The following is a 57,671-nucleotide window of genomic DNA, read 5'->3' on the forward strand; positions in this document are numbered from 1 at the left end:
GCGCTTCATTCAAATATGTCTGATTTAAGGTCTTGACATCGTACCGCTGCTCTCTTGTTCGCTCACATTGCGAAGTACGGTTTTCAACAGGCCCAACAGCACGTCATACTCTTCGTCGGCCATGCCCCTGCGAATTTTGTTTTTGATGCGCCCCAGCGCTTCCTGCACCTTCGGTACCACCTCGCGTCCCTCTTCCGTCAAATACAGCAGGTGATAGCGGTTGTCGGCCGGATCGGCTTCTCTTCGCACGTATCCCTCGGATTCGAGCTTGGCGATCGCCTTGGCCGTCGTGGTCTTGTCGATGAGCAGCTTCTCGTTCAGCGCCTTCTGCGTCATGGGTTCTCCGAACGCGATCGCCATCAGATACATGTACTGGCCGCTTCCGATGCGATAGGGCGCCAGTTCACCTGAGATCAAGACCTGCATATGGCGGTAGATCGCCGAAACGTATTGGCCCAGCGATTCCGTAGCGCTCTTGCCGCTGGGTCTCCAATGCTGACTCAGATCAACCCCTCCTTAAATAGGATGCTATTGCAACTAATTGGAGTGTAAATCGAATAGGATGGTATTGCAACTATTATTTTTCAAAAACTTGTGCCTAACAAAAACACCGCCGCAGCTCGGGGCTACTGTGGCGGTGTTTCTCTTCTTGTATTCTAAGTTTTAAAACCATTCGGCGATGGTGATGGTATTGCCGTCCGGATCCACCACGTCGAAATATTTGGAGCAGGGGGCATTATCGTATCGCTCGCCTACTTGCACGCCTTCCGCTTTTAACTGGGCATAGAAGGATTCGATATCGTCCGTCTTCAATTCGAAGAGCGAGGCAGGCGCTCCGTTGCGGGTAAAATGCAGCGGCGTTCTTTCCGCTTCCTCATGCAAGAAAACATTCGGGCCGTTTTCCCCCAATTGGATGATGGCATTGGCGCCGTCCGCCGTACGGATTGGCTCGCGAACCAATCGGCAGCCCAGATGTTCCGCATACCATTGCGCCGAAATATCCACGTTCTTTACGGGGAAGTTGATGCAGGAAATACCGACGACCCTCTTTACGACCTTCTGCTCGAACGCCTCGCCCAATTTGTTCTTGCCCATGGTCTTCGCCGCCAATTCGAACAACTCCTTCTGCAATTTGTCTTTGGCCCTTCTGAGCCGGCCGACAGCTGCCCGAAAGAGCGGGCCTGCCGGCCTTCCACGCGTCGCATAAGCGGGAGAACAACGCCTAATCTTCGACCGGCGGCAACCGGATCGACAGGAACGTTCCTTCGTTCGGCTTGCTGATCACGCTCAAGTCTCCGCCATGCGCTTCGATAAGCTGCCGGGCAATGGACATGCCCAAGCCCAAGCGTCCGGAAGATGCCGCAGCGCCGCTCGGAACGGGCTTCGCGCTGAACCCCACGCCGTTATCTTCGATTCGAATCTCCGCCGACCGGTCGTGGAGACGGGAAATGCGAACCGAAATTTCGGTCCCTTCCGGATTATGGACGACCGCGTTCACGAGCAAATTGCGAACGGCCCTCGTCAGCAGCTTCGGATCGCAGCAGACGATCAGAGAATCCGGCTCCGCGTCCATCCCGAACGGGTAACCGGCCGCCCAAGGCGCGCTGCCGACATCCGCCACCGTCCGGCGCACCAGTTCGACGAGATCCGTTTCCTCCTTCTTGAGCGGGACCTGCCCTTGCAGCGATTCATTGAGATCGAGGACAAGCTCCTGCAGATGAGCCGCCTTCTGCTGGATGACGGACAGAAACTCCCTCCGCTCCGCATCGCTCCAGCGATACTCCGGGTTCAGCAGCATGGTCGAGTAGCCGGAGATGTAGGTTAACGGCGTCTTCAAATCGTGCGAGATCCCGCGAATCCATTCTTGCTTCGCCCGTTCCGACTGCTGCAGCTCCTTCTTGTTGTTTTCCAGCGTAGCCGCAAGCTTCCCGACGTGCTCGAGCAGCTCCCGGTACACCGCGTACTGAATCTTTAACGTTCCGCCTTTGCGGGAGCGGATCTGATCCCAGCGCTCGGGAAGCTCATATTGGCCGCTTGTCAAACGCCTGATCCAAACCATAATGAAATACACCGGCTTCCCCAAGTACCAGCCGATCAAGAGCAAAGTCAGCAAAAAAAGGACGCCGCACAAAGCCAGCACAAAAATCTCGAAGTGCGCCAGACTGATCTCGTTCGTGGTGGCCTGCGGCCAAAAAAAACGGACCGTTACGATCGCGATCGCTTGAATGATCGCGAACAGGAGCAAAAAAGCCGCCAGCAGCCGCAGCGCTACGCGAAGGATAAAGTTCATGGCCTTATCCTCCCGCAGGCGGCACGAACTTGTACCCGATTCCTCTTAGGGTCACGATCAGCTTCGGGTCGGACGGATCGGCCTCCAGCTTTTTCCGAAGTCTGGAAATATGGATGACGACCGTTTTCTCGTCTCCCTCCACCATCGCGCCCCACACTTGCTCGTATAATTGCTGGGCGGTGAACACCCGGTTCGGATGCCTGCAAAAATAGAGCAGCAGCTCCAGTTCTTTCGCCGGACACGGCATCTCCGTCTCGTTGACGATCAGCTGCCCGGTCGTCCGATTGACCGTAAACGTCCCATAACGGTACAGCTCCTCCGCACCCAAAGCATCCGACGCATACAGAGCGCTCCGCCTCAAATGAGCCTGTATCCGCGCGACGACCTCCATCGGATTGAAAGGCTTGGTAACATAGTCGTCCCCGCCCAAGTACAAGCCCTGCAATTTATCCAAATCGCTGGAACGGGCGGTAAGGAACAATACGGGCGTGTTGACGGTTTTGCGCAATTCCGTGCATAGGGTGAAGCCGTCCATATCCGGCAGCATCACATCCAGCACGATCATGTCGAAGCGCGTCGTTCGCACGGCCATAAGCGCTTCCGCGGCGGTTCCGGCTTTTACGATGCGGGAATAGCCTTCTTTTCGAAGAAGGTTGTCCAGCATGTTCAGAATGCCCGCCTCGTCGTCCACCAGCAAAATCGCTTCATTCCGCACGATGTCGATCCTCCCGTCGAACCATAAACATATCGCTTTCTTAAAACAATACTATAATAGCCCCTACAAACAAAGGCGCCAAGATCGCGACGAAACCGAGGAACAGAACGGCGCTTCGTTTGATAACGGAGGGTGGAATATCGGAGGCTTGCGCATAATGCAAGGCCGTAAGGCCAGCGAGTGCGCCCATGACGATAAACCACGGCTCGTAAAACAGCATATCCCAGAGGAAGAGACGTTGGACATCGACAACCTTCCATCCCTGCAGATGAATCGTCATGAACCCGGACAGACTAAGCGCTTTGGTGATCACTCCGCTGATTCCGTGCGCCATGGCGAAAGCACTGCAGAGAAGGGTAGGGACCAACAGAATGCCGGGCCGGATTTTTCTCCCGCCGATCCGCGGCACCCGCGAAGGAACGACCCTGCTCCAAGGCTTGACGAGCGCGATCAGGACAAAGCCGGCCAACAGGATCAATACGCCGGCGACGTAGCTGGCCATGGAAAATCCTGCGGGGTGTTCGGGCTGGGCCGGCAATCCGATCTTCCCTCCCGCCGCTTGGTAAAATCGAACGAAAACTGCGTATACCATCGCCCAGAGAAACCCGACATAACCCGTCCAAGCGGGTATCGTTCTTAGGGTTGGGGCCTGCTGTCGGCTCGCTGCCGTATTCATGGTTTTCATACTCTCTTCGACCTCCTTTAGTATGATTGCTTCGTCGGCGCCGCGACGGATGCGGAACGCCGCGTTCGAATGGCGTAAGACACGGAAGCCAAGGTGATCACGATCGCCACCCCGAACTCATCCTGATCATAAAAAGCTCCCCTTCCTCATCCGTCATTACCCTAATTGTAGGGCACGAAGGTAAACGGAAGGTTGCCGGCAGGCGAAGTTCATCCTAACTTTCGCGCGCGGGCTGATATCTCCCGCTTCAGATGTCCTGTTGAACGAGAACGTAAAAGAGGACTGTAACGGCCCGCCTCCCGGCAACCTGTTACAGTCCTCAAACCCGCATTCTACGCGGTCTTTCGATGTTTACGCTTCACTGAATCTCGGCCGCCCGCATCTCCCAGATGTCCAGGCTGGCGATCCGAGCCTCGCCGCCGGCCTGCAGCCGGATCCCGAGACTGTCGTCCAAGGATGGATACACCCTTGCCGTCAAGATGGCCGCGTCGTCGGCGAAGCATTCGATGACCGATTGGTCCACGAATACGCGCAGCTTTAGCACTGCCCCCGCCTCTCCCTCCGGCAGCTTGCCGATCACGGACGTTTTGTGAACGCCCGGGAACAAACTCGAATGCGACCGATCGATGGCTATGGTACCCGCCGTGAAATCGAGCCGCACCTCCGTCCGTTCTCGGCCGCATGGCGAGGCCAGCACGGAAACGGCCAATTCGCCGCCGACAGCCGGCCTCTCGATCTCGAGCGCGCACTCGAAGGAGGACGACCGCACGCCCGCATCGAACGGGGCCGATCCGACGCGGACGTTCGCAAAGCTCGCGCGCTCGCCTCGCAACGTCTCGATCTCGGGGATCGGCACGACGGACAGCGTACCGTCCGCCTTCAGATCCACGAGGCGCGGCAGCGCCAGCGCTCCCGTCCACTCCAGCGGCACCGGGAAGCCGTCCCCTCGCCCTTCCGGCATCCAGCCGAGCAGAATGCGGCGGCCGCCTTCGTCCACGAACCCGGTCGACGCATAGAAGCCTTCCCAGCCTCCGTAATCGACCGTTCCCCGGGCGAGCTCTTCCGTCAATCCGCCGGCGTCCCACAAGCCGGATACATATTGAACCGGCCCGTTCGGCGAATACAGCAGCAGGGCCCTGTCACCGAACCGGAACAGGTGGGGGCACTCGCAGAGCGCCGCTTCGCTCCGATGGTAAATCCCGCCGAAGCGCCAATGACCGAGATCCGCGGAATGGTAGATCAGCGCGCAGCCCCGGCCTTCGAGCGTGCCTCCGAGCAGCATGTGCCACTCGTTGCCGCCTGGCTCTTTCCAGACGTAGGGGTCCCTCCATTCCGTGATGCGGAGCTCCCCGTGAATCTCCTCCGTCAGCAGCGGATTGGCGGACGGCTTGCGCCACACCGTGCCGTCGCGGGACGAGGCGATCCACTGCTGCGCGCCGGTCGACGCGTTGCGCTCGCCTTCGCCGACGCTCGTATAGAACAGCGTGATCTCGCCGTCGCTCGGGACCGCGCAGCCCGAATAGCAATGGAGCTCTCCCAGCTCGCGCGAAGGAGCCAGCGCGACGGGCAGTCGGCTCCAGTTGACCAAGTCCCCGCTTTTCGCATGACCCCAATGGATGTCGCCCCATTCCTTGCCGGAAGGGTTGTGCTGGTAGAACAGGTGATACTCGCCGTTCCATACGAAGGGGCCGTTCGGGTCGTTTATCCAGTTGCGATAGGACGTGAAGTGATACCTCGGTCTATACCGATCCATGGCAATCGCTCCTCGGCAGCGTGTTTCCCGTGCTGCCGAAAAAGCGAGTCCGGCTAGCCCAGGTTGATCTCGCGAATTCGCTCGAGCGGAATTTTGGGCACTCGGTCCGCGGTGAGCAGGCCGTTCATCTCCTGCTGAACGTCCGTAATCTGAGTATAGCAGTATCCGCAGATGTACGGCGTTCTTTTAATCGCCTGCGTGATGCGATCGAACCGCTCGATAAACGCTTCCTCCCCCGCGACCTGCTTGCCGTAGCCCCAGCCCAGCTCGGTCTGGAACGCGATGCCGCCGAATTCGCTGACGATGATCGGCTGCCCGCGATAGGCGTACCCTTGCGCCATCGCGAATTTGGCCCGGTTGAAGGCGATCTTGTTGTCCGTAATCGCCTGCTCGTCCGCGTACCGCTCCAGCAAGGCCGCCCCGTCCTCCTCGTAGTCGTGCAGGGTCAGGATGTCGGACACCGTATGCTCCCAGCCGTCGTTGACGATCACGGGCCGATTCGGGTCGATCGTTTTGGTCAAATGGTAGATGCTCTCCGTGAACTGCTGCTGCCGCCGGTTCGTCCGGATGTGCATGAGGCCCCACGATTCGTTGAAGGGCACCCAGGCGACGATGCTCGGATGGTTGTACTGCTGCCGCACGACCGCCAGCCACTCCCGGCTGAAGGCCTCCACGGAGTCGTCGTTGAACTCGAAGACGGCCGGCATTTCCGACCAGACCAGCAGCCCTTTCACGTCGCACCAATAAAGGAACCGGGCGTCCTCGATTTTCATATGCTTGCGGACCCCGTTATAGCCCATGTCGAGAACCAAATCGATATCCTTCAACATCGCCTCCTCCGACGGAGGAGTCAGGTGGCTGTCCAGCCAGTATCCCTGATCCAGGATGAACCGCTGATACAACGGGGCGTTGTTGAGCAGCACCTGCCCGTTCTCGATCGAGATTTTCCGCATGCCGAAATAAGAGAAGACGCGATCGATCTCTTGGCCGTCCCGGCGTAGCACGAATTCGACGTCGTAAAGGTTCGGATGCCGCGGCGACCAGGCCTTCACTTTCCAGGGACCGTTCGCTTCGTGCAGCAGATCCGTATCGAACCTCAGCCAGGCGCGGTCAACGTTGACCCGGAATTGCTTGACCGTCCGGCCCTGGAAGCTGACGCGGGCTTCCAGCTCCAAGCCGGAGCTCGGCAATTCCCCTTCCGTCCGGAACTCGAAGCGCACGGCGTAGTTGTCGAGATCGGGCGTGATTTTCACCGATTGCAGATGAACGTCCGAGACGAATTCCATCCACACGCTTTGCCAGATGCCCGTCGTCTGCACGTAAAAGCATTCGAAGCTGTCGTTTGTCCAGCGCTGCTTGCCCCGAGGCTGCGTGCAGCTCTGGCTGTCTTCCGCCTTCAGGACGATCGCGTTCTCTTCGCCGAATCGCACGTACGGCGTTATATCGAAGGAGAATGCGGCATAGCCGCCTTGATGCTGACCGACGAATCGCCCGTTCACCCACAGCTTGGCCGTATAGTCGACCGCCTGGAAGTGAAGGATGGCTCTGTTGCCCGATGGATGGGCCGGAATGGCCACGGTTCGGCTGTACCACACGTTCGGGTGAAACGCTTCTTCGCCAATGCCGCTGGCTTTGGTCTCGTAAGTAAAAGGCACGACGATCTTCCGATCGCCTTCGAACGTTTCGTACCAACGTTCCGACTCTCCCGCATTGGCGTCGTCGAAGCGGAAATCCCATTCTCCGTTTAATCCGATCCAGGTCTCGCGCACGAATTGCGGTCTCGGATAATCTTTCCTGTACATCTTGGTTGCCATAAGCTGAAAATCACTCCCGTTGTTCTCTGTAAGCAAGGGCCTCCGGCTGGAGGCCCTTGCGACGTCTAGCCTAGCTCGTGCGAATCCATTCGACGTTGTCGATATCCGCCCATTGGCTGGAGCTGTTCATGGAGGCGTAAAACCCGATCGTCGCCCGGCCGCCCGTCACACCGACGCCCGGGATCGTCACCTGCGTCCAAGTCGTCGTCGCCGGAAAGTTCGCGGTAAGCGCGCCGCCTCCGTAATCCTTGACCTCCATGTACGCGGCGTTCTGCCCGCCGCTGCTCCGCAAATAGGCTCTCATTGTATACGTGCCGTTCTGAAGTCCCGTGATCGTCTGGCCGACATAGGCGGTGCCGGGACCGCTCGTGCCCGCGAGACCGACGAAATAATTGCCGCCTCCCGGCGCCCGCGCGATGCCGTCGTTGATGCCGTGGATGAGGATGCGGTTCGGATAATCGTCGCCGTACGTCGTCCAGCCGTTGACGTTCGCGGTCTCGAAGCCCCCATTGTTCGTCAGGTTCGTGTTCAGCGGCGTGCTGGAGGACGTCTTGATCCATTCGACGTTATCGAGGTCAGCCCACTGGCTCGAACCGCTCATGGAAGCGTAAAACCCGATCGTCGCCTGTCCGTTCGTCACCGCCACGCCCGGAATCGTCACCTGCGTCCAGGTCGTCGTGACCGGGAAATTCGCGGTTTGCGCGACGCCCCCGTAATCCTTGACCTCCATATAGGCGGCGTTCTGTCCGCCGCTGCTGCGCATATACGCTCTGAGGGTATAGGTGCCGCTGTCCAATCCGGTGATCGTCTGGCCGACGTAGGCGGTGCCGGGGCCGCTCGTGCCCGCGAGACCGACGAAATAATTGCCGCCTCCCGGCGCCCGCGCGATGCCGTCGTTCGCGCCGTGGATGAGGATGCGGTTCGGATAATCGTCGCCGTACGTCGTCCAGCCGTTGACGTTCGCGGTCTCGAAGCCCCAGTTGTTCGACAGGTTGACGTTAGACGGCGTGCCGGCGTTGCCGAAACGAAGGACGATGCGCGCGGACGGGAAATTCGTGCTCGTCGCGGCGACCGCCTGCGTCGCGTCGCTCGCCAGCAGGGCGTTCCAGTTGGCGTAGGTCGTATCGGATACCGGATAGGGGTTGAACTTGCTGCCCCAGGACGCGCCGTTGTCCGCGCTGATCATCGTGCGCATCGAGGAGTACGCGTCCCCCGTATTGGGGCTGTCCTCGTCCGTCTGGAAGGAGGCCATCAGCCTGCCGTCCCCGAGCTTGACCACGAAGGGAGCGCCGGCTTTCTTGCCCGTCTTCGCCGGCATATAGAGCGTCTGCCGAGCACCCGACCAGTTGTAGCCGTCCGAAGAAATTTTGTAGCGAATGACGAACGGGTACCCGTTTTGGTCGGACGCCTCGAAGACGAGAATGTATCTCCCGTCGCCCATCCGGGTCCATACCGGCATGCCGTCCCGCGAACCCGCGGCCACGCCGTCGCTCACCAGGGTGGCGGAGCCCCATCCGGAGCCGGTCCACGTTTTCATGTACAGATTTTGCTTGCCGGACGCGCCGGTCACGCTGGGGCTGTCATTGGCGTACATGACGGCGATCGTGCTGCCGATCAGGCCGAGATGGGGCTCCCAGACGCCCTTGAATGAATTCGCGGTTTCCGCGGCGATCTGACCGCCCGGCAGATCGCTCCATGCGCTTCCGCCGTTCGTGCTGACGCGCACCTTCAGGTAGGTCGAATACGTGCTGCCGGATTGAACGACGACGCGGTAAGCCAGCCAGATGCTGCCGTCGGCCAACTGGAGCATCTGCCCGTTGGCGCAGTCGCCCGAGGCATCCGCAGCCGCGTCGACCGGCGAGCTCCAGGTCGCGCCGCCGTCGGTGCTGCGAACGACCTTGACCTTGACGCGTCCGCCGTCCGCGTTCGAGTCGAAGGACAGGAGCCAATCGCCGTTGCTCAGCTTGAGCAGCCGCGGATACCAGACGCCTCCGGACGGCGCCGCATAGGCCGTCACGCTGCCGGAGGACCAGGCCATCCCCGTCGTCGCGGCCGAAGCGCGCCCCGCCGGCAGCCATCCCGCGACCACCGTCGCCACAATCGCCGCAAGCGCGACAAAGCGCATCAGGGAAAGTAACGAATTCCTTCTCATCTCGCCATACCCTCTTCCTTCGTCAAGTTTAAGGGAATGCCACCGATACATGAGCGAATGTCCAGGCGGGATCGGACGAGCGGATGCCCACCCTGCCGTGCAAATAAGCGTCGGAATCTTCCGTGGCCATCAGCGGCTCCTTCGCGTCGTTCGCGTAAACCTCGATGCGGCCGCCCTTCACCGCGACGCGCACCTTCGTCGTTTGGCCTGTCGGCGTCTCCAGGTTTGCGGATTCGAGTTCGTCCACCCGTTCGTAATTCACCTTTCGCAAGACCGCCCTGCCGTTGCGGAACGCCAGCTCGTAGCCCTGGAACGCATCCTTGACCTGGTCGGGGAAGTACGATTCGTTCGTGACCCGGAACATCAGCGCTCCCTCGTACAGCGGCTCGTCTTGAGAGCTCGTCAGATCGAGACTGACTTCGTAGTCGGTCCAGCCGTCGCTCCCGACGAACATGCGGGCGTCGTTCCCCTCCATCGGCGTGAAGTATCCGTCCGCTACCGAAGACCAATCCCCGTGCAGGTCGTCCACAACGGAAACCTCTTTCAGCGCATCCGGCACGTTCGCCGGCGACTCCAGGGTCCGGTACAGATCGAAGTAGCGGAGGTCGACCTTCCCCTTTAGCAGCTTGATCTGCATCGTCTGGATTCCCGGCTGGAGAGTCAAAGTCGCAAGCGTGCGCTTGCGCCAACCCGGTTCGTCATCGCTGCGCAGCACGATGCGGCTGCTTTCCTTGCCGATCCGGATTTCCAGCTCCGCATCGCCGTCCGCGGCTTTCAGCACGGCATCCACGTTGTAGGTGCCCGCTTCCCCCACATTCAGCCGATAGATCAGCCAGTCTTTGCGGTTCGCCAGCTGGGCCGAGTAGCTTCCGTCTTCCTCCCGGACGATCGGCACGCCGTCCTGCGGACGGAAGGCCGCTTTCCCGTCCGGGTGCGCGACCTGGTACCCGCGCCCTTTGCCTTCCATGTAGTGGACCGCTTCGACGGTACCCGGCACCGACTTGGCCGCGTCGAAGTCGCCGCTCCCCCCGGCTTCGCCGGAGAAGAAGGTTGCTTCGATGCCCGGCTGCCCGCCGGCGAACGCATACCCGATTTTCCCGCCGAAGGTCGGCGTTTCCGGCAGCCTGATCTTCGTCATGCCGTCGAAGACGACGGAGATGCCGGGATTCGCGGCAGCCACGCGAATCGTATGCAGCTTGCCGAAGTCGAATGACGACGGCAGCTCGGCCGCAGCCAGCGCGCGATCCTGACCGTCTTCGATTCGATGGAGCGAGAGGGCTTTGCTCTTCGTGTCGAGCCTCACATAGTCGTAATTGCGATCGTCCCGATAGGCGAACAGCACCTCGAAGTCCGTGCCGCCCCCTCCGGGAGGCGTGGCGACGAAGTTGTACTCGGCCGTGAATCGGGGCTGCGGGGTCGCCGGTACGCTCAGCCACCGCGTCGCGTCCCCGCTTTTCCCGATCTCCCATTTGGCGCCTTCGTCGCCCGCGCCCGGCCGGTAGGCGAATGCCGGCGGATTCGGAACCGGCTGCTCCTGCAGCGTCGGCCCCGACACCGCCATTTTGCTGCCATTGAACACGAGCCGGTCGATGTTCATCTGCCGCACGGGCGGACCTTCCGCGGATCTGCCGACCAGGTTGTGATAGACGAGGTAGTAGGAATCCAGGTCCGGTCCGAGAACCGTCGAACTGTGGCCGAGTCCGTTGAAGTCCGGCGCGGTCCTTATCAGCATCGGGTTGTTGTCGGGGACGCGATATTCGCCGAGCGGGGAGTCCTCGGCTACGGCGTAGTTGATTCGATAGCCCTTGCTGAACACGTGGTTCCCCGTATAGGTCAAATAATAGAGGCCGTCCCGTTCGATGATCATGGAGCCTTCCGTCCAATGCCCCATAAAGGCGTTCAGCGTCTTGCCGACCGGATCGATCTCCGTCGGGCTCGTCATCCGGTGGCCGACGATTCCCCCGCCGCCGGCATGCGTAAACGTCCATTGTCCGTCATCGTCGATAAAGACGCTTCCGTCGATCGACAGCCCCAGATTGTCGGTCTGCACGGTGAACGGTCCCGTAGGCCGCTCGGCGCGCAGCACGTAATGGCCGTTGCCCGCGGGAGAAGTGTTCATATAGAAATAGCCGTTCCAGTAGACGACCTCCGGCGCGTACGCGCCGGTCGTCAGGGGATCGTCCGCGACGAGCCCCTCGTACTTCCAATGCGCCAGGTCCGTCGAGCTCCAGCTTTTGATGCCGGCCCGGCCGTCCTTCGTGCTGCAGTACAAATAATAGACGCCGTTGTACCGCATGACGAACGGGTCGCCGATGCCGTAGTCCGGCCATTCCTCGTCCAGCGTCATCGGGTTGCGGTACTTTTCCTGCACAGCCGTCTCGGTCACAGGCGCCCCTCCTTCCTTCCCGTTCGCACCGCCCCAAATCCCGAGTCCAAGCCCGACCAGCAGTAAGGCGCACGCGCCTCCGGCGGCGGCTATCCATGCGAATCGTTGGTTCGTCTTCATGTTGCGCCTCCTACCCCTTGATTCCCGTGATGGCCATCGATTCGATGAAATAGCGCTGCGCGAAGAAGAACACGAGGATAACCGGCACGAGCGCGACGATCGACGCCGCCATCATGGACGGGTAGTTGGACGTCGAGATGTAGTTGGACTGCATGCTGGCGATCAGCACCTGGATCGTCTGCCTCTCCGGCGTATGCAGGTAGATAAGCGGACCCAGGAAGTCGTTCCAGATGCCCATGAACCCGAGCGCAGCCTGGGCGGCGATCGCCGGCTTCGCGATGGGAAGGCCGACGGTGACGAACGTGCGGAAATATCCGCAGCCGTCGATCTTGGCGGCGTCGATGAGATCGCTCGGAATCGCGCCTTGCATGAACTGACGAAAGAAAAACACGGTCACGATGTGGCCGAACAGCCCCGGCACGATCAACGGCAGCAGCGTATCGACCCAGCCGATCTCGGAAAAGCCGATGTACTGCGGGATCATGACGACGGAATAAGGAATCATCATCGTCCCGAGCAGCGCCATGAAGATCGATTCCTTGAACCGGAATTCGTACTTGGCGAAGGTGTACGCGGCCATCGCCGCCGTGAAAAGGCCGATGCCCAGCACGAACACCACGATGGTCGCGCTATTGAGAAATCCGTACGCCAGCGGCGCCTTCGACCAGACGTCCACGTAATTGTCCAGCGTCGCCGGCTTCGGAATCCATTGGGGCGGCACGTCGAACACGTGCTGCTGCGTCTTCAACGACGTTGACACGGTCCAGACGAACGGCGCCAGCATCAGGAAGGAACCTGCCGTCAGCAGCGCATAGACGATCCCCCTGACGATTCGATCTTGCTTGGTCATCATGGCGAAGACACTTCCTTAGTCTTGATAAACCCAGCGCTTGGAAAAGCGGAATTGAATGAGCGTCACGATGAAGATCAGAACGCCGAGCGCCCACGCTACGGCGCTTGCGTAGCCCATCCGGAAATACTTGAAGGCTTCTTGGAAAATGTAGTACACGATGGTCGCCCCGCTGTACTCCGGCCCGCCGTCGGTAGCCATGATGTACATTTGGCTGAAAGACTGGAACGTGCCGATCACGCCCATCACGATGACGAAGAAATGGATCGGCGACAGCAGCGGCAGCGTAATGCTGCGGAACTTCGCCCAACGGCCGGCTCCATCCACCTCGGCCGCTTCGTAATACGTGGTGGAGATGCCCTGCAAGCCCGCCAAATAGAGTACCATCGTGCCGCCGACGCCCCCCCACAGCCCCATCAGAATGAAGGAGGGCTTCACCCAATTCGGATCTCCGAGCCAATTGGGGCCCTGCACGCCGAACAACTGCCAGATCCACTCGTTGATGATCCCGTAATCATAGTTCAGCATCCACTGCCACAGGAGGGATACCGCGATGATCGGGGAAATGACGGGAATGTAATACGCCGTGCGGAACAGTGAAATCCCTTTGAGCGGACGGTTCATCATGACGGCCAGCAGCAGCGAGACGATCATCCCGAGCGGGATGCCGATCATGAGATAAGCCGTGTTGAACAAAGCTTTGTAAAACTTTTCGTCCGCGAACATTTCGCGGAAATTGGCGAGCCCGACGCCGGTCGGCGACGTCAGAATGTCCCACTCCATCGTGCTGAGCCTGAGCGAGTAGAGGAGCGGCGCCAATCCGAAGATCAAGAACCCGATGACGGGCGGCGCGATGAAGAGGTAGCACCACATTGCTTCTTTCCGTTTAAAGCCGGTCACCGGTTTGGCTGTCGAAGCCCCATTGTTTGCCATAGGATCACCTTGGTGATTTATTTGTTGCCGTCGTCGTACAGCTTCTGAAGCTTCGGCTGCATCTCCTTGGCCCAGTCGGCCGCCGTCATCTTGCCGGTCCAGACGCGACTGGCTTCCTGCCACATCGTGTCGATCCACTTCGTGTTCTTGGAGCCGTATTCGATCGTCGGACGGCCGTAATCTTCGATGATGTCGAGGAACACCTGACGGTTCTTCGGCGCTTTATCCATCTGCAGGAATTCGCCTTTGGCCATGTCGATCAGATTCGGCACCGCCTGGCCGAGCGTATAATTTTCCTTTTGCGAATCGCGGTCGACGCTGAGGAACGCGGCGAGATTGTACGCGTCTTCCGGGTGCTTCGTATCCTTGGAGACGACGAACCCGAGCGAGCCGAGCCAGGTTGCCGTCTTGCCCGTTTTCGGACTGGCCGGCCACGCGGCGATGTCCCAGTTGAACGGCAGCTTCCAGAAAGCCGGCTGATCCCACGGCCCCATCGGGAACATAGCGACCTTGCCTGCGATGAACCGCGAGTAGCCGTTCTGCGCCTTCTCGTCGTCCGCCGACGGGCTTACGTGGTACTTCAATTTCAGATCCGCCACGAACTGCATCGCTTCTGCGAATTCTGGCGTATCGATCGTCACCTTGCCCGTGCTGTAGTCGATGAAGTCCGCGCCGTTCGCCCATACAGCCGATTCCAGCGTATAGGCGCCCACGCCGAATTGATCGATCTTGCCCCTGGCGTTTTTGACGGTCAGCTTCTGGGCGTCGGCGATCATATTGTCCCAGGTGTATTCGCCGGCCTTGGCGCTCGGGTAAGCGAGACCGGCTTTGTCGAACAGATCCTTGTTGTAGACGAACGCCCACGGCCCTACGTCTTTGGGCAGTCCGTACAGATCGCCGGAGCCGACCTGCTTGCCGTCGAAGCGGTAGCGGTCGAGCGCCTGCTTCCACACGTTGTTCGCATCCAGCGCATTGCTCGATTCGAGCATCGGCTGCAGGTTCAGCAGAATGCCGCTGCTGACGAATTTGTTGAATTGGGCGCCGCCGGCGTAGAACACGTCGGGCGCCTTCTTCGCCGCGATCAACGTATCGAGCTTCTGATAATACTCGCCGGGTGGAACGACCGTATATTTGACTTTTTTGTTCGGATATTTCTTCATGTAGGAATCGACCAGTTTCTGAAAGACGGCTTTCTCGGTGTCGCCGCCCCAGCCCATGAATTCGATTTGCGATTTCTCGTTGTCCGCGGAAGCTTGCGAGGTAGCCGATGGAGCAGCGGTGCCGGACGGGGACGCCGAGCCGCTCGGCGAGGATTCGGAATTGCTCTTGCCGCAGCCGGCCAGAACGACGAACGAGCTCAACAGGATCGCGGCCGACCCTTTCCACCATTTCTTTTTCCCCAAAGCCATGTTTACACCCCTCATGTAATGATGAAGATCAAGTGCCAATTGCCGGTCGATGCTGCCTTGCGAAGCGCAGCTCACCTCGCTTCCGGTAGTTAATTATTTCATTTTTGTTATTTACGTCCCGATTATATGAAACAAAATGAACAATTGTCAACGCTTTCTTCTACATTATTTGAATCATTCGAGAAAAAATGGGGTTCAATTCTTATTGTTTCAAAAAGAATGGAATGAACTCCGAAGAATTCATTCCACTAAATATTGAATGTTCATCGTAATCGATTGATCGTGATCGCCGAAGCCGCGGCCGAACAAGTTGACGCCGCCTTTGTGCGCGGCATCGGGCTTGATGCCTATACGGAGGGAAATGAACGGGGAGGACTCCAGCCCTAACTCGGCCAGCGTGATGCCGGATACGCGCTCATTATCCAGCGTGCTTCGCTGATCGTCGACACGGAACGACTTCAGGATGCCGTACTGCGTGCTGGTGTCGTTCCACCAGGGCGGATTGTACTTGCCGCGGTGGTCTCCGAAGTCGCCAGGCGACTTCCACGTCCCGACCTCGACACCGTTGACCCAGAAGGTGATGTCCGAAGGCCAATCATTGTTGTAGTTGGGTGCTTCCGAGCACAGCTCCATCTTGAACTCGATCGATTGAATGCGGGCGTTCACCGGCAGCACCTTCGGAAACCGGTACTGGATCCAGCCTTGGCGGAACCAGATGATTTCGGCGGTTTTGCATTCGGGGTGATAGAAACTGGACGGGTCATCCTCCGGGATGATCATCCGCTGCGGATTCGCCATCCCGCAGGTGGGGTAAACCTCGAAATCGCTAAAATGGCCGATCGGCATTTCAATAAAGTAGGTTTGGTTCGGATTGCGATAGCCGGCGATCGGATTCAGGATCATGTGCACGTCGTCGAAGTTGCGTCTGCACACCTTCATGGCGCCGCGGCTGGCCGGCTGAAGCTCCGTCAGGATAAGCGCCGTGTCCTCCAGCACCTTGATGTTGGTGGCCGCGGTCGACACCGGAATTTGGAGCAGGTCGGCGATCTCGATGACGTTTAATTTGTAATGTTTCAACAACAGCTTGATGATGCTCAGCCGCGTCGGAGAGGACAGCGCGTGCGCAACCTTCGCCAACTCCTCGGGCTCGTTAATTGATAGCTCCAGCAAGGATGAACCCTTCCTTTTGTACAGGAATCGTGCCTCATCTCATTGTACCTATCCGGCCCTTGGTTTGTCTAACCGAATCGAGAAATGCTTCGACATTCCTGCAATCGTTCTGCCACGCAACCGCCCGTAACAGCCCTCCGGCTTGCGTCGCACGGCCTACGACTGGTATTCAAGGTGAAGCAAAGGAAAAGGCTTGCCCGAGCCGTCCAATTCCGACCGCCCGATCTGCACGAAGCCAAACCTTTTGTAGAATGCGCATGCCCCGTCGTTTTGCTCGTTGACATCCACTTGAATCGTGCTGCCCTTTAATTGCTGGGCATGCTTGATCAAACGACTACCGATTCCCCTGCCGTGGGATTCCGGGTCTACGAATAGCATTTCGATCTTGGTGCCGACCAGCCCGATGAACCCCGTCGGCTCCTGCTTTTCATTCCTGGCCACCCAAATTTCCACTTCTCTCAAAGCCCCGTTCTGCACGATCTCCCGGTAAAATTGGATGTCCGCATCCGTCAAAAAGGTATGGGTAAGCCGAACGGCCCGGTACCAAATATCGACCAATCGATCGTGATCCCTTTCCTCATAGGGAGAAATTTCGTTCAACATGCTTGCTACCTCCATTCTCGTAACCTTGCAGCGCTACAAGCATTATACACAAACAGCCGCCTAGGACGCCCGCTCGCCCGTATTTTCGGGTTCCAGGAACGATGCTGCGAAAGCGGCAGACCGGCACCTCTTGCTGCGTGCGAATCGATCCCCCTCACAGTGTGCGAATCGATCCCCCTTGCCACGTGCGAATCACGTGCGATGTATATGAAAAATCATATAGATCTCGCCGAAAATAGCGGGAAATGAACGAATCTATTCGAAAAATCATATAGATTTGATAATTTCACGCGAATTTCGACGATTCTATTCGAAATATCGCATAGAATAGAGATGATCGAAACTGGTTCAGCTCCTCACAACTGGGACCAGGACTTCATAGGAAGAACGGTTCTGTCGGCGAGCATCGCCATCTGGATCTTCTACCGCCGGCACGAACAGCCCAACTGATGTTGGGCTGGCCGTTTCGATTCGTGTAGTTCTATATGAAAAATCAAATAGAACGGACCCAAAACGCACATATTCGCAGCTTTTTATATGAAAAATCATATAGAATCCGACCGATCGGCGGCGGACACGGCTATTTTATTCGAAAAATCATACAGAATGGCACAACAACGTGTCCATCTTCATTTTGACTCTAACGCAGCGTAATACATTATCTTGTTCTATATGGAGGTGGATCATTCCAATGGCGGATATGATCACGATAATGGAGTCCGGAAAATGCATGGAATGCGGAGCGAAGGAAATCGACGGGTTGTCCTGCTTCGAACTATTCGGCTACCCCCTTGTTTGGGAGCATCAGGCTCCTGAATTATATGCATTGCACTTTTGGCTTGTTTCTTGTTATATGATTCAGCACCCTTCCCATTATACGCAGGAAGGTTATCGTCTACTGGTTCAATTGTTTACGGAAGCTTACGATCATGGCTGGAACAATTCCGAAATCCAGAAGAGAAACAGAGAGGTGGTCGGCCAAATAGGTAAAATTGCAAATCCTCTCGCAAGTAAAGACAGAAACAGAAGCCTTAAATACTGGTCCATGACGATCGAGGATCTTTACCTGGGCGGCGAAGAACATGCCATCGCTAATCTATTGAAATGGAGAGATCGGATACGAAGCGAAATAAAATAGGCCCGCTCCTGCCGATAATGAAGTATAGTTACTTCATTTCTAATCAATGGGGAAATCAATATGCGATCAAATCGGCTAATAATAAATCTCTCCTATTTCTTCTTAGTTCTTTGGTGGTTTGTTTACTGGGCTTGCAAAAATTACTTCATCATTTTCTACCCTCCTATTTTCTTTTTCATCTTTGGCTCTTTCATCTTATTCTTTTGTTTCTCTTTTCTACTGTTTATGCGAAGTACCAAATGGTTCTCCGAAGCAAGAATCGTCGCCTGCCTGCTACTTATACCCATAATTTGGTTTTTTACGGGGGATCTGTTAGTTGAGCAAGCCAAACTTAGAATTATCCCTCCGAATCAGGCCGCTGTACAAGCCTTCATCCACAGGGGCGCTGGTACTGGAGTAGAAAAAGCAAACATCGATATGTCTAAACCATTCGTTTTCTATCACCGATCATCTCGTCATCTGGAAGTTCATATTCATTTTCAATCTGATCACTTTATTTATTGGTTTTTTCATAAGGATCCAGTTTATGAGAATCTGGCGCCCCCCGCTCCTGAATCATTAGTTAAGTATCTTCGAATGTACTTTGTATTTCCTGAACAAATGTCGTCTGTCACATTAATCCCTAAACAAATCACTTTATATGGGTACTGGAATGATACATTAGTCGTCAAAAATCAATTCACTCTGTCTGATGGTAATTATAAAATGGTACCGCCCGATCAACCGTTAAATGTAATTGTTCAAGACGGAAATTGGTACTTGGAATATACGATAAACAGCAGTAGCCATCGAATTTTCATCACCTACGAAAAGAGCAGCCCCAACTTTAAGCGAAATTCCTGGAAACCATTGGATTAATGACCGACTTCGCCTGTGCGAGTACAATTAAATCTGTCTCCGCCGCCCAAGTTAAACCGCTCCAATCGCCACCTACGCAAGAGAACAGACATTTCAGCCTTATTCGAATGCCAAAACCCAATACTTCTCCCCAGGGCTGCCTTCTTCCACAACCTTTTTCCACCCATGATTCAAATAGAATTGCAAGGCCCTCCGATTTTCCGATACACACTTGAGTCTAATCGGTTTGTTCATTTTTTCGATCGCACGGTTTAGTAACAAGGCCCCCACACCTTTGCCGGTGTCATTAGGATGTACGAACAAATGATGAATAAAAGACTCTGGCAAGTATAAAGAGGCATACCCAAGAATATGGAAGTTATCCTCTGCTAAGATGATGCTTTCTCCTATGGTCTCCCGATCGAAATCTTCTAACGTCATTTCTTCCGTATTCGCCCAATGAAAGTTTTGAGCCCGCGATTCGAGAAATATCTTTCTCAACTCCGGGTAGTCTTTTTCGCTTGCTTCCCTAATCATCATCGCTTTCCTCCATCTGAGGAATCGAGGGACGGATGCCCGTTGAAAAACCTTGCGTGTCCTTTTTCGAAGCTTGGTTTTCTCGGATTCCCCTGAATATTTTCAATCATATCGTACAAGCCATAGATCCTATCGTACATTCGGCTCCTCGTGATGACCAAAGGCAGCGTCCGGAGTCCGATTTTATTCAGATAGAAAAGCCTGGGTTCGAGATGGCTGACGATGGGGCCGGCGATATTGAACTCATGCGCGTCTACGGACTGCCGAAGGCTCTTGATAAAGGAGAACATTTCGTGTATCGGCAACTTGCCGGCCTCAGCCAGCGTATGGCCGGAAATGCGAATATTGGACACACCCCTACTCATCCTGGTTCCCAGGCACGCCGGGCAGCCCGAATATCTGGAAAAAAACGAGATCATCCTCAGATTGCCTTTGCTGGTCGTGCGCGCGTCGATCATCTGTTCCGGCCCATAAGAGGACTGCGCCGTTCTTGAGCGACAGTTCAGGTGCTATCATGCGCCCGGGGTCGATCTCGGCCGGCGCAACGGTGCCGCCGCACTCGGCACAAGAGCCATAGGAACCGGCGCTCCTCGTCTCTGCAATGCTACCGTAAAGCACGCCAGATACTCCGACACAGTCATCATGACGCCGACAAGGGCGCCTGGACGTTTGGGGTTGAACGGTTTTACCGGAATATTTGTGCGATACATGGGCTACCGCCCTCATTCGTATCGTTTCACGATGAAAACCCATTATCTCCATTGTTCATCTTTTCGACGGGCGACATAGAGAATAGCGCCCCAGTGGCGGCGAACCGACTTTTCAGGACGACGATTAAGGCGAGCTCGGATTTCGTTGAAAAGTTTATCACGCTTACGTTCGTCCATAAGGATGTGCCCGGAGAAGGTTTCTAGGAGTTGAATGTACTCGTCGACATGATAGATGCGCTCCCAATCGAAATGTCGTATGTGAACAACCTCAAACAGGCCGCTTTTCTCAATCTCATCTCTTTGCTCGTTAAGTTCCCCTGGTCGCGGCCAATCGTTGTTTTCTACCGATTTACCTTCACCGATCTCATGGTAAACGGTTTGAATTTCGCGGAAGAATGGATCTCCACCGTCTGGAAAAACGTGATCTGCGTTCCAAAATGCCAGGTGTCCGCCGGGACGAAGAACCCGCCAAGCTTTCATGTACCGAACTTCGGGGTCAACCCATTTCCAAGCGGTTGCAGCAAACACCAAAGAAAACCCATTCCCATCCTCACCTTGCCAGTCTTCGAAGCTCTCGTTGACGATGTCAACGTCCATTCCGACAAGGTTATGGCGGGCAGCTGCAGCGAGCTCAGCACCAAGTTCTACGCACGTAATGCTAAATCCGCGCTTGGCTAACGGGAGAGTAGCCTTTCCTGTAGCACACCCCACTTCCAACAAACGATCGCCTGGATTCAAATTTGTCGCGTGGATTAAATCATCGAACAATTCTTCCGGGTAATCCGGGCGCGCCTGCTGATAAATATTAGCGGCTTGTTCAAATGACGCGCGCAATTTATTATGATCATTCTTCGCGTTCATAGTAACCCCTTTCGCGGTCTGCAACTTATTGAATGATCGGTTACAACCAGTCACCATTGAACAATCGGCTCAAGAGCCCCGAATTTCCGAGAGGATGGAACTGAGAAACTTCTGCTGTTCCATACTCGCTTTGTCGCATAGGCCACTTAGCAATTGATCTTCATGCTCGGTCAGATCCCGTTTGAGTGTTGAACTCATTCTTTGTTTCAAGTCAAAGTACACGCCTCTTTCTTCGACCGCCCGAATATAGTGCCCGTCCGGATCATAAAAGGTGAAATAACCGAAATCATTCTTAAATACAGGTTCTTGGTCAATATGAGCTCCAGCTTGTTTGATCCGTTCATGCAGTGCAAGCAAATCATTCGTTAGCAGCTCGACCATCGTCACATGCCCCGTACTGTTTGTGATAAAGAATGATCGAGGAAATACAAACTTCAATGGCGTGACATCTTCCGGCTTGGTTTCCATCAAAAAAATACCCGGACCGTTTCCATTTTTCAATGCGACATGAGCTTCTCCAAACTGAAAATCTGCCGAAACCAAATCAAATCCTAACACATTGCAATAGAAATCTACCGACTTTTCCAAATTCGTTACCGGAAATCTCATGCAGCAATAACCGATCACGTCCGCATCATTCGTTTTTTTGCTCAACATATTTTACATCCTCCTTTTTAAATGTTGATAGCTTTTTAAAAGGTCTTCAACTGTTATCCCATTTATCTTCATCCCTATGAGTTCGCAATCCAGTATCTCCACATCTCTAAGGTCGCAGTTTGAAATCCGGCTCCCCCTAAGTTCACAATTCTCAAATCTTATCGGCTGACCTTCAGTTTCCAGATTGTAATGAAGGTCTCCTTTTTTAGGGATACTGACGTTATGTATGTAAGCTCCACCCATTTGAGCTCCGTCAATTTCAAGTCTACTTAAGTTTGCATTTGTTTCTTGCTTCACCTTGTTCTCCTCCTTGTATTCACCGCTCTATATTATTAGATGCCTGGAGAGGATCCCTCCTTTTATCAATGAGTCTCTAATACATGGATGCCGCTGAATACAAATATCTATCGAATTTGCATAATTACCTGGTGAATGAAACACCCCAGAGTGGCGCAAGTGGGCACCATGATATCATTATAGCCTCACTTGTACTTGTATTTTGCAAGTACGTGTTATATATTTACATTATGAAAAAGCGAGAATCTTCTGTTTGTCCATTGTATATTCGCTCGATATCTGGGGAGATTCATGGAGCCTTGATGGCTTTAAGCTTGTTTCCCGTGGTTTTGTTGATTATGAATTGGGGGCTGAAGTACAACCCCAACACGGACATGAGCATTCCCATTATGCAGGAATTGCGGACTGATGAAAGTAAATTACACGGACGTTTGCTGAAGCAGATTAACGATGTTACCCATTAAGCGAGTAAGAATATGATCCAAATTGGAGGAACGATGGAATGAATGGAACGAATTTTAGCGTTGTGGAAGCCGGTTCTTTTAGCAGTATTCTGAGCGTGACGGAGGGTCCTTCCGCAGGCAAGTACTTTTTGAAAGACAAGCTTGGATTAACTGGCATGGAAGTCTCTCTTAACCAGCTGCCACAAGGGGCGTCGGTTCCGTTCTACCACACCCATCGCGAGAATGAGGAGCTCTACCTTTTCATTGGCGGCCGAGGCCAGCTGCAGGTGGATGGACAGATTATAGAAGTCAAGGAAGGGACATCAGTCCGCGTAGGGCCTGAAGGAGAACGCACGATCCGAAATAACGGAACTGGGGATTTGTATTTTATCGTTATTCAAGTCCAGGCAGGCAGTCTCCGCCAATGGGTGATGACGGATGGTGTCATTCTGGACAAACCGGTGACCTGGCCAGAATCGTGAATGGGGAGCAACCTATTGAACGTGAACGTCCAAAAGGGCCTCAACAGCCCCCTTCCCGGCAACCCGTCGAAGCCAAAACCCGTGTCCGACACGGGCTCTCAGCTCTGGGTTGTAGGCGGGTGGGGGGCTATTTGCAAGTTGTTGAATGGTTGTTGGTAGGCAGTTTGTAAACCGGTTCACTCCCGTGTGTTCGATATCATGGAACCGGAATTTCTTTTTCCATCACAAAATCATCCATTACGAAATCATTTCCGATATCCGAAATTTGTTCCCGTATGGTCCGAAAGCCTTTTTTCTCATATACCGCTATACTGGATTCGTTGTGCCGATTGACCGTAAGCCAAATATGGCTTAAGTTTCGGTCTTTGCAAAGCTGCTCTAGGAATATCATTGCTTGGCTGGCATAACCGTGCCCCCGGTGCTCCTTGCCTATATAAAACTTGCTCAGGAAGAGCTTCTCCTCTTCTTGTCTGACCGACATATACCCTACAGTGGAGGAGTCATCGTGATGAATGAAGTAATATTCGTAGCCCTGATGATGAATCTGATCCGTAATCGCTGGAACTGATTGATATTTCCCTATCATATACTCAATCTGCTCGATTGTAATAATGGATACGTAATATTCTCGCCATATCTCAGCCGCTAATCGAGCAACCTCTGCGATTTCTTTCACTGTATTCACGTGCGCAAACTTGAGCTTCATGACATGTGCCAGCCTTTCTCAATCTCTTGGGTTACCTTGCAACTACAATATCATAAATTTCAGCAGCAAGTCAGAAAGTAATCGAACCATGACCAAAAACCGGACTAACGATTCAACTAGAGTTTGCTCCAGGACAGATAAACACATATAACTGCTAACGCGAAAAAGATGACAGATATTAGGGTATTTCTATGCTTTTCCCTCTTCCCTTGTCGCGACCGAATTCTCGCTATACGGAATCGTGCACACCCCCGAGTCATCCACCTTTGGCTGGGTCAAGCCGAACGGATCGCCAATAAAGGCCAAGTCAAGCAAGGCAGCACCCGGAAGGCTGGATGGGTCGAGTTAAGATCATCGAACTAGAAACGACCTCATTTCTTTCGAACGGGAAAACAAATATCCGTAACTGAGTCCTCAGACTCGGGACCATGGTTTCTTTCATCGTAGATCTCGATATTATATGACCCCGCAAGCTCATATCCGCTTTGTTTTAACCACGTGGAATATAAGTAAGCGTGCACAGCCCCCGCATTTTCAAACGACCCCTTGAATGTAAATAAAACATAGGTATGGGCTGGAATCTCTCTGACCACCATTCCTTTCGGAATATCCCCATTTGAAGAAACCTCTACCCCAATAAAGAATTCAAAAGGGTCTGTTTCAGGATCGTACTCCTCAGGGTCCGTACAAAGGCCAAAAACCTCCCTTTCGTTTATGCAATTTATTACTTCCGCTTTTCTTTCCATAAATTCCGCCGATAGCTTGAGGGTAGTCCGATTCTGCTGCACATCATAGAGTGTTACTTTAGTGGCTAGACCGACTAATCTCATTGCCGGTTTCTGAATAATCGTTGATTCCATATTCAACCTCCAAGCTGATGTGATATTCCTGGTAATATTCGGTATTGGGAACAAGAGTCCTTTTTGTTGAGTCTCCTTTTCAATAAACTTCCAAGTGTCTTGCCCGCTTGGGAAATTAAAGGGAGATCATAATTGACAGGACGGAAATCAAATGGTATTTTCCATTAACGTCCTGTTTAGTAAACCTGAAATAGAAAAGGGAGGGTGAATCAATGGACGCTCAAAATCATTATTTAGTCCACGTTATTCCTTACAGGTCCGATTGGTCTCTGGAATTTGAGAAAGAGAAAGAGCGATTGCTTGGAATTCTGGCTCCACACGTCGTTGCCATTGAACATACCGGCAGTACTTCAATACCTAACCAAGAAGCAAAACCGATCATCGATATCTTCGCTGCCGTTCATACCTTGCTTAATGAGCAGGTCTATGAGAACTTGCTTATTCATTCAGGCTATCGCTATATTGAAACTGGCATGACCGGGCGGCACTTTTTTGCAAAAGAATATGCAGGAGCGCGTACGCATCATTTGCATATCCTGCCGCTTGAAGGATTTTACGAAAGAAAAGAATTCCTATTTCGCGACTACCTTCGAGCTCACCCTGAGTTCGTAAAGGAATACGGTGAACTTAAACGTATGTTGGCTGAACAATATGATTCAGACCCTGACGGTTACACACGAGCAAAAACGGCCTTTATCCAACGTGTTGATGATTTAGCGCGAACAGAACGGGGACTCCCTCTTCAAAACGTATGGGAGTAGTATTTTGCAACCTGGAATTAAGTCCTTTCAATGCACGACGTCATACTTGTTTCCGTCAGGATCGTATAGCAGAAAGCCGCGAATGCCGCCGTCGAAAATGTCCTCATACCACTCGTGGGGCGCTCCAAGCCGCTTACCGGTACGAATATCCCAACGCCGTAAAAAGGCGATCCGCTTTGGATTTTGGCATTGCCTCCGTGTTCTCATCTACCTCAACCAGCAAGTGAAATTGTCTGTCCGACGCCTTCTTTAGCCGTTTCCGTGCACGGTGCAATGCAGCTTTAACCGCCGTTGCAGGCTGCCCCAACGCGCTCGCCGTTTCAGTCGGCGTGAATCCGAAGACGTCCGTCAGCACGATGAGCGCAACCTGCCTTGGCTCGAGCGCGTCCATAAGCAATTCCAGCGATTCACGGACGTCATACCGGCTCCAATCCGCATAGGACAGGTTACCATGGTCGGCCAGATTACTGTAATGTTTTCAGTGAATTCTTGTTTGCAGGCTGTTGAATGGAAACGCCGAAGAGAGCTGCAACAGCAAACTAATAAAGCCGCCATCGCTGCAAGCTTTTTGCCCTGTTATAGACAAGATTGCGAAGCCATGCGGGCGAAATGATTTCCATCCGGCAAGGGACAGGCAGCAGCTTGGCTATCAGCCTCTCCGTATCGTAATACCGGATGTGAAACACCGACGGTTCAACCTCCTTGACTTGAAGGCCGAGTAGTCTGCCGTAAGGCGTCACGTCGAAACGGATGACCGCTATATTCGCCTCGTTCAAGAGAAAAGGAACAACCTCAGCATGCCTGAGCAGCGGCGCCAAATCGAACAGGTCATCCGTGAGAGCAAGCCCACGTAGTTCGGTCAAATTGAACAGGCGGATTTCGCCTGCCGGCTCACAGTATCCGACAACATAATTTTGCGTTCGATGGACGTACATTTTGTAGGGTGAGACGAGAGCCCGCTCCTCCTCCTCTTGTTCATTCATGAATGTAATGTAGATCTTACGCCGCTCCTTAATAGCTGCATTTAGCAGATCGAAACGTCCAAGTACCGCCCGGTCAACCGGAAAAACCGGAAGCTCGAAAGGGCAGACCGGGTCCTTTCCAACTTCCGGCCCATCGCCAATCAACCGGCTGAATAGTCTGGCCAAGTGAGTCGCGTGCTCATTTTCTAACCGTTTGTATTGTTCCGCCAGAAAAGCGAGCGCACGCTTTTGACCTTCAGTCATGACGATACCCGCCACCGCAAATGACCTGTCCTCGTAATAATAGCCTTTCCGCTCCCGGCTGTACGCAAGAGGCGCGCACATCGAATCCCGCAAATATTCCAGATCGCGGGCCGCCTGGCGGGGCGATATCGAGAACTTTTCAGCTATCATTACCGCGTTCGGGTAACGATTTTCGCGGATTTGCGCATCGATCCATACGATCCTGTGATTGTTGCTCATATGGAGACCGTCACCTCTATTTTGCTTACAGATCACATACGATTTGCTCCAATTCATGCAATCCTTTGCGCTCTAGCTCCTTGGCCCGTTCCAGATGCGCAACTGCACGAGAAATCCGGTCTTTGTCTCGCATATCCTCCGGATTCCGACCGTAGAACGGAAAAAGGTCCCTTACGCCTCTCATTTGCTCGTGAATGGCGTCGTAAATGGCTGCCGCCTTAAGCAGACGTTCCGATACGCTTCCTCCGATCCGATCCCGAGCTTCCCTCAGAAAAGGTCCGGCCATTTCCCTGCATTCTGTCCACGCTTCCGCATTGATGGACAGGCCGAAGCCCTGATGCCGGTCCTGTGCGAAACCGCGAATAAAGTTGTCATAGGCATCAAGTCCGGCTTTATAGCCGTCGTACACCCATTTCTGTGGGCTCTGTGCGAACTCGAGCGCGAAGCTGAGTGCATCCTTTACGGTTTCACGGTCACTCGACGTGACGCCCGGCTCTATCCAAAACATTTCGAGCAGTCCGATGTGGACGGTTGCAAGCCGGTCCCACGGTAAGTAGGCCTCTCCCGCCACCGTTAGCGAATTGCCTCTATCGTCCAGGAGCTCGTACACGCCGCCGTTTGTATGGATGATGACGTTTTCCGAGAATTCAACTCCAAGGCTTCCGGCCAGCTGCCGCACCTCCGCGTTCACAATTCCGCTGCCGAGAAGTTTCGCGGAAGCCGGACTCACTTTCCACTGCCAATCATCGGTGCCGATGCCGACAAAATAGTACCCGCCTTCGTCGTACCCGTTGACTACGTAGTATTCCGGTATGCCAAGGTTGTAGCCGTAACAAGGGTATCTAGCATGAATCGCACGCTTCGTATTTTCCCAGGCCACGCGTTGTTTATCCGGGAAATCTTCATCGCTTCTAAAGCCGATCTTACGCCCTGCCATCTTCCCTCGTCGCGATCTGATTATCGCTATTTTCAACAGGCTGAGGCCATCCTTCAGGATGGCCTCTCTTGTTCCCTTATCCAGTTTTATGGGAGGTCTGATATGTTTCTAGCGCTTAGCTTTGTTCTCATAACGGCGTTTTTTATTTGTATGTTTTTTATTTTTACTTAAAATACCAACGCCTGGTGCACCAAAACCAGCGCCGCGGAAAAAACCTAAGCCTGAACCCGGGAAACCAAATCCAAGTCCTGGGGCGAAACCTACTCCCGAACCAGGAAGACCTACACCCAAACCAAAGCCTGGTGCTCCAAAACCGGCGCCGGGGAAAAAGCCAAGTCCTGAACCTGGGAAACCAAATCCAAGTCCTGGGGCGAAACCTACTCCCGAACCTGGGAATCCTATAGCCATATGTCACTTCCTCCTCAATGATTTAGTGAATTTATCATATGGGATATAAGTGCCGGTTGATTGGATATTTGTCCCCGACAGTAAGCTTCTATTCAACCGGACCAAATACGGTAATCGCAATTTTACCTTCCCGCCCATCGTTAGCAAACTTATACTTCTCCAAGATCATGGCGTCTTTGCTATGGTTGATCCCGTGCTTTTCACGATACTGCTTCAGAACCTCGTAAGGGTCGGATCCTATCGGATGCGGTCCGTCGTATTCCGTACGCAAATAGCGGCGGGCGGGAATCGAGAAACCCATCATCCCTTCCGGGATGCGCTCAAGGCTACTTACCTGCAAGCAATAAAAATAGGTAAACATAACCTCGCAATGAAACCAAGGAGCGTAATACTCTTCCCGGTTCACTGCGTTCGGAATTTCGACCAGCCTGCGATCGAACTCTTCTTTGTTACGCCCGATTTTGCCAAAATCCCCATGCTTGAACGCTACGTTGACAGGTAGACCGATCATCAGCATCTCCGGCAGATCCACGACATTTACCACATGTGCACTCGAAATCGTCATCCGAACCATCCTCGTCTTTTTCGTAGAATTTATCCTGCCATTCGTTTCATATGCAGCGCTACCGCCAAAACCGTATGATTCGCAACATGAGGGCCGAATGAATCGGGAAGTGCGATAGCGGGTTGCCGAACGATGATTTGCTTCACGGGGACCATAATCGTTGTTCCCGTGACCGGCTCGAGTACCTTTCGCAGCTTCTGCCTTGCCCTGCGAATCCGGCTATCGATGGTATTCGTGGACTCTCGCATCATTAAACCGATTTCCTTCGCTGTATATCCCCGAATATCATGAAGAATGACCGCCGCCCGATGCGAACGATCCAGTCGCAGCAACGCTTCTTTGACCGACAAAACGAGCTCTTTGCGCAAATATTCGTCTTCCGTCGAATAAGAATTGGAAAACTCCTCAAATCGATCATGCTGAATGAATGGTTGCCGGTGCTTGCACCGCAACCAATCGATCGACTTGCGCTTGGTCATCGTATAAAGCCACGACTCGATTTTTTCGCCGTTTATAAGGGAATCCAGTTTGTTAAACGCCGTAATAAATACTTCCTGCATCAGATCTTGGGCAATTTGTTCATCGCGCACGATCCGAAAGGCGACTGACTGCACCATTCTCGCAAACGACTTGAAAAGGAACGAAAAAGCCTCCTCATCGCCATTCCGGGCTTCATGCACAAGCTGTTGATCCAATGGCCTCATCCCCTCCCCTTCCAAAAATGCAGACGAAGAAAAATCGTTTTTCCGTGCAAGGATTTCTTAAATTTATTCGAGAATGTTCAAGATTTTCCTTTTTCTAAGACAAGCCTCACTTGTTAAGTTTAATGCAGAAAAACAATTCTCCCACTTTACAAGCTGACTTTTCGGCTTTCATTTTTTTGCTTCCGATGTCACAAATCAGAGTCCTGCATTGTTATATGTGCAAATCACAAAAGGAGGCTGTTTTCACATGGTAGGAACGGAGAGCAAAAAACAAGAAATTTTAAAAGCTTATCAGTTCAGGTTTGCTTGCAGGTCATTTGACCCGAACAAAAAGATCTCGGACGAAGATTTTCAATTTATTTTGGAGACAGGAAGACTGTCTCCAAGCTCGGCAGGCCTCGAGCCTTGGAAGTTTGTCGTGATCCAGGATGCAGCGCTTCGTGAAAAATTAAAACCTGTAACCGCCGGTGCCCAGGGTTCGCTGCCTACCGCCAGCCACTTTGTCGTGATCTTAGCCAGACAAGGCTTAAGGCACGATTCGGCCCATGTGACCAAAATGGTGAAAGACATTCATCATTTCCCTGAAGAGCTTATTCCGCATTTTTTGGTTTCCTATCAAACCTTCGTCGAAACGGATCTCGAAGATAACGATCGTCTCCTTTTCGAATGGGCCAGCAAGCAAACCTATATCACATTGGGCAACATGATGACCGCCGCGGCTCAAATTGGCATTGATTCCTGTCCGATCGAAGGCTTTGACAGAAAACAGGTGACCGCTATTCTGCAAAATGAAGGGATTATAAACGGCAACGATTTCGGCTTATCCTGTATGGTCGCTTTCGGATATCGTCAAGAGGATCCCAAACGTCCGAAAGCACGGCAAATTCTCGATGAGATTGTGGAGTGGCGGTAACCGATTCTAGCTTAAAGGGAGTGTTGGACCATGGCGATCAAACCGTTATTGGATCAAGCGAAGGAACGTTTTATCGCTACCGCGCCCGAAGAAGTGCAATCGCTGGTTTTTCGGCATATCAAGGAGCAACAGGAGTCCGGTATCGTTTTCGGTTTGCAGGAAGGGGACCAAGCTCCGAATTTTACGTTGGCCAACCCGCTCGGAGAGCATGTGAATCTATATGACGAGCTTGCGAAAGGACCGGTCGTTCTGACCTTCTACCGTGGCAGCTGGTGTCCGTTTTGCAATATCCAGCTTCGGGCTTACCAGCAATTGCTGCCGGAGATCGAGAAGCTTGGCGGCCAACTGATGGCCGTTTCGCTGCAAAACCCCGACAACTCGCTGTCCCATCAGGAGAAGGAGAATCTGACCTTCCAGGTGTTGAGCGATTCGAACGGCCATGTCGCGGATCGCTACCGGGTTCTGTACGAATTGCCCGATTACCTGCGGAACCTCTATGCGAAGTCCGGTATGGATCTCGCCGGGTTTCACCAAACCGATCGCTGGATTCTGCCGATTACGGCGACGTTTATTGTGGATAAGGAAGGAAGCATCCGCCGCGCGCACGCGAATCCGGACCTCATGAAACGGATGGAACCTCAGGATATCATGGATCAATTGAAGAAGCTCTAAGAGAGAAGCGGCTGTCCCAAGTCATCCTAAATGACAAGGGGCAGCCCTCCCTATTGACCGAACAAGTAAAAACGGCTTTGCCGTCTTCCAAGACGGCGACATGTTTTTATCGTCGGTCAGACAGAAATGGAAAGACGTGAAAACTTATACATTCTGTATGACTAAGAAAAACGAGAACACCCGCCTTTACCCTTGCGTAAATGCGGGCTTCTTTGGAAAATAAAGAAACAGGTATGGAATACGCCCCAGGAAAAGGTGAAACGGCACATGGAGGAACTGTACGATCAATATAAGGCGCTTCTGTTTACGCTGGCATATCAGTTGACGGGATCTGCGGCGGACGCGGAAGATGCGGTACAGGACGTGTTTATGAAGGCGGGCGACGTCCATCCCGAACGCTTGGAAGAGCCGAAGGCGTATTTGTGCAAGATGGTCACCAATCACTGCCTCAATCTGCAGAAGTCGGCGCGGAAGAAGAGGGAAACGTACGTCGGTCCTTGGCTCCCCGAGCCGATTCGGACGCAGGAGACGGATACGCTTGAGACGTCGGTCGTCCGCCGCGACCTGCTGTCGTACGGCATGCTCGTGCTGATGGAGCGGCTGACGCCGACGGAGCGGGCGGTGTTTGTCCTACGCGAGGCGCTGGATTTCGATTATCCCGAAATCGCCGAGCTGCTCGGCAAGCAAGAGGCGAATTGCCGCAAGCTGATGAGCCGGGCCAAAAGCAAGATGGGAATATCCGAGGAGGAGCAGGTCGCGGCCGAAGCGGTCGATAGGGAATGGGTGAACCGGTTCCTCGCCTCCCTCGAGCAAGGGAACGTCGATCATATGCTGTCCCTGCTGACCGAAGACGTCATGTTCGTCTCCGACGGAGGCGGCAAAGCGATTGCGGCCATTCGTCCGGTACAAATGCGCGTTCCCGTGGCTCACTTCCTGCTCGACGGGTTCAAAAACACCGTTCGGGAAAATCTTCGCTTCGAGGCTGCCCCACTGAACGGCGAGATGGGTTTGATTCTCCGTTCGGGGGACGAAGCCGTAGGGGCTCTCTTTGTACAACTCCAACGCGGAAAGTTTGCCAGGATCTTCGTCGTACGAAATCCGGATAAGCTTACCCGGGTATGAAGAAACAACGGGCCGCCGATTCCTTCGACGGCCTTCCGCGTACTGCGCATGCCAATTCTACCTTTCTTCGAAGGCGACGCCGGCAGCCTTCAAATGCCCGCAAGCCATGATCCTGCTGAGCCGGCGCGACTTCCCGGCTCCTAATCTTCCCCCGTCGCAATCGTATTCTCGCTGTACGGAATCCAATCTCTCCAGTTTCTTACTCCCCCACGAACCCCTATGCTCAGTGGGTTCCAATGCCAAAAAGTAGGGGTTCCGATCAGCGCGGCGGGAATGCCTCGGAGGACATGCCAACGCCTGTGTGCAACGACCTCCCTCGGCTACGCTTGGGAGGACTTAGGGAGCAAGAAGTTATGCGCGTGCAATTATCCTTCCTCGCTGGCCACAATTCGGATTATCCTCAAACGAATTCAAATCGCTCCAGTTGTAGAATTGGTATCGGATATTCCTATGTAGTTCCGCGGAACTTATTCAACTCTCGTTACTTTATATGCTTACTCCCTTATTTATAGAGTTCATCAATCGATAGACCATTCAAAAGATGATTGACGACGATAGGAAGCCTCTTATTGAATTTATTCCACTTCACATCCTTAAAAGTGATTAGTTCTTGATGCTCAATATCCAAACTACCTAAGCATTTTTGGTCCGGAATCCAAATGATAAACCCTGTGCCCTCATAACTTTCGACTTCTTTTGTAATGTCTAGAAACACTCTGCCTTGCCACTGTATCGGCTTTACGTCAAATATGGTTTCAAAATCGATATACGCTGTAGGGCATGTCTCTGGAAGGTCAATCCTTCGATTTTCAGTTCCGAGCCATTTAATAATGTCCGTCGGCATTCCCATCTTTTTGAGTTCTGATACACGTTTATCTGCTTCATGCCAGATGGGCGGTTCAAGCATTTTAATATATTCCATCATTTCAGTATTCTTATTTCGCTTCGCTTCTAGAAATGCACGGTTTCCGTGCTTATCTCTTATTGTGACATCTGCACCTTGCTCTACCAAATATTTTACGATTTCAAAATAATTACGGGATGCTGCCATTTGAACGGGTGTCGTGCAGTACGGAAAAACCTGATCCGCGCCATTAAAATTGACATCTGCTCCATGTTCAACGAGCAGGCGGACTATTTCAAGTTCTCCATCCCAAGCAGCAGAACGAAGTGCTTTCCCACCAGAGTATGACTTCACCTCAAAGCCCAGCTCAATTAAAGCACGAACACCTTCATAATTTTGAAAAGCGAGAGCCCTCCCTACGGCAGAAGATTGTACATGAGTCAAAGCGTTAATATTCGCACCAAGCGCGATGAGCTTTTCAAATAACGTCCTATTACCATACCGCGCTGCTGCCGTGATTATGGGATAGTCTTTATCGTTTAAATCATCAATAATGTATTTATTTAATATGTCGAAAGCCAAGTCCATATAATTATTCTCTAAAACATCGTTCAAAACCAAAAACGACAGCACCGAGCCAACGGGGGCTTTTGGTACAAATCTCGCATAATCATTTTCCTTCATTATCTTACTCCCCATTTACTTTTAGTAAGTTATTTCCATTATATCAGCACTCCTATATTGAGCATATCCCTCCACTTTAAAAAGTAGCGGACGGATTTTTAGTTATATTGACTTCTGGCTGTCCCGAAGCATCATAAAGATATAAGTGTGCGGATTGGACCCACCGCTCTGCAAGTACTCTCAAGAGCTGATTGTTGACTCCTTGTTGACGTCGAGGCATAAAAAATACATCGCCGGGGCGCTTAGGCTACATGGCGATGTATTCAGAACTTGCATACTGCTATCCATCCTACCTGTTCTCTTCATTGCCTGTTGCGACGGGGTTGTCCCAGTACGATATCCAATCGCTCCAGCTTCTTATCCCCCTACGAACCCCCATGCTTGAATAGTTCTGGAGCAAAAAGGTGGGGGTTCCGATCATTCGCGGCGGGAATGTCTCGGAGGATATGCCAGCGCCTATGTGCAACGACCTCCCTTGGCTACGCTTGGGAGGACTTGTGGAGCAAGAAGCCCGTGGAGGATGGGTCTGGCGGAACAGTATGGTTCGAGCCAAGGCGAAGTATACCCCTGTGGCTGGGTCGAGCCGAGCGAATCGCCAACAAAAGGCCAAGTGAAGCAAGGTAGCACCCGGAGGGTGGATGGGATGCTACGCTGTTGTTTGCAGGCTGTTGAATGTTGTTTGCAAGCCATCACAATTGAGCTATCATATCCGTTGAGTCAGCAACGAAACACATCAAATCGGTTTGCAATGGGTCACATTAAATCGGTTTCCATCAATGTCATAGAAATGGAATAAGACTCTTCCTTGATCCAAGTGTCCCCCTACGTCTCCGCACTCAACACCATTGTCCCGTAAATATTGGTGATAATCAAAGAAATCCTGTCGTTTTTTAATCAGTGTCAGTGGACGAACTGGTCCGTTGATTTTGCCTGTATAAATATCGCTTGGCAGCTGTTCCAAAATCCAGGTGGCTCGATTTGTATCTGAGAAGTTATCACTCAGAGACATGTAAAGGTAACCGTCTTCGATATGATCCTCATGTACCTTCATTCCGACAAATACTTGATACCACTTGCTAGCCACCCGTAAATCCCGAACACCAATCCTCGTAAAGGATGGTTTGAATCCTTTACTCTTAAGTGTGTTGTCTTCTCTTGCCGTGAGCCGAGTACCTTCAGCTGTAGCCCAAAAATCAAAGTATTGTCTGCCATCGGGGCCAAGGTAAAGATCAGTGACTCGAATCCCGTTTTCGGTAAAATGATCGTGTACTTTTTGTAAGTTTTTGGTCCTCCAGCACCAACGCAAATGTGGATCAACACTTCCTCTTTCAGCATAATGAAACGGAAGTTTTTGCGACGTCATAACAGAATTAAGCCATGTGCCGTATCCGAGATGAGTCATTCTCCCATTTTGAATGCGTTGATCTGGCCACCACCATTCTTTGCGTCTGACTTCCCATCCCATAAAAGTCATATACCAATGAATAGCCAATTCATGGTTATCCCATAAAACATCAATTTCTCCTCCGTCATAAAACAATTCCGGGACTGGGTTTGCTTTTACTGTTTGAATAGTTGTCATTGATAACTCTCCTTTAATAAATATTTAAGTTTCTAAATACATTGGATGCCGCTCAATAAAGAAATCTATCAAATTCGCATTGTTACCTTGCATATTGAATGTTAAAGGAATATATCTCATATCCAATAATTTCTCTAAATTCATTGCGTTTACCTTGTCCTCTGGGTTAATCCAGTAAATTATGTTGCAACTGCTTCCTCTGACCTCTTGTTTGCAAGCTGTTGAACGAGAACACCAAAAAGGGCCGCAACAAGCCTGCCAACCGGCAACCTGTCACAGCCCCCAAACCCGCGTCCGACGCGGTCTCGCTGCTCTTATTCTTCCCCCGTCGCGATCGGATTCCCCTCATAGCTAATCCAATCGCTCCAGCTCCCCGCATACAGCTTCACGTTGCGGAAGCCCGCCTCGCGAAGCGCCAGCACGTTCGGCGTGGCGGAGATGCCGGAGCCGCAGTAGACGATAATCTCGTCGTCCTGACCCAGCGCGCCGAAGCGCGTGCGGAGCGCGTCCGGGGAGAGCCAGCGGTCGTCCGCACCGAGGCCGTCCTTCCAGAAGTAGTTCAGCGCGCCCGGAATATGGCCGGCCACGGGATCGAAGGGCGCCTCGAGGCCGAGATATTGGCTTGCGTCGCGGGAGTCGACGAGCTTCTTGCCGGCGTCGCCAATCGCAGCGCGCACTGCATGCACGTCGGCGAGCCAGTCTTCGCGGACCGCCGGCTCCAGGCAGCGCGCGGCCGGCTGGGGCGTCTCCGTCGTCACCGGCAAGCCTGCCGCCGTCCAGGCTTCGTAGCCCCCGTCCAGTACCCGCACGTCGGACACGCCGATGTACTTCAGCACCCACCACAGACGCGACGCGGCGGGGCCGTTCGTGTCCTCATATACGAGCACGGCCATCTCCCGGTCGATGCCGAGGCCGCCGAACCGCTCGGCCAGCCGCTCCGGCGTCGGCAGCGGACTGCGTCCTCCATGCTCCCGCGCCGGATCCGTGAGATCGGCCTTGAAGTCGACAAAGGACGCGCCGGGCAAATGCCCCTTGACATAAGCTTCTCTGCCATAGGAAGGCTCCTTCGGCGAAAAGCGTACGTCAAGGACGACAACACCCCCCGCTTCGATCAGCTGCCTAGCCTCTTCTACATTTGCAATTTGGCGTTCGTTCGTGGTCATGCGCTTCGTCTCTCCCTTCTCATTCCCTTTCTATTCCTACCTTCCTTTGCTCCATTACCGTTCCCAAGCACAAATCCAGCTTTCCTCGTTCCATGCCGCCTTCAACTTGTCGATCCCGCTTCCCTTCATCCCGCCCGCTTCCCGATTCATATCGCGAACTCCACGCTGTCCGGGGCGCGCACCTGCTGGATCGCGAGATAGATATCCTGCTGGATCTTGAGCAACTCCGCGTCCTCGCGCTTGCGCGGGCGCCGTTGCGGCACCGCGAAAACCTCCTGGATGCGCCCCGGCCGGGGCGACAGGAGCACGACTCGGTCGCCGAGGTAGACGGCCTCGGAGACGTCGTGGGTCACGAAGACGACCGTCTTGCGGTCCGCCTCCCAGATCGCGAGCAGATCGTCCTGCAATTGCAGCCGCGTCAGGTGGTCGACCGCGCCGAACGGCTCGTCCATAAGCAGTACCTCCGGCCGGTTGGCGAAGGCGCGGGCGAGTCCCGCCCGCTGCCGCATGCCGCCCGAGAGCTGGTGCGGATATTTCCGCTCGAAGCCGGCCAACCCCACCATCTTCAGGTAACGCTGCGCCGCCTCGCTCCGCTCCCGCTTGCCGGTCTCGCCGATCTCCAGCCCCAGCTCGACGTTGCGCTGGATCGTCCGCCACGGATAGAGCGACGGGTCCTGAAACACGACGCCGAGCCGCCGGTCGGGACCGATCAGCGCATCCGGCCCGAACCGCACCTCTCCCGCCGTCGGCTGCTGCAGTCCGGCGAGAATTTCCAGCAGCGTGCTCTTGCCGCAGCCGCTCGGCCCGAGAATGCAGAGGAATTCCCCGTCCTCGATGTCCAGATTCACGTCCGCCAGCGTCTCGGTCGGCTCCGCGCCGCCGTATACCATGGATAGTTGTCGAATCGAAAAGCCCGCCATAACCCGCGCTCGCTCCTTTCGCTTCATGCCGTCCGCTCCCGCACTCCCGTTAAGGCTGCTTGGGGATGTAGCGGAGGTCGAGGATGCCATCGACGTCGTACACTTGGTCCTGGAATCCGAGCTCCACCTGGATTTTCTGCGTGTCCGCGAGCGCCTGCTTGTCGACGTCCGGCTTGTTCTTCCAGAGCACTTCCTCGCGCTCGAACGCCTTGTCGACGGCCGCCGGATCGATCTTGACCTGCGTCAAGAAATACTGTTTGTACTCGTCCAGATGGCTCTTGGCGTATTCCTGCGACTTGAAGTAGGCGCGCAGCAGCTTCTCGACGACGTCCGGATGCGTCTCGACGAAGTCGGTGCGGGAAACCAGCACGCCCGTGTGGAACGTCGGCAGGTAATCCCAGCCCTTCGCCAGCAGCTTGGCCTTGCCGGTAATCTCGCCGAGGGAGACGAACGGCTCGTGGATGATCGTGGCGTCGACTTGGCCGGACGTCAGGCTGGCGAAGGCGGCGTCATTGACGCCGTTGGCGACGAACGTGACGTCGTCCTTCGACAGGCCGTGCTGCTTGAGAATGACCTGCGCGTAGGCGTCCAGGCCGGAGCCGAAAACGGCGGCGCCCACCTTTTTGCCCTTGAGATCCTCGATGCTTTTGATCTCCGGGCGGGCGATCAGGTAGAACGCCCCCTTCGTTCGGAACATCGAGGAGACGATCTTGAGCGGCGCGCCCTTGCCGGCGGCGACGATCGCTTGGGTCGTCGCGAGGTCGGCGATGTCGATGTCCTTGCTCGTCAGACCGGCGACCGGATTCTGCGCGTTGACGAACTCGACGTCGAGCCCTTCGTCCTTGAAAAAGCCCTTCTCCGCGCCGAAATGGACGGCAAGGCCGCTGACGCCGTTAAAGGCGGCGTACTTCACCTTTTGCAGCTCCCCTCCGGTCGATGCCTGCGCCGAAGGCGACGCGCCTGCCGAGGCCGTGCCGGATGCGCCGGGAGACGCGTCGCCTCCCGCGTTTTTGCCACCGCAGCCGGCGATCAACGCCAGCGTCAGCATGCCGATCAGGGGCAGCGCCCATTTGCCACGAGCGCCATTGCCATTACCAATGCTATTGCGATTACGGTTATCGTTTCTCTTTTCCATATGTCCCTCTCCCTTTCGTTCGGCTCCCGGAGCCGTCCGCTTCTCTTATCTCGACTTCCACTTCAACACGACTTTTTTCTCCAGAAGGTCGATGACCGCGATGATCAGCACGGAGACGACGGTTACGATCGTGATAATCGCAAATGCCTGCGCCGTGTCGTAGAGCGATGTCGCCTTCACCAGCAGATTGCCTAGTCCGGCCTGCGAGGCGATCATCTCCCCGAACAGCGCCCCGACGAGCCCCGTCGCAGCCGACACGCGCAATCCCGCGAAAATCGTGGGGGCCGCCGAGGGCAGAATGACTTTGACGATCGTCTGCCACCGCGTCGCCTCGAACACCCGTGCGACCTTCAGATGATTGTCAGCCGTCTGCTTGATGCCCGTGATCGTGTTGAAGGCGATCGTGAAGTAGCAGAACAGAAACACCACCGCGATCTTGTGCGGCACGCCGATGCCCAGCCACAGCATGATGAGCGGGATGATCGTCACCTTGGGCACCGCCATCAGCGCCGACAGGAACGGGCGGAAAAACCGCTCCGCATGCTTTACCAGCACGAGGAGCATCCCCGTCGCGATCCCGAGCGCCGACGCCAGGACGTAGCCCTCGAGAAATTCCTGCAGCGTCACGCGCAGATGCCGGTAAATCTCCCCCTCCGACAGCAGCTTGAACGTCTGCCGGGCGACCTCCGTCGGCTCGGACAGGTACAGCTTGCCGACGATCCCCCGCCGGACCACCCACTCAATGACCGCCAGCACCGCCGCGGTCAGCAGGATCTGGCCAAGCAGGATCCCGCCGCGGAGCTTGCCGCTCTCCTTGTTGCGCATCGTCATTCCTCCGTCCTCGCCCGCCAATCGCCGATCAGGACCGGCTCTCCTGCAGCGTGCGCTCGCGGGCGAACTTGTTGTCCGGCTTCGCGAGCCCGAAGTGCTCGCGGAACGTGGCGCCTTCGTATTCGGTGCGGAACAGGCCGCGCGCCTGCAGCACCGGCACGACAAGGTCCATGAACAGATCCAGTCCGCCCGGCATGTACGGCGGGCAGATGTTGAATCCGTCGGCCGCCCCGGTCTCGAACCACTCCTGGATCCGATCCGCGATCGTCTCGGGTCCGCCGACGATCAGCAGATGCCCCCGGGCGGTCGCGGCAAAGAAGTGGTACAGCTCGCGCACCGTGATGTCGTCGTGTCCGGCCGCGTCCTGGGCGAGCCGCACGAGCGCACGGACGCCTTCGGGCGGATGGCTGGACTGCGGCAGATCCGGCAGCGGGCCGTCCAAGTCGTAGCCCGCCAGATCGATGCCGATCCGGCCCGATAGCGGCGCAAGGTCGAAGTCCGTTACGAGCAGACCGCTGAGCTCCCTGTACTTGGCGCGGGCTTCCTCGTCGGTCCGCCCGACGAGCGGGACGAGCCCCGGCAGGATGAACAGCTCCTCCGGGCGCCGGCCGTGCTGCGCGAGCTTGCCCTTGACGCCGGCATAGAATGCACGCGCCTCGTTGATTAGAATCTGCCCGGTGAAAATCGCGCTCGAGAAGCGCGCCCCCAGCTCCTGGCTCCGCTCGGACGTGCCCGCCGACAGCAACGGCAGCTGACCCTGCGGCGGACGGGCGACGTTCAGCGGTCCCGCAACGGAGAACTGCTCGCCCCTGTGGTGCAGCGGATGCACCTTGGTCCCGTCGACGAAGGCGCCGCTCGCCTTGTCCCGAACGAACGCCTCGTCCTCCCAGCTGTCCCACAGATCCTTGACGACCTGGACGAACTCGTCGGCGTAGTCGTAGCGCTTGGCGTTGTCCCAGTGCTTGTCGCGGCTGAAGTTCTGCGCCGCCCGGGCGTCCGCGCCGGTGACGACGTTCCAGGCGGTGCGGCCGCGGCTCAGATGGTCCAGCGAGGCGGTCAGCCGCGCGATATGATAAGGCTCGGCATACGTCGTGTTCGCCGTGACGATCAGGCCGATCTTGCTCGTGACCGCCGCCAGGTAGGCGATCATCGTAAACGGCTCGAGCCGCACCATCTGCGACGGGAACTGATGCTGCATGTCCGCGCTGGTGGCGAGCGCGTCGCCGAGGAAGAAGAAGTCGAACTTCGCCTGCTCGAGACGCTGGGCGACGCTTTTGAGAAATGCGGGGTCGAAGGCGCCGTCCGTGACCGCCTCCGGCAGACGCCAACCCGCGGGATGATAGCCGGTGGAAAAAAGGAAAAGTCCGAGGTGAAGCTGCCGCTGCGAGCGGCTCTGCGTTTCTGTCATGGAAATGTTGTCCTCCTATCGAATGATTCCGAGCGAACGCGATATGTCGTCGATCCGGGCGAGCTCCTCCACCGTCAGCCGCTGATCGGCAAAGCGCAGCGAGTCCCTCACCTGCTCCGGCCGAGAAGCGCCCAGGATCGCCGAGGTGACGTGAGGCTGGCTCAGCACCCAGGACAGCGACAGTTGGGCGAGGCTCCAGCCCCGCGCCTCCGCCAGCGGCGCGAGCGCGTCCACCAGGTCGAAGGCGGGCTTGCCTTCCAGCAGCGCGGCGAGCCGCTTTTCCCCCGCCGCGAGCCGTGTCCCCGCCTGCGGCGACTCGTCCCGCTTGTACTTGCCAGTCAGGATGCCGCGGCCGAGCGGGCTGTACGCGATGACGCCGACCTGCTCCGACCGGACGAAGGGGACGAGCTCCTTCTCGATTTCCCGCGTGATCAGGCTGTACTCGGGCTGCACGCTCTCGAACCGGCTCAGGCCGTGCAGCGCACTCAGTCCTTGGGCTTTGGCGATCTGCCAGGCGGCGTAGTTGGAGCAGCCGATATAGCGGACCTTCCCCTGCCTCACGAGATCGTCCAGCGCGCCCAGCGTCTCCTCGATCGGTACCTCCGGGTCGAACCCGTGCACCTGATACAGATCGATGTGATCCGTCTGGAGCCGGCGGAGACTGCCCTCGATCGCCCGGAAAATGTGGTAGCGGCTCAGTCCGGCGTCGTTGACGCCCGTCCCGACCCGCGCCAGCACCTTCGTCGCGAGCACGACGTCGTGACGCCGCCCCCGGAGCAGCCGTCCGAGGATCGTCTCCGCCTCGCCGGTTCGGGTCGGATCGTTCAGGTCCATGCCCGATCCGTACACGTCCGCGGTGTCGATCAGGTTGATGCCTCGCTCCAGCGCCTCGTTCAGGACGGCGGCGGAGGCGGTCTCGTCGATCCATCGGCCGAAGGCCATCGTGCCGAGGCTGACCTCGGACACGTTAAGCCCCGTTCGGCCCAGCTTGCGATATTCCATGCGGTATTCGCACCTTTCAAAATCAAAAATAGACAGCCGGAAAGACGCTTGTCGTACGCGTCTCTCCGGCTGTCCGGTAGAGAATTTAATATATATTTATCCCATATGAAAAATGGGTTTAAATATCGAAGAAAAGCGCCTCTTCCGCACGGAGCGGAGGAGGAGCAGGCAGCCCGCGGGTCAACGCCTTCGCCTCACGGCTTCAACAGTGCGGCGGAAGCCGCGTGGCCCCGGGCGACCGCCAGCTCGTAAGGCGTGAGGCCGTCGGCATTGCGCGCTGACTTGTCGGCGCCCCGAGAGAGAAACAGGCGGATCAGCGCGTCCCGATCGAAGTGCGCCGCGACGTGCAGCGCTGTGTAGCCCCGCCGCTGCGTCCCTTCGCAGCGCGCGTCGACGTCCGTGCCGGCGTCGAGCAGAAGCGTCACGATATGCGTGTAGCTGCCCATGATCGCCGCGTGAATGGCCAGGTTGTTCAGGTCGCCGTCTGCGCTCCGGGCATGAATGTCCGCGCCGAGCTCGAGCAGCAGCCGGACCGTCTCTTCGTTGCCGAAATGGGCGGCGATGCTGAGCAGCGGGAACCCGTCGGCATTGCGGCTTGCGATTAGCTCCGGGGACGCTGCGAGCAGCTCCCTCACCCGGCTCGTGCTGCCGACGGCGGCCGCCTCGAAGAGGCTGAATTCGGCGCCGCTGTTGATGAGCAGCTCCTTGATATCGTTGGCACGCATATAGGCGGCCACCAGGGTTGCGGTATCCGTCGGATCGCCGCCCGCCTGTGAAGCGGCGTCGTCACGCTCCGCGTTCACCAGCGCGGCCAGGCGCGCCAGATGGTTCGGGCCGACGGACTCCAGCATGTGGCCGCGCAGCTCCCGGACTTCGTTCGACAGTCGCTGCGCCCGCCGAAGCAGCTCCTCCGAAGCGCCGATGCCGGCATTCACGAAGTGCGAGACGGCCCGGGAACGATTGGCTTCGAGACCCGCTTCCACGAGCAGGTCGACCGCCCGCAGCGCTTGGTCGTCGAGTCGGATCGAGAGGACGACGCTTGGATTTTTCTTTGGCATAGCTCTCCGCATGGTAGGGTTGGATTGGTCTTGCAAGTGTAATTGAAATTACAAAATTACAATAACACGGATGTTTGCAAAACGCCACACTTTATTCCGTAATTTCTTATGAATTTACACGGATATTAGTTGCAACCCTATCACGCCGACCCCCGCTTCGCCAAGCCCCAAAAAACCCCAGAAAGCCGAACGGACGCCGATACGGCATCGGCGTCCGTCCTTTTGCCGGCTTCACTCGGTGAAGGCGCCGAGTTGGTCCAGCGAAGATCGAAGACCGACGTCGTGGTCTTCCTTGCGAATGCCTGCGGGCACGTCCTCGCATACGATGGTGACCCGAGTCCCCTCCGGGACGGGCTCGAGCGACCAGGTCATCGTCATCGCGCCCGCAAACGCGGGATCGTCCGAGTCGAACACGACCCGCTGCACGATCCGCTCGTCCGGGATCAGCCGCACGAAGGTCCCTTCGACGACATCCGTATCCTCGGAGGTTTTGCCACGTCCGGCCTGGCCCCGATCGAGATAAGTGAGCGCCATCCGATAGACGCCGCCTTCCCGCGCGTCGAACGCCAAGATGCGCCCCTCCATCCCGTCGGGCGGCAGCCATTGCAGCCACGCCTCGGGGTCTACGAATGCCTGATAGATCGTGTGCGGCGATGCCTTCAACACCTTCGAAGCCCGATCCGTTCTTCTCGCTTCCGGCGAATTCGTCATCATTCGCGCCTCCCTTCCTTTCCTTCATTTTACCCCATCCGGAAGAGACCCGTTTCTTGCCGATTGCGAAAGATCGAATGGAAATACGAGGAACGTTTGCATTTATAGTTTACATCCAATGTGAGACCTATATACTAGAATAGAACGCACCAACCCGTTTGAACGAGAAGGAGGAGCTTCATCTGAGTACAATCAAAGTAGGCATCGTAGGCTACGGCAACCTTGGCAAGGGCGTCGAGAAAGCCATCGCGCAAAATTCGGATATCGAACTCGTCGCGATCTTCACCCGGCGGCAGCCGGATCAACTGGCGTCCGCGGGCGGCAGCGCCCGGTTCGAGCACATCTCCGCCGCGGAGCAATATATCGACAAGATCGACGTCATGATCCTGTGCGGCGGTTCCGCAACCGACCTGCCGGAGCAGACGCCGCAGCTGGCGCGCCTCTTCAACACGGTCGACAGCTTCGACACCCATGCGAAAATCCCCGAGTTCTACGAGTCGGTCAACGCGGCAGCCGAGCAAGCCGGCAAAGTCAGCGTTATTTCCACCGGCTGGGATCCGGGTCTGTTCTCGCTGAACCGCCTGCTCGCCGGCGCAATCCTCCCGGAAGGCAAGGAGTATACGTTCTGGGGCAAGGGCGTCAGCCAAGGCCATTCCGACGCCATCCGCCGGGTGCCCGGCGTGAAGGACGGCGTGCAGTACACGGTTCCGGTCCAGGAAGTGATCGACCGCATCCGCGGGGGTGAGACGCCGGACTTCACGACCCGCGAAAAGCACCTGCGCCAATGCTTCGTCGTGGCGGAGGAAAGGGCGGACCTCGAGCAGATCCGCCAAACGATCGTGAACATGCCGAACTACTTCTCGGACTACGACACGACGGTGACCTTCATTACCGAAGAGGAGCTCCGCGCCGAGCACCGGGGCATGCCGCACGGAGGCTTCGTCATCCGCAGCGGCGTGACGGGCGAAGGTACCAAACAAATCGTCGAGTTCGGCCTGAAGCTGGAGAGCAATCCGGAGTTCACGGCCAGCGTGCTCGTCGCCTACGCGCGGGCGGCAGCCAAGCTGCATCGGGAAGGCCACAAAGGCGCGCGCACCGTATTCGACATCCCGCTCGGCCACCTGTCCCCGAGATCGGCCGCCGACCTGCGCCGCGACCTCCTCTAATTCGTTTCACGTAGATCGAAATTGAAGCACCCCGTCACGCCTGTGACGGGGTTTTCGTCGTGTTGTCCGGGGGGTGATTATCAATTTTGTTCAACCCTAAAAAAATGATTGATTGGCGTACTTTTATAGTTTTCATATAAAATTTCTGTTTATATAGTGCAAGTTTTATGGCACAAAGTGCAAAAACGAAAGGAGACCCCTCTATGACGTTGGCTGTAACCGATCAAACTCAGCAAGAAGCCGATCGCTATGTGCATTCCGTATACGAAGCCGTCATCGCTCGCAACCCCCACGAAAAGGAATTCCATCAAGCCGTGAAAGAGATTCTGGATTCCCTCGTACCGGTGTTCGCGCGGCACCCCCGCTTCCGGGAAAGCGGCATCCTCGAGCGGATTGTCGAGCCGGAGCGCGTCATCACCTTCCGAGTGCCATGGGTGGACGACCAGGGTACGGTTCAGGTTAACCGCGGCTTCCGCGTCCAGTTCAACAGCGCATTAGGCCCTTACAAAGGCGGCATTCGCTTCCACCCCTCCGTCAACGCCAGCATCGTCAAATTCCTCGGCTTCGAACAGATCTTTAAGAACGCGCTTACCGGCCAGCCCATCGGCGGCGGCAAAGGCGGCTCGGATTTCGACCCCAAAGGCAAATCGGACCAAGAGATCATGCGCTTCACGCAAAGCTTTATGACCGAGCTGTTCAAGTACATCGGCCCCGATAGCGACGTACCGGCAGGCGATATCGGCGTTGGCGCGCGCGAGATCGGCTACATGTTCGGCCAATACAAGCGGATCCGCAGCAGCCACGAAGCAGGCGTGCTGACCGGCAAGGGCCTCGGCTACGGCGGCAGCCTGGCGCGCAAGGAAGCGACCGGCTACGGCTGCGTCTACTTCGTCGGCGAGATGCTGAAGGCCCGGGGACTCGGCTTTGAAGGCAAGACGGTTGTCGTGTCCGGCTCGGGCAACGTATCCATCTACGCGATGGAGAAGGCACGGGAGCTTGGCGCCAAGGTCGTTGCCTGCAGCGACTCCGGCGGCTACATCTACGACCCGAACGGCATCGACGTCGAGGCGGTCAAGCAGCTGAAGGAAGTCGAGTACAAGCGGATCAGCGAATACGTCAAGCGGCATCCCGGCTCCACCTACACGGAAGGCTGTACGGGCATCTGGTCGATCCCCTGCGACATCGCCCTGCCCTGCGCGACGCAGAACGAGATCGACGCCGACGCGGCCCGTACGCTCGTCGCGAACGGCGTGATCGCCGTCGGCGAAGGCGCCAATATGCCGTCGACCCTGGAGGCGATCGAGGTGTTCCTGGAGGGCGACGTGCTGTTCGGACCGGCCAAAGCCGCCAACGCGGGCGGCGTCGCCGTCTCCGCGCTCGAGATGGCGCAGAACGGCATGCGGCTGTCCTGGTCGTTCGAAGAAGTCGACGCCAAGCTCCACGTCATCATGCGCAACATCTACGAGAGCAGCATGCGGGCGGCGGAGGAGCACGGCCATCCGGGCAACCTGCTCGTCGGCGCCAATATCGCGGGCTTCCTGCGCGTGGCCGACGCCATGCTGGTGCAAGGGATCGTCTAAGTCAAGCAAGACAACAGCATCGACCGCTAGAAAAAGGAGCTGCCCCAAACGCCCTGGTTGGAGCATTTTTCTTCAGTTGACGACGCCGCCGGTCCTGCGTGATCCATTCATGCATCATATCCAGGCATTCGCGCATTTCTTCTAATAATGTTCTGATCAACCGATGCCCGTGATGGGATAAGGAACATTTTGTTCCCTATTTCGGCGGAATGGCGGGGGCACGGGGGAATAAGGAACATTTTGTTCCCTATTTCGGCGGATTGGCGGGGGCACGGGGGAATAGGGAACATTTTGTTCCCTATTTCGGTGGAATTGCGGGAGCGTGAGGGAATAAGGAACAATTTGTTTCCTATTTCGGTGGAATGGCGGGAGCGCGAGAGAATAAGGAGCATTTTGTTCCTTATTTCGACGGAGTGGTGAGGGCACGCGACTTGTGCCCCGATGGAGCATTTTGCTCCATCTGGCGGACCCAGAGCCTCCTGACCGCACTAGTTGGAGCATTTCGCTCCATCTGGCGGACCCGGAGCCTCCTGACTGCTCGCATGACGGGGGATCATCCCGACATTCAAACAAAAGGGACCTCAATTTCCACGATAAGTGGAGATTGAGGTCCCTTTTTCTCACTGAAAACCGGTGCTGGCGGGGCTCAAAAATTGGTGAGCTCTTTCGATTGCATGGCGCGGCGGCGTGATTACCGGTTCTTCAGCTTCGCCAGCAGCTCGACGAGACGGGCGAACGACTCGTTCAAGCCGCCCTCCATGCCGGACTGCAGCATGCCGTCCCGATCCGTGACATTGCGGAAGACGGACTCCATCCGGATCAGCGTCCTGTCGCCGGGCAGCGCCTCGAAGGTCGCCGTCTCGAGCGTGACATGGCCTCTCTCGGGCATCCCTTCGAATTCGAACGTCTGGATAATCCGCTCGGGCGCCGTGACTTCATGGAATACGCCCCGGAAGCCGTACTCGTTGCCGGCGTCGTCGCGAGTGACGTACCTCCAGTTCCCGCCGTCCCGCGCCTCGAAAGCCTCGAGCGTCATGGCGAGTTGGCGCGGCCCCATCCATTCCTTGAACAGCTCCGCATCGGTGAACGCCTCGAATACGAGCTCCCGGGGCGCGTCGAACTCCCTCTCGATGAGGATGACTTGCTTGCCGGGCTCCGCGATTACCTTCGTTTCGTAGCTTGTAGTCATGATTGATCGTTCCCTTCCGTTTGGGTTTTGGATTGCTGGGCTTTGCGTCTTTGCAACAATCGGTCCAAAGCTTCGAATCGGTCGCTCCACATCTGCCGGTAGCTCCGTGCCCACTCCTCCACCTCCTGGATCGCTGCCGGATTCAGATGGTAGATGCGCAGCTGTGCCTTCTTCTCCATCGAGACGACGTTCGCCTCGCGGAGCGCCTTCAGGTGCTGCGAGATCGCCTGAGGGCTGACCTCGAAGTGGCTGCTGATCTCCGTCGCGGAAAGAGGGCCGTGCGCGGCAAGCAGCTCGATGATGCGTCTTCGATTGGGGTCTGCTATGACTGTGAAGGTGTCCATGCGCTTATTATAAATCCAATTCTTTATAAAGTAAATACTTAAATAAAAAAATCCTTTGCCACGCTTCGGACTCCTATTCCAGAATAATGCCGAACGGATCAGGATTTCTTCTGATTGCACTGTTGGAGTACGGGTTCAGCTTGACGAGGCTAACGGTGAAAAAGAGCCAGCCGGACCAAAAAACAACCACCGACGACGGTTGAGGTCGGCGGTGGTTGTTGGGCAAATCCGGATTACAGGATTACTTGTCGATCAGATTGGTCGTTTTGAGCAGCCTTGCGATCAACGCCGTCACTTCGGCGCGCGTCATGTTCGACTGCGGCTTCAGGAGCTGCGCCCCTTGACCTTGCACGATTCCGGCGCGGATCATCTGAGCGACATCTTCCCTCGCCCAAGCCGATACGCTTGCCGCATCCCCATACTGCGCCAGCAGAACATTCGCCTCATCCTGACTAAGCGCGGCTGGCGTTTCGATCAGGTGATAGGCCCGGGCAATCATCGCGATGCCCTGTTCTCTCGTAATCTGCCGATTGCCGTAGAACTGGCCGTCGTTAAACCCGCGAACGATATCGAATTCATTGTCGATCGATACCGTTTTCCGGTACCAAGCGGTATCCGGAACATCGGCGAATTTATTCTCCGGAGCGTTCTGACGCAGCAAGCCCAGTCCGATAACCACGATCTCCGAGAACTCGGAACGCGTGACGTTGCGGTTAGGCGAGAACGTATTGTTCCCAGTTCCCGCAAGATCAAGCCTTGCGGCAATATTGTTCACATCCGTCTTGCCCCAATGGTTCTTCACATCGTCGAAGTCCTGCGGATTCCAGATGACGGAGTAAGTACCATGGCTGCGGAGATCGTTAATCAGTGCATAATAACGATTGTTGACTTTCGTAACGACCGTCGGTACATGGTACACGCTGCCGTCTTCATTGATAATAACACCCGTCGTGATGCGATTCGGATCGATGCCGTCCGGCAGAGCGATGTATTTCGCTGCATATCCGTTCAACTGTTCCGTTCTGACCGTCTTGCCGTCATGCGAGAAGGTCAGATCGAGATCGACCGGCGTCACGAGCAGCTCGTAGCCTTCCGCAGCCGCTTGGTTCTTGGCGTTGGAAATGACGGCATCCGAAGAACGGGCGATGTCGATGTGGACCGCGATGTCGCCCAGCCCCGCGTCATTCAGTTGCTTGGACACCCCGTTCAAGTCCATCTTACCGCCGGGTACCGGATAGATGGCAAGCGGGTTGCTGATTTCCAGGCTTGCACCCTTGTCGGCGATTTGTTTGACGGTTCCTGCCGTTAATCCGTCGACTTTCACATCGCCGTCCTTCGGGGAACGAATCCCAAGTTTCTGTCCGTTTCCTTTGGCCAATTCCCCGGCAAGCTTGTCTAGGTCGACTTGAACCGACGTAACCGTGCGGTCTCCCGAGGTTGATGTTTTGCCGGTTGCAAAAGTGCCATCCTGGCCGTTTACGGAGGTTTCGATGTCCGATTCATCCGGCTTCGGCGTTACAGATGGCGTAGGCGTGGGGGTGGGACCACTGCCGGGTCCACCAGGTCCGCCGGGATTTCCTCCGCCCTCAGAAGCTCTAGTGACGGTCAGCGTATACTCCGTTACATTGCCTTTGCTATCCGTAACCTTCACTACAATCGTATTCAAGCCTACATTCAGATCCAGATCTCCGCTTGCCGCTCCGTTCGGAACTTCCTGCCAAGCGCCGTTATTCACGGAGACCTCGATCTTCGCGTTCGGATCCAGAGCCGTTGGCAGAACCGTGACGGCATAGACGCTATTCAATACGGAAGCCGTATACTGGTTCGATCCGCCAGCGACCGGCGCCAGATCGATTGAATTTCCATTCCAGCTCTTAAGTTCCAGCCCGGTCAGGGAAGAGCGGTTTGCAGCATCAACCGTAATGGGTTTCGTTTGCGTAGATGTCTTTCCGTCTTTCGTCGCGGTCGCTTCAACGGTGTAGTCGCCGTCGGCCAGGTCGGTGCCGGGTTGGAAGCTCCAAGTACCGTCCGGATGGACCGTTACGGCTTGCGTATCGACGACTTGGCCGTCTTTGTCTTTGATCGTAACCGTAACGACTGCGTCCTTATCGGCGGTTCCCTTCACTTCAGGCTTAGAAACGGAAACCACATTACCGCTTGGTTCGGTGATGGTTAACGCCGGCAGGGAAGTGTCGATGGCGACATTCTTTGTTTCTTTTGACGTCTTTCCATCTTTTGTAGCGGTCACTTCAATGGTATAGTCCCCATCCGCCAGGTCTGTACCGGATTGGTAACTCCAAGTTCCGTCCGGATTGACCGTGACGGTTTGCGTATCGACGGCTTGACCGTCTTTGTCTTTGATCGTAACCGTGACGACTGCGTCCTTGTCGGCGGTTCCCTTCACTTCAGGCTTAGACACGTAAACCGTATCGCCGCTTGGTTCAGTGACGGTTAACGTTGGTGCCGGTATCGCCACCTGGATCTCGCTTGTCTTTGTTGCCGTCCGGTTGTTTTTAACCGCGGTGGCCTCAATCTTGTAGCTGCCGTCTGTCAAGTTTACATTCGGAATAAATGTCCAGTTGCCGTTGCTGTCAACATTTGCAGCGCCGCCTGCACCTGGTACCGGAATGCCATCTGCATCTTTGATCACGATATTCACCGTTGTAGTACCCGGTTCTGCAGTGCCTTCAATCGTTGGTTTGCGTACAGTAACCGGGTCTGCGTCTGGCTTTGTGATCGACAGAGCATCGGCATACGAGTCGATCGCATTCATCGTAAACGGATGAGCGGGTCTCCCATTTGTGCCTTTCAAAGTGCCCGTTCCGTTATAGGATACGCTCACCGTTTTACCATTAACGTCCGTTCCATTAGGTAAAGTGAGAATCAACTTTTTCGCGTCGGTGGGATCCACTTTAAAGTCCCCCGCATTGATCGTTACCGTATCGGTGCCGACTTTAATGACAAATCCATTCAGGTCCGTCAAGCTTCCCAAATCCTGGTCAAAGCTCAGCGTGATTTGATTCTGGCCCGCTACGACTTGCTCAAGCGCGGCATGATCTAATCCGGGCACCGGAATCGCAAAGGTGAAAAATTGACCATCTGCTAGCGCCACTTTGGTTGTGGTCGTATAGTAAGCGACACCACCCGACAAAGTTTCAGTTAATGCATATTCCTTAGCGTCTTTAAAATCCGAGCTGTCACTTACGACTAAGGTTGCATCTGCCGGGATGGCGCTTTTTAAAATCGTTACTTGCACATCGCCAACACCGTTGGTGTTTTGAACCTTCCAGATCCGGTCGGCATAGTTTTTGTTGGCTGTGTCCATGGGCGTCTTGAAGGCTAAGGTCTTGCCATTGTCGCCCCAGACCAAGGACTGTTTGTCTTGCAGTTCCTCTGTGATGGCTTCATTTTTTTCCGACAGGTCGCCGATCCCGATCGTCAGCTTGGAAGCATCGTTGGCGGAACGGCTTTGTTTCTGCTGCAAACCTTGACCATCGTCGCGGGCGATGCCTGCAATGTTATTGTTATAGTTGGCGTCCGCTTGCCAAATAACGTTATTCGACGAGTCCACATAATTGACGTTGTTTAACGAGACGCCATATTTAATCGCTAAATAGGAATTGATTTTTTGTCTGTCTTCTGCCGATAACGGGCCTGAATAGAAAATGAATTCGCCTACTTGACCTTTATAATAACCTTGGTCAGCAATCTCTCTGCCAAGAACCATGGGGTTGCCAACCCCCTTGATAGGAGGATCGGTCGGCTGGCCGGCCTTAAATTTAAGACTTTCCCCATTCCGGTAAATGGATTGACCGGCGTCTGTGGTACTGCCTAAACCATAATTAAAGTTCCAAATATAATATTTCCCTACTTCAGCGGATACGCCCGGAGTGGATATTCGCTGTCCACCCTGATTCCCTGCATCCCAATAAACGACTCCGCCATAAGGAAGATGGACCTGGAATCTGCCACCGCCGGCCGTATTTTCCCAAAAAACGGAGTTACTCGTATTCCCAGTTTCCGAAATGATAAACACATTGAAATTATCGTAGGAGATATTATTCCCCAGAATACCATTCGCATTCTGCAGAAAATCATCGGCACCATCTAAAGTGATGGCCTTGTTAAAGTTCAGCCGGTTGCTGTCATCATTATAAGCGGGTTGTCTGGCAGGGTCGACTTGGGAGAAATCACGGCCATGACCGCTCTGGTCCTTCCATTCCGAAACGGTACCGTTCGCTACCGTCACGCCGTCTTCGGCACGAAGCCATAGGTGCAAGCTGCTCGATACCCCACCCGGATAGACAGGATCAGGTGCCGCGTTGGCTGACTGAGGGGCCCACGCAGCAGACCCTAAGCCTGCTGTCAGGGCGCTGGCCAATAGCAGGTTGAGCGGCTTCTTCCATTTCATCTTTGCTAACATCATTTGATCCTCCTTTGAATTCACTTGCTCATAGCGAATATTCCGCACCAAACGACAAAAAGTACGGTTTTCTATGCACAACATTATAGACAAAGCCTCTAACCAATCTCTAACCACAGAATCAAATCGAACTCCCGTCTTGCCGATATAGATAGAGCATGAGAAATCGGTATTCGAGGTTCGAAGGTTGGGAGGCTGCAGCCGAATGAAAGTCATGCTGGTAGACGATGAGCGGCTTTCGTTGATCCGATTGGAAAAAATGCTGGGGGAGTTTCCTGATTGTAAAGTCGTCGGCTCCTTCTTGAAGGCGGAGCTAGCGATCAAGCAGATTGGCGAATCCCAACCCGACGCCGTCTTTCTGGATATCCAAATGCCGGGATTGAACGGGTTGAGGGCGTCGGAGCGAATCCGTTCGATCTCGCCGGGCACGAAGATCGTCTTTGTGACGGCTTATGACGAATACGCGGTGGAGGCATTCGAACTGGATGCGACCGATTACTTGATGAAGCCGTTAAGACGCGAACGGTTGAGCCAAACCATACAGCGTCTGCGTGAACGCATTACCCAGCATCATCCGGAACCGCCGAAAGAGGAAGGATTGTTGTACCATTGCTTGGGTGACATGCAAATCCGGAAGCCGAACGGGGAATTGGAATTTCTGAAGTGGAGAACGACGAAGGCAAAAGAGCTGTTCGCCTACTTGTTCTATCATCGGGGGAAAGTGGTCAGCAAGAATGCCTTGCTGGAATTGCTATGGCCGGAATTGGACGAACGCAAAGGGCTCGCCAACCTGCAGACGAGTATGAATCGGATTCGCAGCGTATGGAATACCATCGGGGACGGCTATATCTCGATCCGATTCGCGCAGTACGGATATGTCCTCGAGACGAAACAACTACGCATCGACGCGGAAGAATGGGAGCAAGCGCTTCACCGATTAAGCCCCGTTTCCATCGAGCAGGCACCCGAACATCGGCGACTGCTCGATCTGTATCGCGGCGATTTTTACGAAGAGGATCATTATGTATGGGCGGAGAGCGAGCGCCAAAGGCTTAAGGCGCTATGGTTGCAGCATGCCCAACAATTGGGTCAATTCTATGTCACACACAACCTGAATATGGAAGCGCTTGGCGTTTACCATCAAATCCAGAAGCGGGAACCGCTGCATGAAGATAGTTATCTTGCGCTTATGAACATATACGCCCGGCTGAATGACCCGGATTCCGTCCAAAAACAGTATGAATTTCTGACCCGCCAATTGAAACAGGAAGCAGGGACCGATCCCGGTCCCGGCATATTGGAATGGTTTGCACGATGGCAAAATGCCTCTCCTCATTTGGGCACGACAAAACGGACGATCGTGCCTTGATTCGGAACGCTCTGGATCTGCAATCCTTTGCCGAATAGCTGTTTCAGCCGCCGATCCGTATTGGACAAGCCGACTCCCGCCTTTGCATCCAAGCGGCCGTCCAGGATATTCCTTACCGCTTCCGCATCCATTCCCACGCCGTTATCTGCGACCGAAATTTCCGCCTCATGTTCTTGGGCGGAAATTCGGATATGAATTTCTCCGCCTTCCTCGCGGCTTAGCAGGCCGTGTCGTACGGCGTTTTCGACAAGAGGCTGGATGCTGAGCGGGGGAACTTGCAAAGGAAACCCTTCGTCCACCTCCCAGCGAATGTGCAGTCGGTCATCAAAACGTTCCTTTTCGATATACAGATAAGAGCGGACCAGACCCAGCTCATGCTCAAGCGGAACGAGCCGTTCCAAATTCCGATAGTCGAAGCTTGCCCGCAAGTAGTGGCCGAATGCTTCAAGCAGCGCGCTCATTTTCTCGTAATCGATTTCGCTGAGCGCGGCGATCGAATTGAGCGTGTTGAACAGAAAATGCGGTTGAATCTGCGCCTGAAGCCACGCCGCTTCCATGCGCAGCCTTTCGCGCACCGACTGCTTCAATTCCGTCAACGCCCGTACTCTGCTCTTCAACTCCATCGCATCGACGGGTTTCGTTACGTAATCGTTGGCGCCCGACAGGAATCCGGCAGCGATATCCTCCGGCCTGCCGCGAGCGGTCAGAAGCAGAATGGGAAGCTCCGAGACGGAGAACCGCTCGCGAACGAAGCGGGACAATTCGTAACCGGACATATTTGGCATCATGATGTCGGCAATGATCAAGTCCCATTCCCGGGTATCCAGCAGGGCAATCGCGTCACTTCCGCTTGCAGCGGTGACAACATGATATTTTTCGGAAGCAAGGAGGCTGCTCAATATATTCAAATTGACGGAATCATCGTCAATGACCAGAAGGTTGGGCCGGTCCGAATCGGCCGCCGATTCCAGTCCGGAAATGCCGCCGCGAGGTTCGGAGGAAGCGGAAACCGCCGCTTCTGCATAAGCGGCGATCATGGCCGCCTCGCCTTGTCGGGTGGATGAATCGGCTAACCGCAAAGCAAAGCTAAAGACCGAACCTTGGCCCGGAACGGAGTGAACCTCCAACCCGCTTCCATGCAGTTCCACCAGCTGCTTGCATATGCTTAACCCAAGACCAAGCCCGCCTCCGATGGCCGTAATGCCAGAGTCCCCCTGCTCGTAGGGCGCAAACATTCTTTGCTGCGTTTCCGGATCGATCCCGATGCCGGTGTCTTCGACGATGATGTTCGCTTTGCCGTCCTTGACCTCGGCCTTAATGGTGATTTGTCCCTGAACTGTGTATTTTACCGCATTGTGAAGCAGGTTGAACAAAATTTGCGTAAGCCGGTTTTCGTCGGCCATGACAGGAGGGAAGTTGACCGGAATGTCGTTGACGATACGAATCGGCTTGCCATCCGTCATGAAACGAAGCATATCGGTTACGCCGGATGCGACCCCCTGAACGCGGACGCTCCCTATGCGCAAGCGGATGCCATCCTCTTGAAGCCGCGTCATGTCCAGCAGATCGTTCAGCATGTAGGACATTCGCTTGCCTACGGAAATAAGCAGCTTCATGTTCTCTTTATTTCGGTCGTCTTGATCCTTCATTCCGGAATCCAGAACGTTCTGGGCGATGTTTAGGATGCCATGCAGCGGATTCCGCAATTCATGGGAGGTGTTGGCCAAGAAATCGTCCTTCAGCTTGTCTGCTTTCCGAAGCTTCTCGGCGAGCTTCGCCGTTTGCACGGATTGACGGAAATAACGTTTGAACCAGAAAGACGCAAACGCGAGGAACGCAACGATCAGGTCGATCGGGTAGTAGCCCGTATCGAGCAGCCCCTTGAGAAAGCCCCCCATGATATTCGTCAAAACACCAGTTAGGCCGACGACCAAATAAATGGCATCCTTATCGGTCCTTAAGACCGTACGCAGCGAGAACGTAAGAAAGTACAAGCAGGCGATCAAATCCAAGGCGTAGTAGACGATCAATCCGCCCCGCGCCAACCCGGCCGGCAAAAACACGATCGCGATCGCGGCCATCGCGCAGAGCACGGGGAACCAGCGGAACACGCTGTTTTTCGCATGTTCCGGCAAGAGGCTTTTGGCAAACTGCAGCAGGAAGGCAGCGACTCCAATAAAGGACAGGAGAACGAGTTTCATGGACCACTCGTAGCCTATGGCCGGCAGCCAAACCAGCAAAAGCTTGTCATCGTCGAGCAAGGTCATGACGACGGTGCTAACAACGAGCATAAAGAAGTGGATCAAAGCTTTTTGCCGGGTGCCGATCGCATACAGAATAAGCGCATACAGTGCATGAATCATCAGAACGACACATACGACTAACTGCATGTTGGCGGAAAAGCCTGCTTCTTTGTCCACCGCGCGTTCGCTGCCGAACCTGATCGATTCTATCAATCCGCCTTGGTAGATGTTGTCATAATTCGCGGCTTGTACGACAATATCGATTTCGCCTGTATCGGCTTTGAAAGCAGCGGTGAAGGGCATGCTTCGGGCCGTATACTGTTGCTTGTTTTTTGCCGGCTTCCCTTCTCCCGCCACCAGACGATCGTTTACGTAGAGTTCGGCCGAAGTACGCACGTTCGAAACGCGGATGCCATAAATCAGCTCGTGATCCGGGTTGACCTTGATGCGCAGACGATAGGAGCCGTAGCCATATGGCGAGCTATGCGCGGATATAGACGAGTTCCACTTGCCGGGAACCGGAATGTACGTCCTGCCCTCTCCGGATGAGATCGCGTTCGACCCGATTTGCATTACAAACTCGCCGGGATAGAACTCCCATTCTCCGTCCAATGCGATCGTGCGATCCTTGGCGAAGTCGAAGCTACGCAAATCCAACTCGCCCCGAACCGCACGAGGGTGATCCGGCGGCGCCACTAGCAAAGCCCAAGTAATTCGAATCAGGAATAAGACGATAAAGAATGCCCCTGCGAGAAGGGCCGTTTTTCGTTTAGTCATCATATCTATTCCTTACATCCCCTCGATCAGTTCCTTGATCGAGCTGTCGCTCTCCAAAGCACGGATGATGACCGTTAAAGCTTCAGCTCGCGCGGAATCGCCCGACTCCTCTCTAATTCGACAAAAACCCATACAATCCTACTAGATGCCGTTGAACTTGATCTTATATTACACTATTGTTATATTACGTATATGTAATATTGAATAAGAGGGGTCTCTCTATGGATCAACTTTCGAATGTTGAATTTATGCTGCTGCAAATGATTGCGGAACGTAATCAAGCGTCGGGTTACGACATCCATAAATTAATCGATCAGCGCGGCTATCGGGAATGGGCGAATATTGGCACGACTTCCATTTACACAGGACTGAAGAAATTGAACGATAAAGGATTGATCAAGTCTGCGGATTCCGGCGAGAAATCCGGCAAGGGACCTATGCCGACCCGATTTGCCATGACGGAAGCCGGTATGATTGCGCTGAGAAATGAAATTATCGCCAGCCTATCTTCTTCGCGAGAGCGCGATAACCGATTTGATCTCGGACTTGCCGCATTGCCTTTTGTCGAGAAGGCCGAAGCCATTGAAGCTTTGCGAAAACGGCTGGATTTTCTTGGAGGAGCTTTAAAAAATATAAGGCAGAAGTACGAATCGCAGGGCGGCGATCGATTGCCGCTGTACGTAAGAGCGCTTTTCCTTCATCCGATGAATCTTATCGAGAGCGAGCAAGCGTACGTCGCCAATTTAATCAACGAATTGTTGGAGGAGATGAAGGAACATGTCTAACATCATTGAAGGTTTCGTTCCCTTTCAAGGAGAACATTGCGAGACGACAACGATAGGCAACTTGCTTCAATTTGCGGGAGTCCGGCTATCGGAGCCGATGTTATTCGGACTCGGGCAAGGGTTGGGATTCATTTATTGGGATTCGAAGGCGATGGACTTTCCTTTTATCGGGGGGAGGGTGAAACCGGATGAATTGGCTGCTCGCATAGCATCCCAGCTCAACTTACCCATCCGGACGCAAGAAACGTCGTCCGTTGAAAAAGCGTGGCAGAACGTACGGAGCTTCATAGAACGCGGAATTCCGGTGGGGCTTAAATTGGACTCGTATTATTTGGATTACTTCACGAACAAAGTGCACTTTGCCGCCCACTACGCGGTGATATATGGCATGGATGACGAATACGCATACATGGCGGATACAAGACAACAGGGTAATCTCGTAACGACGCGTTTACCCGCTTTGGCCATGGCTAGAAACGCGAAGGGGCCAATGAGCTCCAGGAACCGTTCCTTTACGCTCGA

The 57,671-nt window shown here is 54.9% G+C and carries 53 protein-coding genes (1 of these 53 running past the window's edge); 13 read left to right on the plus strand and 40 right to left on the minus strand.

All coding sequences use genetic code 11. The features are described from left to right. Positions 1-24: 24 nt before the first annotated feature. From LKX83_RS11580 to LKX83_RS11645, 14 genes are all read right to left on the minus strand, one after another. The gene (locus LKX83_RS11580) at positions 25-426 is read right to left on the minus strand and encodes a MarR family winged helix-turn-helix transcriptional regulator (RefSeq protein WP_227882406.1); all 402 of its coding nucleotides are present in this window, start codon (positions 424-426) and stop codon (positions 25-27) included. A gap of 237 nt (positions 427-663) precedes the next feature. Then, on the minus strand, positions 664-1,110 hold the full coding sequence (locus LKX83_RS11585; RefSeq protein WP_227882407.1) for a VOC family protein: 447 nt from the start codon (positions 1,108-1,110) through the stop codon (positions 664-666). Between the two features lie 112 nt (positions 1,111-1,222). Beyond that, positions 1,223-2,290 (minus strand): sensor histidine kinase, encoded by a 1,068-nt coding sequence (locus tag LKX83_RS11590; RefSeq protein ID WP_227882408.1) that lies wholly within the window; start codon positions 2,288-2,290, stop codon positions 1,223-1,225. Positions 2,291-2,294: 4 nt separating this feature from the next. Beyond that, positions 2,295-3,005, minus strand: coding sequence for a response regulator transcription factor (locus LKX83_RS11595; RefSeq protein ID WP_227882409.1), 711 nt, complete (start codon positions 3,003-3,005; stop codon positions 2,295-2,297). Between the two features lie 40 nt (positions 3,006-3,045). After that, positions 3,046-3,690, minus strand: coding sequence for a DUF3995 domain-containing protein (locus tag LKX83_RS11600; protein ID WP_227882411.1), 645 nt, complete (start codon positions 3,688-3,690; stop codon positions 3,046-3,048). A 358-nt stretch (positions 3,691-4,048) separates the two neighbouring features. Continuing rightward, on the minus strand, positions 4,049-5,443 hold the full coding sequence (locus LKX83_RS11605) for a glycoside hydrolase family 32 protein (protein WP_227882412.1): 1,395 nt from the start codon (positions 5,441-5,443) through the stop codon (positions 4,049-4,051). Between the two features lie 53 nt (positions 5,444-5,496). Further along, entirely contained in the window at positions 5,497-7,257 is a 1,761-nt protein-coding gene (locus LKX83_RS11610; RefSeq protein ID WP_227882413.1) for a glycoside hydrolase family 2 protein, read from the minus strand. 70 nt (positions 7,258-7,327) lie between these two features. Continuing rightward, positions 7,328-9,409, minus strand: a complete 2,082-nt coding sequence (locus LKX83_RS11615; RefSeq protein ID WP_227882414.1) for a hypothetical protein — start codon at positions 9,407-9,409, stop codon at positions 7,328-7,330. A gap of 28 nt (positions 9,410-9,437) precedes the next feature. Next, positions 9,438-11,915, minus strand: coding sequence for a family 43 glycosylhydrolase (locus LKX83_RS11620; RefSeq protein WP_227882415.1), 2,478 nt, complete (start codon positions 11,913-11,915; stop codon positions 9,438-9,440). 10 nt (positions 11,916-11,925) lie between these two features. Then, a complete protein-coding gene (locus tag LKX83_RS11625; protein ID WP_227882596.1) occupies positions 11,926-12,765 on the minus strand; it encodes a carbohydrate ABC transporter permease in 840 nt (279 codons plus the stop codon). An 18-nt stretch (positions 12,766-12,783) separates the two neighbouring features. Beyond that, the gene (locus LKX83_RS11630; RefSeq protein WP_227882416.1) at positions 12,784-13,698 is read right to left on the minus strand and encodes a carbohydrate ABC transporter permease; all 915 of its coding nucleotides are present in this window, start codon (positions 13,696-13,698) and stop codon (positions 12,784-12,786) included. A gap of 17 nt (positions 13,699-13,715) precedes the next feature. Beyond that, entirely contained in the window at positions 13,716-15,107 is a 1,392-nt protein-coding gene (locus LKX83_RS11635; protein WP_227882418.1) for an ABC transporter substrate-binding protein, read from the minus strand. Positions 15,108-15,347: 240 nt separating this feature from the next. Further along, positions 15,348-16,277: an ArsR/SmtB family transcription factor gene (locus LKX83_RS11640; RefSeq protein ID WP_227882420.1), complete on the minus strand. Its 930-nt coding sequence runs from the start codon at positions 16,275-16,277 to the stop codon at positions 15,348-15,350. Positions 16,278-16,433: 156 nt separating this feature from the next. Continuing rightward, positions 16,434-16,880 (minus strand): acetyltransferase, encoded by a 447-nt coding sequence (locus tag LKX83_RS11645; RefSeq protein WP_227882422.1) that lies wholly within the window; start codon positions 16,878-16,880, stop codon positions 16,434-16,436. Between the two features lie 691 nt (positions 16,881-17,571). Here LKX83_RS11645 and LKX83_RS11650 point away from each other — a divergent pair. After that, positions 17,572-18,018: a DUF5946 family protein gene (locus LKX83_RS11650; protein WP_227882425.1), complete on the plus strand. Its 447-nt coding sequence runs from the start codon at positions 17,572-17,574 to the stop codon at positions 18,016-18,018. 957 nt (positions 18,019-18,975) lie between these two features. Here the strand turns inward: LKX83_RS11650 and LKX83_RS11655 are convergent. Then, positions 18,976-19,395: a GNAT family N-acetyltransferase gene (locus tag LKX83_RS11655; protein ID WP_227882426.1), complete on the minus strand. Its 420-nt coding sequence runs from the start codon at positions 19,393-19,395 to the stop codon at positions 18,976-18,978. A gap of 32 nt (positions 19,396-19,427) precedes the next feature. Here LKX83_RS11655 and LKX83_RS11660 point away from each other — a divergent pair, with 32 nt between their 5' ends. Continuing rightward, positions 19,428-19,886: a hypothetical protein gene (locus LKX83_RS11660; protein ID WP_227882428.1), complete on the plus strand. Its 459-nt coding sequence runs from the start codon at positions 19,428-19,430 to the stop codon at positions 19,884-19,886. 258 nt (positions 19,887-20,144) lie between these two features. Here LKX83_RS11660 and LKX83_RS11665 read toward each other — a convergent pair whose 3' ends face one another. From LKX83_RS11665 to LKX83_RS11675, 3 genes are all read right to left on the minus strand, one after another. Beyond that, positions 20,145-20,963: a class I SAM-dependent methyltransferase gene (locus LKX83_RS11665; protein ID WP_227882430.1), complete on the minus strand. Its 819-nt coding sequence runs from the start codon at positions 20,961-20,963 to the stop codon at positions 20,145-20,147. 69 nt (positions 20,964-21,032) lie between these two features. Further along, complete coding sequence (locus LKX83_RS11670; protein WP_227882433.1) at positions 21,033-21,620, minus strand: VOC family protein; 588 nt, start codon at positions 21,618-21,620, stop codon at positions 21,033-21,035. A gap of 3 nt (positions 21,621-21,623) precedes the next feature. After that, positions 21,624-21,917 (minus strand): pentapeptide repeat-containing protein, encoded by a 294-nt coding sequence (locus LKX83_RS11675; protein ID WP_227882435.1) that lies wholly within the window; start codon positions 21,915-21,917, stop codon positions 21,624-21,626. A gap of 83 nt (positions 21,918-22,000) precedes the next feature. On the opposite strand from LKX83_RS11675, the gene LKX83_RS11680 reads away from it, so the two are divergent. Both LKX83_RS11680 and LKX83_RS11685 read left to right on the plus strand, forming a co-directional pair. Further along, the gene (locus tag LKX83_RS11680; RefSeq protein ID WP_227882438.1) at positions 22,001-22,381 is read left to right on the plus strand and encodes a hypothetical protein; all 381 of its coding nucleotides are present in this window, start codon (positions 22,001-22,003) and stop codon (positions 22,379-22,381) included. Positions 22,382-22,419: 38 nt separating this feature from the next. Further along, the gene (locus LKX83_RS11685) at positions 22,420-22,842 is read left to right on the plus strand and encodes a cupin domain-containing protein (protein ID WP_227882442.1); all 423 of its coding nucleotides are present in this window, start codon (positions 22,420-22,422) and stop codon (positions 22,840-22,842) included. Positions 22,843-23,038: 196 nt separating this feature from the next. Here the strand turns inward: LKX83_RS11685 and LKX83_RS11690 are convergent, their stop codons facing one another. Further along, entirely contained in the window at positions 23,039-23,548 is a 510-nt protein-coding gene (locus LKX83_RS11690; protein ID WP_227882444.1) for a GNAT family N-acetyltransferase, read from the minus strand. Between the two features lie 371 nt (positions 23,549-23,919). Next, on the minus strand, positions 23,920-24,408 hold the full coding sequence (locus LKX83_RS11695) for a GyrI-like domain-containing protein (RefSeq protein WP_227882446.1): 489 nt from the start codon (positions 24,406-24,408) through the stop codon (positions 23,920-23,922). A gap of 212 nt (positions 24,409-24,620) precedes the next feature. Between LKX83_RS11695 and LKX83_RS11700 the strand changes: the two genes are divergently transcribed. After that, positions 24,621-25,169 carry a GrpB family protein gene (locus LKX83_RS11700; RefSeq protein WP_227882448.1) on the plus strand — a complete coding sequence of 183 codons (549 nt, stop codon included), beginning with the start codon at positions 24,621-24,623 and terminating at the stop codon, positions 25,167-25,169. Positions 25,170-25,302: 133 nt separating this feature from the next. Here the strand turns inward: LKX83_RS11700 and LKX83_RS34320 are convergent, their stop codons facing one another. From LKX83_RS34320 to LKX83_RS11730, 6 genes are all read right to left on the minus strand, one after another. Then, positions 25,303-25,632: an RNA polymerase sigma factor gene (locus LKX83_RS34320; protein ID WP_370639072.1), complete on the minus strand. Its 330-nt coding sequence runs from the start codon at positions 25,630-25,632 to the stop codon at positions 25,303-25,305. 76 nt (positions 25,633-25,708) lie between these two features. Beyond that, positions 25,709-26,614, minus strand: a complete 906-nt coding sequence (locus LKX83_RS11710; RefSeq protein WP_227882449.1) for a helix-turn-helix transcriptional regulator — start codon at positions 26,612-26,614, stop codon at positions 25,709-25,711. 25 nt (positions 26,615-26,639) lie between these two features. Next, positions 26,640-27,551, minus strand: a complete 912-nt coding sequence (locus tag LKX83_RS11715) for a hypothetical protein (protein WP_227882450.1) — start codon at positions 27,549-27,551, stop codon at positions 26,640-26,642. Between the two features lie 108 nt (positions 27,552-27,659). After that, positions 27,660-27,959, minus strand: a complete 300-nt coding sequence (locus tag LKX83_RS11720; protein ID WP_227882451.1) for a hypothetical protein — start codon at positions 27,957-27,959, stop codon at positions 27,660-27,662. 88 nt (positions 27,960-28,047) lie between these two features. Next, the gene (locus LKX83_RS11725; RefSeq protein ID WP_227882452.1) at positions 28,048-28,524 is read right to left on the minus strand and encodes a GyrI-like domain-containing protein; all 477 of its coding nucleotides are present in this window, start codon (positions 28,522-28,524) and stop codon (positions 28,048-28,050) included. A gap of 29 nt (positions 28,525-28,553) precedes the next feature. Then, positions 28,554-29,219, minus strand: coding sequence for an RNA polymerase sigma factor (locus tag LKX83_RS11730; RefSeq protein ID WP_227882453.1), 666 nt, complete (start codon positions 29,217-29,219; stop codon positions 28,554-28,556). Between the two features lie 256 nt (positions 29,220-29,475). On the opposite strand from LKX83_RS11730, the gene LKX83_RS11735 reads away from it, so the two are divergent. The 3 genes from LKX83_RS11735 to sigJ all read left to right on the plus strand — a co-directional run bounded on the left by LKX83_RS11735 (position 29,476) and on the right by sigJ (position 31,935). Beyond that, positions 29,476-30,141 carry an NAD(P)H-dependent oxidoreductase gene (locus LKX83_RS11735; RefSeq protein ID WP_227882454.1) on the plus strand — a complete coding sequence of 222 codons (666 nt, stop codon included), beginning with the start codon at positions 29,476-29,478 and terminating at the stop codon, positions 30,139-30,141. A 30-nt stretch (positions 30,142-30,171) separates the two neighbouring features. Next, entirely contained in the window at positions 30,172-30,813 is a 642-nt protein-coding gene (locus tag LKX83_RS11740) for a peroxiredoxin-like family protein (protein ID WP_227882455.1), read from the plus strand. A gap of 267 nt (positions 30,814-31,080) precedes the next feature. Then, positions 31,081-31,935, plus strand: a complete 855-nt coding sequence (sigJ, locus tag LKX83_RS11745) for an RNA polymerase sigma factor SigJ (protein WP_227882456.1) — start codon at positions 31,081-31,083, stop codon at positions 31,933-31,935. A 502-nt stretch (positions 31,936-32,437) separates the two neighbouring features. Here sigJ and LKX83_RS11750 read toward each other — a convergent pair. From LKX83_RS11750 to LKX83_RS11795, 10 genes are all read right to left on the minus strand, one after another. After that, the gene (locus LKX83_RS11750) at positions 32,438-33,463 is read right to left on the minus strand and encodes an ankyrin repeat domain-containing protein (protein WP_227882457.1); all 1,026 of its coding nucleotides are present in this window, start codon (positions 33,461-33,463) and stop codon (positions 32,438-32,440) included. A 733-nt stretch (positions 33,464-34,196) separates the two neighbouring features. Continuing rightward, positions 34,197-35,045, minus strand: a complete 849-nt coding sequence (locus tag LKX83_RS11755; RefSeq protein ID WP_227882458.1) for a VOC family protein — start codon at positions 35,043-35,045, stop codon at positions 34,197-34,199. Between the two features lie 314 nt (positions 35,046-35,359). After that, on the minus strand, positions 35,360-36,208 hold the full coding sequence (locus LKX83_RS11760) for a sulfurtransferase (RefSeq protein ID WP_227882459.1): 849 nt from the start codon (positions 36,206-36,208) through the stop codon (positions 35,360-35,362). A 146-nt stretch (positions 36,209-36,354) separates the two neighbouring features. Further along, positions 36,355-37,155 carry an ABC transporter ATP-binding protein gene (locus LKX83_RS11765; protein ID WP_227882460.1) on the minus strand — a complete coding sequence of 267 codons (801 nt, stop codon included), beginning with the start codon at positions 37,153-37,155 and terminating at the stop codon, positions 36,355-36,357. Between the two features lie 22 nt (positions 37,156-37,177). Beyond that, on the minus strand, positions 37,178-38,263 hold the full coding sequence (locus tag LKX83_RS11770; protein WP_227882461.1) for an ABC transporter substrate-binding protein: 1,086 nt from the start codon (positions 38,261-38,263) through the stop codon (positions 37,178-37,180). 45 nt (positions 38,264-38,308) lie between these two features. Next, entirely contained in the window at positions 38,309-39,088 is a 780-nt protein-coding gene (locus LKX83_RS11775; RefSeq protein WP_227882462.1) for an ABC transporter permease, read from the minus strand. Between the two features lie 34 nt (positions 39,089-39,122). After that, positions 39,123-40,502 (minus strand): LLM class flavin-dependent oxidoreductase, encoded by a 1,380-nt coding sequence (locus LKX83_RS11780; RefSeq protein WP_227882463.1) that lies wholly within the window; start codon positions 40,500-40,502, stop codon positions 39,123-39,125. Positions 40,503-40,517: 15 nt separating this feature from the next. Beyond that, a complete protein-coding gene (locus tag LKX83_RS11785) occupies positions 40,518-41,504 on the minus strand; it encodes an aldo/keto reductase (protein ID WP_227882464.1) in 987 nt (328 codons plus the stop codon). Positions 41,505-41,698: 194 nt separating this feature from the next. After that, the gene (locus LKX83_RS11790) at positions 41,699-42,562 is read right to left on the minus strand and encodes an ankyrin repeat domain-containing protein (RefSeq protein ID WP_227882465.1); all 864 of its coding nucleotides are present in this window, start codon (positions 42,560-42,562) and stop codon (positions 41,699-41,701) included. A gap of 231 nt (positions 42,563-42,793) precedes the next feature. Next, a complete protein-coding gene (locus LKX83_RS11795; RefSeq protein WP_370639067.1) occupies positions 42,794-43,276 on the minus strand; it encodes an SRPBCC family protein in 483 nt (160 codons plus the stop codon). A 179-nt stretch (positions 43,277-43,455) separates the two neighbouring features. Between LKX83_RS11795 and LKX83_RS11800 the strand changes: the two genes are divergently transcribed. Both LKX83_RS11800 and gdhA read left to right on the plus strand, forming a co-directional pair. Further along, the gene (locus tag LKX83_RS11800) at positions 43,456-44,439 is read left to right on the plus strand and encodes a diaminopimelate dehydrogenase (RefSeq protein WP_227882599.1); all 984 of its coding nucleotides are present in this window, start codon (positions 43,456-43,458) and stop codon (positions 44,437-44,439) included. A 203-nt stretch (positions 44,440-44,642) separates the two neighbouring features. After that, positions 44,643-46,019, plus strand: a complete 1,377-nt coding sequence (gene gdhA / locus LKX83_RS11805) for an NADP-specific glutamate dehydrogenase (RefSeq protein WP_227882466.1) — start codon at positions 44,643-44,645, stop codon at positions 46,017-46,019. A gap of 691 nt (positions 46,020-46,710) precedes the next feature. On the opposite strand, the gene LKX83_RS11810 is transcribed toward gdhA, so the two are convergent. The 3 genes from LKX83_RS11810 to LKX83_RS11820 form a co-directional block, all read right to left on the minus strand. After that, positions 46,711-47,208: an SRPBCC family protein gene (locus tag LKX83_RS11810; protein WP_227882467.1), complete on the minus strand. Its 498-nt coding sequence runs from the start codon at positions 47,206-47,208 to the stop codon at positions 46,711-46,713. After that, positions 47,205-47,552, minus strand: coding sequence for an ArsR/SmtB family transcription factor (locus tag LKX83_RS11815; RefSeq protein WP_227882468.1), 348 nt, complete (start codon positions 47,550-47,552; stop codon positions 47,205-47,207). The genes LKX83_RS11810 and LKX83_RS11815 overlap by 4 nt, the downstream gene beginning before the upstream one ends. Before the next feature lie 241 nt (positions 47,553-47,793). Next, positions 47,794-51,975, minus strand: a complete 4,182-nt coding sequence (locus tag LKX83_RS11820) for a DUF8202 domain-containing protein (RefSeq protein ID WP_227882469.1) — start codon at positions 51,973-51,975, stop codon at positions 47,794-47,796. 205 nt (positions 51,976-52,180) lie between these two features. Here LKX83_RS11820 and LKX83_RS11825 point away from each other — a divergent pair, with 205 nt between their 5' ends. Next, entirely contained in the window at positions 52,181-53,344 is a 1,164-nt protein-coding gene (locus LKX83_RS11825; RefSeq protein WP_227882470.1) for a response regulator, read from the plus strand. Here the strand turns inward: LKX83_RS11825 and LKX83_RS11830 are convergent. Next, entirely contained in the window at positions 53,308-56,364 is a 3,057-nt protein-coding gene (locus tag LKX83_RS11830; protein WP_227882471.1) for an ATP-binding protein, read from the minus strand. The two genes, LKX83_RS11825 and LKX83_RS11830, sit on opposite strands and share 37 nt — an antisense overlap. 221 nt (positions 56,365-56,585) lie before the next feature. Between LKX83_RS11830 and LKX83_RS11835 the strand changes: the two genes are divergently transcribed. Further along, positions 56,586-57,149 carry a PadR family transcriptional regulator gene (locus tag LKX83_RS11835; protein WP_227882472.1) on the plus strand — a complete coding sequence of 188 codons (564 nt, stop codon included), beginning with the start codon at positions 56,586-56,588 and terminating at the stop codon, positions 57,147-57,149. After that, positions 57,142-57,671, plus strand: the 5' portion of a protein-coding gene (locus LKX83_RS11840) for a BtrH N-terminal domain-containing protein (RefSeq protein WP_227882473.1). The gene runs 454 nt beyond the window's last position; 530 of the gene's 984 nt are visible here — the first part of the coding sequence; its start codon is at positions 57,142-57,144; its stop codon lies off the right edge, out of view. Before LKX83_RS11835 ends, LKX83_RS11840 begins: the two co-directional genes overlap by 8 nt.

It is taken from the genome of Cohnella baijiui, assembly GCF_020731285.1.
Lineage (GTDB): Bacteria > Bacillota > Bacilli > Paenibacillales > Paenibacillaceae > Cohnella.

Excerpts from the sequence above, each read along its gene's own strand:
- LKX83_RS11750 (WP_227882457.1), bottom strand. The coding sequence starts at position 33,463 with ATGAAGGAAAATGATTATGCGAGATTTGTACCAAAAGCCCCCGTTGGC.
- LKX83_RS11695 (WP_227882446.1), bottom strand. The coding sequence starts at position 24,408 with ATGGAATCAACGATTATTCAGAAACCGGCAATGAGATTAGTCGGTCTA.
- LKX83_RS11685 (WP_227882442.1), top strand. The coding sequence starts at position 22,420 with ATGAATGGAACGAATTTTAGCGTTGTGGAAGCCGGTTCTTTTAGCAGT.
- LKX83_RS11605 (WP_227882412.1), bottom strand. The coding sequence starts at position 5,443 with ATGGATCGGTATAGACCGAGGTATCACTTCACGTCCTATCGCAACTGG.
- gdhA (WP_227882466.1), top strand. The coding sequence starts at position 44,643 with ATGACGTTGGCTGTAACCGATCAAACTCAGCAAGAAGCCGATCGCTAT.
- LKX83_RS11830 (WP_227882471.1), bottom strand. The coding sequence starts at position 56,364 with ATGACTAAACGAAAAACGGCCCTTCTCGCAGGGGCATTCTTTATCGTC.
- LKX83_RS11580 (WP_227882406.1), bottom strand. The coding sequence starts at position 426 with ATGCAGGTCTTGATCTCAGGTGAACTGGCGCCCTATCGCATCGGAAGC.
- LKX83_RS11720 (WP_227882451.1), bottom strand. The coding sequence starts at position 27,959 with ATGGCTATAGGATTCCCAGGTTCGGGAGTAGGTTTCGCCCCAGGACTT.
- LKX83_RS11590 (WP_227882408.1), bottom strand. The coding sequence starts at position 2,290 with ATGAACTTTATCCTTCGCGTAGCGCTGCGGCTGCTGGCGGCTTTTTTG.
- LKX83_RS11665 (WP_227882430.1), bottom strand. The coding sequence starts at position 20,963 with ATGAACGCGAAGAATGATCATAATAAATTGCGCGCGTCATTTGAACAA.
- LKX83_RS11630 (WP_227882416.1), bottom strand. The coding sequence starts at position 13,698 with ATGGCAAACAATGGGGCTTCGACAGCCAAACCGGTGACCGGCTTTAAA.
- LKX83_RS11600 (WP_227882411.1), bottom strand. The coding sequence starts at position 3,690 with ATGAAAACCATGAATACGGCAGCGAGCCGACAGCAGGCCCCAACCCTA.
- LKX83_RS11615 (WP_227882414.1), bottom strand. The coding sequence starts at position 9,409 with ATGAGAAGGAATTCGTTACTTTCCCTGATGCGCTTTGTCGCGCTTGCG.
- LKX83_RS11725 (WP_227882452.1), bottom strand. The coding sequence starts at position 28,524 with ATGACGATTTCGAGTGCACATGTGGTAAATGTCGTGGATCTGCCGGAG.
- LKX83_RS11700 (WP_227882448.1), top strand. The coding sequence starts at position 24,621 with ATGGACGCTCAAAATCATTATTTAGTCCACGTTATTCCTTACAGGTCC.
- LKX83_RS11810 (WP_227882467.1), bottom strand. The coding sequence starts at position 47,208 with ATGACTACAAGCTACGAAACGAAGGTAATCGCGGAGCCCGGCAAGCAA.
- LKX83_RS11795 (WP_370639067.1), bottom strand. The coding sequence starts at position 43,276 with ATGATGACGAATTCGCCGGAAGCGAGAAGAACGGATCGGGCTTCGAAG.
- LKX83_RS11785 (WP_227882464.1), bottom strand. The coding sequence starts at position 41,504 with ATGGAATATCGCAAGCTGGGCCGAACGGGGCTTAACGTGTCCGAGGTC.
- LKX83_RS11635 (WP_227882418.1), bottom strand. The coding sequence starts at position 15,107 with ATGGCTTTGGGGAAAAAGAAATGGTGGAAAGGGTCGGCCGCGATCCTG.
- LKX83_RS11620 (WP_227882415.1), bottom strand. The coding sequence starts at position 11,915 with ATGAAGACGAACCAACGATTCGCATGGATAGCCGCCGCCGGAGGCGCG.
- LKX83_RS11780 (WP_227882463.1), bottom strand. The coding sequence starts at position 40,502 with ATGACAGAAACGCAGAGCCGCTCGCAGCGGCAGCTTCACCTCGGACTT.
- LKX83_RS11610 (WP_227882413.1), bottom strand. The coding sequence starts at position 7,257 with ATGGCAACCAAGATGTACAGGAAAGATTATCCGAGACCGCAATTCGTG.
- LKX83_RS11710 (WP_227882449.1), bottom strand. The coding sequence starts at position 26,614 with ATGAGCAACAATCACAGGATCGTATGGATCGATGCGCAAATCCGCGAA.
- LKX83_RS11660 (WP_227882428.1), top strand. The coding sequence starts at position 19,428 with ATGCCCGTTGAAAAACCTTGCGTGTCCTTTTTCGAAGCTTGGTTTTCT.
- LKX83_RS11650 (WP_227882425.1), top strand. The coding sequence starts at position 17,572 with ATGGCGGATATGATCACGATAATGGAGTCCGGAAAATGCATGGAATGC.
- LKX83_RS11825 (WP_227882470.1), top strand. The coding sequence starts at position 52,181 with ATGAAAGTCATGCTGGTAGACGATGAGCGGCTTTCGTTGATCCGATTG.
- LKX83_RS11775 (WP_227882462.1), bottom strand. The coding sequence starts at position 39,088 with ATGCGCAACAAGGAGAGCGGCAAGCTCCGCGGCGGGATCCTGCTTGGC.
- LKX83_RS11815 (WP_227882468.1), bottom strand. The coding sequence starts at position 47,552 with ATGGACACCTTCACAGTCATAGCAGACCCCAATCGAAGACGCATCATC.
- LKX83_RS11760 (WP_227882459.1), bottom strand. The coding sequence starts at position 36,208 with ATGACCACGAACGAACGCCAAATTGCAAATGTAGAAGAGGCTAGGCAG.
- LKX83_RS11765 (WP_227882460.1), bottom strand. The coding sequence starts at position 37,155 with ATGAAGCGAAAGGAGCGAGCGCGGGTTATGGCGGGCTTTTCGATTCGA.
- LKX83_RS11820 (WP_227882469.1), bottom strand. The coding sequence starts at position 51,975 with ATGTTAGCAAAGATGAAATGGAAGAAGCCGCTCAACCTGCTATTGGCC.
- LKX83_RS11625 (WP_227882596.1), bottom strand. The coding sequence starts at position 12,765 with ATGACCAAGCAAGATCGAATCGTCAGGGGGATCGTCTATGCGCTGCTG.
- LKX83_RS11680 (WP_227882438.1), top strand. The coding sequence starts at position 22,001 with ATGGATGCCGCTGAATACAAATATCTATCGAATTTGCATAATTACCTG.
- LKX83_RS11645 (WP_227882422.1), bottom strand. The coding sequence starts at position 16,880 with ATGTTGAACGAAATTTCTCCCTATGAGGAAAGGGATCACGATCGATTG.
- sigJ (WP_227882456.1), top strand. The coding sequence starts at position 31,081 with ATGGAGGAACTGTACGATCAATATAAGGCGCTTCTGTTTACGCTGGCA.
- LKX83_RS11790 (WP_227882465.1), bottom strand. The coding sequence starts at position 42,562 with ATGCCAAAGAAAAATCCAAGCGTCGTCCTCTCGATCCGACTCGACGAC.
- LKX83_RS11690 (WP_227882444.1), bottom strand. The coding sequence starts at position 23,548 with ATGAAGCTCAAGTTTGCGCACGTGAATACAGTGAAAGAAATCGCAGAG.
- LKX83_RS11770 (WP_227882461.1), bottom strand. The coding sequence starts at position 38,263 with ATGGAAAAGAGAAACGATAACCGTAATCGCAATAGCATTGGTAATGGC.
- LKX83_RS11735 (WP_227882454.1), top strand. The coding sequence starts at position 29,476 with ATGGTAGGAACGGAGAGCAAAAAACAAGAAATTTTAAAAGCTTATCAG.
- LKX83_RS11715 (WP_227882450.1), bottom strand. The coding sequence starts at position 27,551 with ATGGCAGGGCGTAAGATCGGCTTTAGAAGCGATGAAGATTTCCCGGAT.
- LKX83_RS11655 (WP_227882426.1), bottom strand. The coding sequence starts at position 19,395 with ATGATGATTAGGGAAGCAAGCGAAAAAGACTACCCGGAGTTGAGAAAG.
- LKX83_RS11670 (WP_227882433.1), bottom strand. The coding sequence starts at position 21,620 with ATGTTGAGCAAAAAAACGAATGATGCGGACGTGATCGGTTATTGCTGC.
- LKX83_RS11740 (WP_227882455.1), top strand. The coding sequence starts at position 30,172 with ATGGCGATCAAACCGTTATTGGATCAAGCGAAGGAACGTTTTATCGCT.
- LKX83_RS11755 (WP_227882458.1), bottom strand. The coding sequence starts at position 35,045 with ATGACAACTATTCAAACAGTAAAAGCAAACCCAGTCCCGGAATTGTTT.
- LKX83_RS11835 (WP_227882472.1), top strand. The coding sequence starts at position 56,586 with ATGGATCAACTTTCGAATGTTGAATTTATGCTGCTGCAAATGATTGCG.